This is a genomic window from Stenotrophomonas sp. VV52 (genome assembly GCF_002893095.1).
Taxonomy (GTDB): Bacteria; Pseudomonadota; Gammaproteobacteria; order Xanthomonadales; family Xanthomonadaceae; genus Stenotrophomonas; species Stenotrophomonas aracearum.
On record NZ_PKQQ01000007.1, the window covers coordinates 1 to 57,671 of the forward strand.

At 68.7% G+C, this 57,671-nt stretch carries 30 protein-coding genes and 1 riboswitch (1 of these 31 running past the window's edge); of the genes, 20 read left to right on the forward strand and 10 right to left on the reverse strand.

All coding sequences use genetic code 11. The features are described 5' to 3' along the window. Window positions 1-74: 74 nt before the first annotated feature. Together C2U58_RS12465 and hemH are read right to left on the reverse strand one after the other, a co-directional pair. Window positions 75-923: an alpha/beta hydrolase gene (locus tag C2U58_RS12465; protein WP_102946150.1), complete on the reverse strand. Its 849-nt coding sequence runs from the start codon at window positions 921-923 to the stop codon at window positions 75-77. Continuing rightward, window positions 920-1,882 (reverse strand): ferrochelatase, encoded by a 963-nt coding sequence (gene hemH, locus C2U58_RS12470; protein ID WP_102946151.1) that lies wholly within the window; start codon window positions 1,880-1,882, stop codon window positions 920-922. The genes C2U58_RS12465 and hemH overlap by 4 nt, the downstream gene beginning before the upstream one ends. A 134-nt stretch (window positions 1,883-2,016) precedes the next feature. Between hemH and C2U58_RS12475 the strand changes: the two genes are divergently transcribed. From C2U58_RS12475 to tatC, 4 genes are all read left to right on the forward strand, one after another. Then, entirely contained in the window at window positions 2,017-2,907 is an 891-nt protein-coding gene (locus tag C2U58_RS12475; protein ID WP_102946152.1) for a lipid-binding SYLF domain-containing protein, read from the forward strand. A gap of 77 nt (window positions 2,908-2,984) precedes the next feature. Then, window positions 2,985-3,215 (forward strand): Sec-independent protein translocase subunit TatA, encoded by a 231-nt coding sequence (tatA, locus tag C2U58_RS12480; protein ID WP_102946153.1) that lies wholly within the window; start codon window positions 2,985-2,987, stop codon window positions 3,213-3,215. 15 nt (window positions 3,216-3,230) lie between these two features. Beyond that, on the forward strand, window positions 3,231-3,701 hold the full coding sequence (tatB, locus tag C2U58_RS12485; protein WP_102946154.1) for a Sec-independent protein translocase protein TatB: 471 nt from the start codon (window positions 3,231-3,233) through the stop codon (window positions 3,699-3,701). Next, window positions 3,698-4,447, forward strand: a complete 750-nt coding sequence (gene tatC / locus C2U58_RS12490) for a twin-arginine translocase subunit TatC (RefSeq protein WP_102946155.1) — start codon at window positions 3,698-3,700, stop codon at window positions 4,445-4,447. Before tatB ends, tatC begins: the two co-directional genes overlap by 4 nt. Window positions 4,448-4,666: 219 nt before the next feature. On the opposite strand, the gene C2U58_RS12495 is transcribed toward tatC, so the two are convergent. The 3 genes from C2U58_RS12495 to C2U58_RS12505 all read right to left on the reverse strand — a co-directional run bounded on the left by C2U58_RS12495 (window position 4,667) and on the right by C2U58_RS12505 (window position 8,202). After that, window positions 4,667-5,578, reverse strand: a complete 912-nt coding sequence (locus C2U58_RS12495; RefSeq protein WP_102946156.1) for a BPSS1780 family membrane protein — start codon at window positions 5,576-5,578, stop codon at window positions 4,667-4,669. Window positions 5,579-5,681: 103 nt separating this feature from the next. Further along, the gene (locus C2U58_RS12500; RefSeq protein WP_102946157.1) at window positions 5,682-6,401 is read right to left on the reverse strand and encodes a glutamine amidotransferase; all 720 of its coding nucleotides are present in this window, start codon (window positions 6,399-6,401) and stop codon (window positions 5,682-5,684) included. Continuing rightward, window positions 6,373-8,202 (reverse strand): GspE/PulE family protein, encoded by a 1,830-nt coding sequence (locus tag C2U58_RS12505; protein ID WP_102946158.1) that lies wholly within the window; start codon window positions 8,200-8,202, stop codon window positions 6,373-6,375. Before C2U58_RS12505 ends, C2U58_RS12500 begins: the two co-directional genes overlap by 29 nt. Window positions 8,203-8,281: 79 nt before the next feature. Here C2U58_RS12505 and glyQ point away from each other — a divergent pair, with 79 nt between their 5' ends. From glyQ to C2U58_RS12545, 8 genes are all read left to right on the forward strand, one after another. Beyond that, entirely contained in the window at window positions 8,282-9,193 is a 912-nt protein-coding gene (glyQ, locus tag C2U58_RS12510) for a glycine--tRNA ligase subunit alpha (protein ID WP_102946159.1), read from the forward strand. After that, window positions 9,190-11,286, forward strand: coding sequence for a glycine--tRNA ligase subunit beta (gene glyS / locus C2U58_RS12515; RefSeq protein WP_102946160.1), 2,097 nt, complete (start codon window positions 9,190-9,192; stop codon window positions 11,284-11,286). The genes glyQ and glyS overlap by 4 nt, the downstream gene beginning before the upstream one ends. A 217-nt stretch (window positions 11,287-11,503) precedes the next feature. Continuing rightward, window positions 11,504-18,352 (forward strand): hypothetical protein, encoded by a 6,849-nt coding sequence (locus C2U58_RS12520; RefSeq protein WP_102946161.1) that lies wholly within the window; start codon window positions 11,504-11,506, stop codon window positions 18,350-18,352. 84 nt (window positions 18,353-18,436) lie between these two features. After that, window positions 18,437-18,964 (forward strand): hypothetical protein, encoded by a 528-nt coding sequence (locus tag C2U58_RS12525; RefSeq protein ID WP_146033456.1) that lies wholly within the window; start codon window positions 18,437-18,439, stop codon window positions 18,962-18,964. A gap of 109 nt (window positions 18,965-19,073) precedes the next feature. Further along, entirely contained in the window at window positions 19,074-20,858 is a 1,785-nt protein-coding gene (locus C2U58_RS12530; protein ID WP_172448140.1) for an autotransporter assembly complex family protein, read from the forward strand. Then, on the forward strand, window positions 20,855-24,688 hold the full coding sequence (locus C2U58_RS12535; RefSeq protein ID WP_102946164.1) for a translocation/assembly module TamB domain-containing protein: 3,834 nt from the start codon (window positions 20,855-20,857) through the stop codon (window positions 24,686-24,688). Before C2U58_RS12530 ends, C2U58_RS12535 begins: the two co-directional genes overlap by 4 nt. Before the next feature lie 922 nt (window positions 24,689-25,610). Continuing rightward, complete coding sequence (locus C2U58_RS12540) at window positions 25,611-25,898, forward strand: SymE family type I addiction module toxin (RefSeq protein WP_102946165.1); 288 nt, start codon at window positions 25,611-25,613, stop codon at window positions 25,896-25,898. A gap of 687 nt (window positions 25,899-26,585) precedes the next feature. Beyond that, window positions 26,586-28,733: a S46 family peptidase gene (locus C2U58_RS12545; protein ID WP_102946166.1), complete on the forward strand. Its 2,148-nt coding sequence runs from the start codon at window positions 26,586-26,588 to the stop codon at window positions 28,731-28,733. An 11-nt stretch (window positions 28,734-28,744) separates the two neighbouring features. On the opposite strand, the gene C2U58_RS12550 is transcribed toward C2U58_RS12545, so the two are convergent. Continuing rightward, the gene (locus tag C2U58_RS12550; protein ID WP_253256729.1) at window positions 28,745-29,599 is read right to left on the reverse strand and encodes a hypothetical protein; all 855 of its coding nucleotides are present in this window, start codon (window positions 29,597-29,599) and stop codon (window positions 28,745-28,747) included. A 60-nt stretch (window positions 29,600-29,659) separates the two neighbouring features. Here C2U58_RS12550 and C2U58_RS12555 point away from each other — a divergent pair, with 60 nt between their 5' ends. From C2U58_RS12555 to C2U58_RS12570, 4 genes are all read left to right on the forward strand, one after another. After that, window positions 29,660-30,373, forward strand: a complete 714-nt coding sequence (locus tag C2U58_RS12555) for a response regulator transcription factor (protein WP_253256730.1) — start codon at window positions 29,660-29,662, stop codon at window positions 30,371-30,373. 228 nt (window positions 30,374-30,601) lie between these two features. After that, window positions 30,602-40,150, forward strand: coding sequence for an SdrD B-like domain-containing protein (locus tag C2U58_RS12560; protein WP_146033458.1), 9,549 nt, complete (start codon window positions 30,602-30,604; stop codon window positions 40,148-40,150). Continuing rightward, window positions 40,147-43,503, forward strand: coding sequence for a TonB-dependent receptor (locus C2U58_RS12565; protein WP_146033459.1), 3,357 nt, complete (start codon window positions 40,147-40,149; stop codon window positions 43,501-43,503). Before C2U58_RS12560 ends, C2U58_RS12565 begins: the two co-directional genes overlap by 4 nt. A 10-nt stretch (window positions 43,504-43,513) precedes the next feature. Next, window positions 43,514-44,518: an OmpA family protein gene (locus C2U58_RS12570; RefSeq protein ID WP_102946171.1), complete on the forward strand. Its 1,005-nt coding sequence runs from the start codon at window positions 43,514-43,516 to the stop codon at window positions 44,516-44,518. A gap of 115 nt (window positions 44,519-44,633) precedes the next feature. On the opposite strand, the gene C2U58_RS12575 is transcribed toward C2U58_RS12570, so the two are convergent. After that, window positions 44,634-46,505: a GGDEF domain-containing protein gene (locus tag C2U58_RS12575; RefSeq protein ID WP_102946172.1), complete on the reverse strand. Its 1,872-nt coding sequence runs from the start codon at window positions 46,503-46,505 to the stop codon at window positions 44,634-44,636. Window positions 46,506-46,597: 92 nt separating this feature from the next. Here C2U58_RS12575 and C2U58_RS12580 point away from each other — a divergent pair, with 92 nt between their 5' ends. The 3 genes from C2U58_RS12580 (at window position 46,598) to C2U58_RS12590 (ending at window position 52,651) form a co-directional block, all read left to right on the forward strand. Next, on the forward strand, window positions 46,598-47,959 hold the full coding sequence (locus tag C2U58_RS12580; protein ID WP_102946173.1) for an ATP-binding protein: 1,362 nt from the start codon (window positions 46,598-46,600) through the stop codon (window positions 47,957-47,959). 57 nt (window positions 47,960-48,016) lie between these two features. Then, complete coding sequence (locus C2U58_RS12585; RefSeq protein WP_102946174.1) at window positions 48,017-51,463, forward strand: PAS domain-containing hybrid sensor histidine kinase/response regulator; 3,447 nt, start codon at window positions 48,017-48,019, stop codon at window positions 51,461-51,463. Between the two features lie 75 nt (window positions 51,464-51,538). Next, window positions 51,539-52,651 carry a hypothetical protein gene (locus C2U58_RS12590; protein ID WP_146033460.1) on the forward strand — a complete coding sequence of 371 codons (1,113 nt, stop codon included), beginning with the start codon at window positions 51,539-51,541 and terminating at the stop codon, window positions 52,649-52,651. Between the two features lie 71 nt (window positions 52,652-52,722). Here C2U58_RS12590 and mntP read toward each other — a convergent pair whose 3' ends face one another. The 3 genes from mntP to acs all read right to left on the reverse strand — a co-directional run bounded on the left by mntP (window position 52,723) and on the right by acs (window position 56,249). Then, a complete protein-coding gene (gene mntP, locus C2U58_RS12595) occupies window positions 52,723-53,301 on the reverse strand; it encodes a manganese efflux pump MntP (protein WP_102946176.1) in 579 nt (192 codons plus the stop codon). A gap of 88 nt (window positions 53,302-53,389) precedes the next feature. Further along, window positions 53,390-53,481: riboswitch (yybP-ykoY riboswitch) on the reverse strand. A gap of 140 nt (window positions 53,482-53,621) precedes the next feature. Continuing rightward, entirely contained in the window at window positions 53,622-54,287 is a 666-nt protein-coding gene (locus C2U58_RS12600; protein ID WP_102946177.1) for a response regulator transcription factor, read from the reverse strand. Between the two features lie 18 nt (window positions 54,288-54,305). Next, window positions 54,306-56,249 (reverse strand): acetate--CoA ligase, encoded by a 1,944-nt coding sequence (acs, locus tag C2U58_RS12605; RefSeq protein ID WP_102946178.1) that lies wholly within the window; start codon window positions 56,247-56,249, stop codon window positions 54,306-54,308. A gap of 236 nt (window positions 56,250-56,485) precedes the next feature. On the opposite strand from acs, the gene C2U58_RS12610 reads away from it, so the two are divergent. Beyond that, a protein-coding gene (locus C2U58_RS12610) for a DcaP family trimeric outer membrane transporter (protein WP_102946179.1) crosses the window boundary here: on the forward strand, window positions 56,486-57,671 show its 5' portion. The gene runs 242 nt beyond the window's last position; only the first 1,186 of its 1,428 coding nucleotides appear in the window; it begins with the start codon at window positions 56,486-56,488; its stop codon lies off the right edge, out of view.

The window sequence follows — 57,671 nt, forward strand, 5'->3', positions numbered from 1 at the left end:
AGTAGGTCATCGCCAGGGTTTACACCCAAAAACCCCGCTGCTTACGCAGCGGGGTTTTTTCTTTGTCCGCGACATTATTCCGCGAGGAACCGCGCGATCACGTCCGCTACGAGCTGCGGGTGCTCCATGTGCAGGTGATGGGTGCCGGGGAATACGTCCAGGCGGCCATCGCGCAGCAGTTTGATGCGCTCGCTGCGCAGCGGTTCGGGGTAATAGGACTGCGCCGGGGTGGCGTAGATCACCTGGGTGGGGCATTCGATCGCGGCGAGCAGATTGTCGATCTGCGCTTCGCTCATCCGCATCGCGGTGGGCAGCATCAGGCGCTGGTCGCTGCACCAGCTGTAGCCGCCTTCGACCGCCATCACGCCGCGCTCGACCAGCAGTCGTGCGCACGGCTCGCTGAGCTGATTGGCCATCATCCGCGCGCGTACCGGCGCGGCCAGGTCGGCAAACACGCGCAGTTTCTTCGAGGGCAGTGCACGCGCGGCGCGCACGTGCTCGCGCAGGCGCTGCGCCGTTTCATCTTCGGGGCCACGCAGGCCGCCGAGTGCTTCAATGGCGACCAGGCGTTCCACGCGTTCGGGCGCCGCCGCCGCGGTGAGGCTGGCGATGCCGGCGCCCATGGAATGACCGAGCAGGGTGAAGCGATCCCAGCCCAATGCATCGGCCACGTCCAGAACGTGGCAGATCGCGCCAGGCGTGTTGTACTGGGTGCCATGCGGCAGGTGCGCGCTGTGGCCGTGACCCGGAAGGTCGATGGCCACCAGCTGCAGGTCCGGCAGCGCATCGGCCAGCGGAACGAAGCTGGCGGCGTTGTCGAGCCAACCATGCAGGGCCAGAACGCGCGCACCTTCGGTGGCTGCCGAGCGCAGCCCGGCGACGATGCTGCCGTCGACCGGCAGGGTGAACGGTTCCAGCCTCATGTCAGCGCCGCGATGCTCAGCCGCGACAGTGCCAGCGCATGCGCGGGATCGGCATTGAGGCAGGGGATGTAGCGCATCTGCGCGCCGCGCTCGGCCACCGTCTCGGTGAACCCCATCGCCACTTCTTCCAGGGTTTCCAGGCAGTCGGTGGCAAAGCCGGGGCAGACCACGTCGATCTTCTTGATCCCGCGCTCGGCCATCGCCCACAGCGTAGGCTCGGCATACGGTTGCAGCCATTTCTCGCGACCGAAGCGCGACTGGTAGGTGAGCTGCCAGTCGTCAGGGCCCAGCGCCAGCGCCTGCGCGATCGCCTTGGCGCTGGCTTCGCAGCGCTGCGGATACGGATCGCCGGCGTCGGCCAGGCGTTGCGGAATGCCGTGGAAGGAGAACACCAGGCGCTCGCCGCGCCCGTGTTCGGCCCACCAGTGGCGGATGCTGCCCGCCACGGCGGCCACCCAGTCCGGGTCGACCGCGTAGTCGCGCACCAGGGTGACGGTGACGCCCGGATGCCGCGGCTGCCAGTCGCGCACCTGGTCTTCGATGGAGGCGGTGGTGGTGGTGGAGTACTGCGGATACAGCGGCAGCACCACGATCCGTCGCATGCCTTCGGCGGCGAGCCGGTCCAGCTCTGCGGTCAGCGCCGGGGCGCCGTAGCGCATGGCGTGGCGGACGCGCAGGTTGGGCATGAGCTGCTGCATGGCCTCGGCCAGGCGGCGGGTGTGCACCATCAACGGTGAGCCGTCGGGCAGCCAGACCTGGGCGTACTTGGCGGCGGAACGGCCGCCGCGCAGGGGCAGGATCAGCCCGTACAGCAGCGGCTTCCACAATAGCGGCGGAATCGCGACCACGCGCGGGTCGCTGAGGAATTCCGCCAGGTAGCGCCGCACCGCAGGGGCGGTGGGCGTCTCGGGTGTGCCTAGATTGACCGCCAGCACGGCGGTGTCGGGTGCGTCGAGCATGGGGACATTCTCGCAGGTCTGCGCGACAGCGCGTGCATACTCATTGCGGATTCATAAGAACCCCACTAATTTCGGGGAAGCGATCTATTTTTTGAATCGTCCGTATTTCGATTCCCCCCCTTTCTGGAGCACCCATGCGCCGTTTGAGCCTTGCACTGCTGATCACCGCCAGCCTGCTGTCGACCCCGGCATTCGCCGGGCCGGAGCAGGACCAGCGCGCCCGCAATGCGGTGCGCGTGCTGAATGAGATCCAGGCGATCCCCGAACAGGGCATCCCGGACAAGCTGCTGGACGAAGCGCGGGCCGTAGTGGTCATTCCCGACACGATCAAGGCGGGTCTGGTCATCGGCGGCCGTCGTGGGCATGGGCTGATGTCGGTCAAGAATCCGGACGGCAGCTGGTCGAGCCCGGCGTTCATCAAGCTCACCGGCGGCAGCATCGGCTTCCAGGCCGGTGTGCAGTCGTCGGACGTGGTGCTGGTGTTCCGCAACGATCGCAGCCTGGACAACATCGTCAACGGCAAGTTCACCCTGGGCGCCGATGCCGGCGTGGCGGCCGGTCCGGTCGGGCGCAACGCGGCGGCGGCCACCGACGGGCAGCTGAAGGCGGAGATCTGGTCCTGGTCGCGCGCGCGCGGGCTGTTCGCGGGCGTGGCGCTGGACGGGGCGGTGCTGCAGATCGATGACGAGTCCAACCTGGACGCGTATGGCAGCAACACCACGGCGCGGATGATCATCGAGGGTCGCACCACGGCGCAGCCGTCGATGGACGTGGTGGCTTTCCGCGACCGCCTGGAAGAGGCAACGTACTCGGCCCGCCAGAACCGGGGCACGGCCAGCAGCGCGCCGGCGCCGCGGCCGGCAGGCCCGCAGCCGCAGCAGGCGGCCCCGGCGGTAGCTGAACAGGCCAATGCGGGCGCCACCACGGCGCCGCTGCAGGCGGTTCCAACGCAGCCGGCACCGCAGCAGGGCTTCCAGCCGGTGGGTGAGGGTGAGGTCCGTACCGAGTCGTTGGACGGAAACTGACTTTCGTCACGCGCGCCGCCCTCCCGGCGGTGCGTTATGCTCAAGGCTTGGTTTCCAGGTAATGCGAGCAGAACATCATGGGCAGTTTCAGCATTTGGCATTGGGTGGTGGTACTGGTCATCGTGCTGCTGGTGTTCGGCACCAAGAAGCTGACCAGTGGGGCCAAGGACCTGGGTAGTGCGGTCAAGGAATTCAAGAAGGGCATGCGCGACGACGACGACAAGCCGACCGCGCACCTGAGCGATGAGTCGCGTCCGCAGGATCCGTCGACGACGTCGCAGAACGAGCACGACCGCGACCGTCGCTGATCAAGGCGGCATGCCGTGTTCGATATTGGTTTCAGTGAGCTGCTGGTCATCGCGGTCGTCGCGCTGGTCGTGCTGGGTCCGGAGCGGCTGCCGAAGGCGGCGCGCTTTGCGGGGCTGTGGGTGCGACGTGCGCGCAATCAGTGGGATTCGGTGAAGCAGGAGCTTGAGCGCGAGCTGCACGCGGATGAGATCAAGCGGCAGTTCCGTGAGGCGCAGGAGTCGGTGCGCGACACGGAAGCGCAGCTGCGGGCGAGCGGTGAGGCGGTGCGACGCGAGGCGGAGCAGGTGCGCCAGCAGGTGCATGCGACGGACGCTGCGGTCGCGCCAGGCGAGGAGCCGGTGATGACGGGGCCTGCGCCGGGTTCGCCGGCGAGCGTGGCGCAGCATGTGGTGGCGGACGAAACCCGCGATGCGATGGCGCCGCCGGGAATCGATGGGCAGGCGCCGCGTGATCCGCCGCCTGCTGCGCCGGAGGTGCCGCGATGAGTGGCAATGAGAATCCGGAAAGCGGGTTGATCGAGCACCTGATCGAGTTGCGGGCGCGGTTGATGCGGGCGCTGATCGGGTTGGGGGTGGTGCTGCTGGGGTTGATGCCGTTTTCGCGGCAGATCTACAACTGGCTGGCACACCCGTTGATTTCGCAGCTGCCGAATGGGCAGTCGATGATTGCGATCAATCCGGCGGGGGCGTTCTTTGCGCCGCTGAAGCTGACGTTCTTCGTGGCGTTGTTCATTGCGGTGCCGTGGTTGCTGTACCAGCTGTGGGCGTTCGTGGCACCAGGCCTGTATGCGCGGGAGAAGCGGCTGGCGGTGCCGTTGCTGGCAACGTCGGTGCTGCTGTTCTACATCGGCTGTGCGTTTGCGTATTTCCTGGTGCTGCCGGCGGTGTTCCATTTCCTGACGACGTTCCGGCCGGATGTGATTGCGATCACGCCGGATGCGAATGCGTACCTGGATTTCGTGCTGGCGATCTTCTTTGCGTTCGGCAGCAGTTTCGAGTTGCCGGTGGCGATGGTGATTCTGACGCTGCTGGGCTGGGTGTCGCCGCAGCAGTTCAAGGAAGGCCGCGGTTACGCGATCGTGGGCATCTTCGTGCTGGCGGCGGTGTTGACGCCGCCGGACGTGGTGTCGCAGCTGATGCTGGCGATTCCGATGGTGCTGCTTTATGAGCTTGGAATTCACGCTTCGCGGTGGTTGGTGCCGGCGAAAAGTGATGAGAAGCAGACGCAGTGATTCGCTTCGCTTCTAGATTGCGCTGAGAGCAGCGTTTCAGTTTTTACGTGCTGGGGCGGCCGCCGGGCAGCCCCGCTCCGGGACACGCCGTGAACCCGTCCATGGGGGCTGCTAGAAAACATCCATGTTTTCTAGCGTCCCTCCGGGGGCTACCCGGCGGCCGCCCCCGATGGATTGCGGTGTGCGGACAGTAGAGCCGGGCTCTGCCCGGCTCCGACATTATGCTGCGAAGATGTTGCCTGGGCCGTTGCTGGGCGGCACTGGCGGCGGCGTGTTGCGGCCGCGGTGGTCGAACATCTGCTTCCAGGCGGCGTACACGGCGCCTACGTAGAGCGGCATGATGACGGTGGACATGGCCAGCTGCATGACGAAGGCGGCGGCGCCTACGCCGGCGACGAGCATGGCGAGCTGCATGGCGATAACGACCAGGAAGTAGATGCAGAGCGTGGCGATCAGGCCGAGCAGCATGAACACGGCCATGGCGCCGAAGTTGCGGATGCAGCCCTGCAGGCTCATGCGCAGGGCGTGCATGCCGCTCTGGTGATCGAACACGACCAGGGCGGGCTGGGTGAACATGGCCATGCTCAGCGCGACGAAGGTGGCGAAGGCGAGCAGGATCCAGAGCAGGATGCGCATCACCGGGACGCCGGCCATGAGGGCCAGGGTCTGCTCGTTGCTGGGGGTGGCGCCGGACTGCTGCAGTTCCTGCATCTTGCGGAACATCTCGGCGGAGGCGGTGAGGCCTTCGCTACCCATCATCAGGTAGAGCAGCGAGCCGAGCGCGATGATGGCGATCAGCTGGATCGCGAGCGGGACCAGCAGGTGGCTGACGCGGCGGTCGCGGATCGGCTGCAGCAGGTGCACGGGAGTGGCGCGGTGGCCGTCGTCGACTTCGCGCACGGCGCAGAGCATGCCGCCGAAGACGAGCGGGCCGACGGCGACGGAGAGCAGCTGGCCGATGACGCCGAGCCAGCTGGGCAGGGCCTGGGCGAGCACGAGGATCAGCGAGCTGACCAGCATGCCGATCACGCCAAGAACCGCCAGTTGCAGCGGTGCGCGGCGATACAGGGAAAATGCGTCCAGCAGCCATTGGGCGCCCGCAGAGGCGGGCAGCTTGCGAATCTCGCTCATACCATTCCGGAACAGGGGGAAGGGCGCGTGCGCCCTGGATCGAATTGATTATCCCTGTTTTCCGCGCGCCTCACCTGAAGGAAAGGCGCTTGGCGTCTACCTTTCAGTTGTTGCGGGCCTGGCGGACGAAGCGGCGCAGCAGCTGGCGGGCCAGCGGGGCGGCGCTGACGCCACGGGCGAGGCTGCGGGCGCAGCCGCCGTGGCGGCTGATGCACTCGGCACGGGCGCGGACGTAGCCGCGCATGTGGTGGGTGGCGAACTCGGGGTGGAACTGCACGCCCCAGGCCTGCTGGCCCCAGCGGAAGGCGTGGCAGTTGTCCTGCGCCGAGCGCGCCAGGATGGCGGCGCCTTCGGGGGCGCGCAGCACGGTCTGCAGGTGGGTGGCGTGGGCCGGGAAGCGGGCCGGCAGGCCGGCGAACAGGGGGTCGTCCACGGCCGAGGGTTCGAGCGCCAGTTCGATGGTGCCGGACTCGCGCCCGGCGGGGTTGTAGGCCACTTCGCCGCCGAGGGCGTGCGCGAGCAGCTGGTGGCCGTAGCAGATGCCGAACACCGGGCGGTTTTCATGGGCGGCGGCGCGCAGCCAGTGCGCGCTGCGCTCGCTCCAGTCGGCGCGGTCGGTGACGTAGGCGGCCGAGCCGCTGATGATGACGCCGGCAAAGTCGCGGTGGTCGGGCAGTTCGTCGCCCTTGACCACGTCCACGACCACGGTTTCGTCGGCGTCCAGGCCGGCCGCGACCCGGATCCAGTGCGGAAAACGGCCGTAGCGGCGCAGCGAGGCGACCGGTTGGCCGGTTTCAAGAATCAGGAAGGGCGTGCGGTTCATCTCGCGGAGGCAGTACGGTCAGGACTTCCTCGATTGTAGTCAGCCCTGCCGCCACCTTTTCAAGTGCCGCGCGACGCAGGGTTCTCACTCCTTCAGCACGCGCGGCCTGGCTGAAACCGGCCAGGTCCATGTCTGCGCGGATCAGCCCACGCAGGCGCGGGCCCAATGGCAGCAACTCATACAGGCCGACACGGCCGAGGAAACCGGTGCGCCGGCAGTCCAGGCAACCGGCCGGTGCATATGGCGTGGCCGACTCTGGTAATGCTTCATCGGCATCAGCCAGGACCGCCCATTGGGCGGCGGTGAGCGGCTTGGGCACCTTGCAGTGCGGGCACAGGGTGCGCACCAGGCGCTGGGCGAGCACGCCGTTGATGGTGCTGGCCAGCAGGTAATGCGGCACGCCCAGGTCGAGCAGGCGGGTGATCGCCGAGGGCGCGTCGTTGGTATGCAGGGTGGAGAGCACCAGGTGGCCGGTCAGCGAGGCCTGGACCGCCATCTGCGCGGTTTCCAGGTCGCGGATTTCGCCGATCATGATGATGTCCGGGTCCTGCCGCAGCAGGGTGCGCACGCCGGCGGCGAAATCCAGGTCGATGTTGGTCTGGACCTGCATCTGGTTGAATTCCGGGGCGATCATTTCGATCGGATCTTCCACCGTGCACACGTTCACGTCGGGCGTGGCCAGGCGCTTGAGGGTGGAATACAGGGTGGTGGTCTTGCCCGAGCCGGTGGGGCCGGTGACCAGCACGATGCCGTGCGGGCGCTCGACCAGGGCGGTCCAGCCGGCCGCTTCCTGCGGGCTGAAGCCGAGCTGGTCGATGCTCTTGAAGGCCGCGTCGGGGTCGAAGATGCGCATCACGCACTTCTCGCCGAACGCGGTAGGCATGGTGGAGAGGCGCATTTCGACCTCGCGCCCGCCCGGCGAACGGGTCTTGATGCGCCCGTCCTGCGGACGGCGGCGCTCGGCAAGGTCCATGCGGCCCAGCACCTTGATCCGGCTGACCACGGCGGTCATCACCGCCGGCGGCACCTCGAACACCTTGTGCAGCACGCCGTCGATGCGGAAGCGCATGCGCCCCATGTCGCGACGGGGCTCCAGGTGGATGTCCGAGGCACGCTGTTCGAAGGCGTACTGCAGCAGCCAGTCGACGATGTGCACCACGTGCTGGTCGTCGGCGTTCACATCGCCGGCGCGGCCCAGCTCCACCAGCTGTTCGAAGCTGGGCAGGGTGCCGTTGGTCTCGCTCCGCGAGTCGTTGCGGGCGCCGCGCACCGAGCGCGTGACCCCGTAGAACTCCATGGTGTAGCGGTGCAGGTCGAGCGGATTGACCATCGCCAGCTCGATCCGGCGGCGGGTCAGGTGCTGCAGGTCGAGCAGCCATTCCTGGGACAGCGGTTCGCTGGTGGCCACCAGCAGCCGTTCGCTGTCCACCGCCAGCGGCAGGAAGCGGTGGCGGCGGGCGTAGGCGTGCGAGACCAGCGCGGTCACTGCCGAGACGTCCACCCGGGTCGGGTCGATGCGCAGGTAGCGGGTGCCGGTGCGTTCGGCCAGCCACTGGGTCAGGCGCTCCAGGCCCAGTTCGCCGCCGCCGGCCGCGGCCAGCTTCAGGTTGGCCAGCAGCACCAGCGGGTGCACTTCGCTGGCGTTGCGTGCGCCCTGGCCGGTAAAGCGGATGCGCTCCACGTCCTGCGCCGCGACCAGCCCGTCGGCGACCATGGCCGCAGCGACCTGCTCGAACACCAGCCGGCCCGGCGGCAGGGGCTGCGGGGCGGGGGCGAGCGTTGCCGGTGAGCGGTGTTCCATGGCGCCAGAATCCTCGAAGCGGGGGTTGCAGGTCCCTCGCTATACTAGCGCACCCCCTTTGCAGGCAAGAATCCGCCGCATGTCCGCGAACCCGAACGTTCCGATCACTTTCCAGGGCCTGATCCAGACCCTCAACCAGTATTGGGCGCAGCAGGGCTGCGTGCTGATCCAGCCGCTGGACCTGGAGGTCGGTGCCGGCACCTTCCACCCGGCGACCTTCCTGCGCTCGATCGGTCCGGAAAGCTGGAACGCGGCGTACGTGCAGCCCTCGCGCCGTCCCACCGACGGCCGCTACGGCGAGAACCCCAACCGCCTGCAGCGCTACTACCAGTACCAAGTGGCGATGAAGCCCAGCCCGGACAACATCCAGCAGCTGTACCTGGATTCGCTCAAGGCGCTGGGCATCGATCCGCTGGTGCACGACCTGCGCTTCGTCGAGGACAACTGGGAATCGCCGACGCTGGGCGCCTGGGGCCTGGGCTGGGAAGTCTGGCTCAACGGCATGGAAGTGACCCAGTTCACCTACTTCCAGCAGGCCGGTGGCCTGGAGTGCAAGCCGGTGCTGGGCGAGATCACCTACGGTCTCGAGCGCCTGTGCATGTACCTGCAGAACTGCGACAACGTCTACGACCTGGTCTGGACCTACGGCCCGGACGGCACGCCGGTGACCTACGGCGACGTGTACCTGCAGAACGAAGTGGAGCAGAGCACCTACAACTTCGAATATGCGGACGTGGACGAACTGTTCCACCGCTTCGACGCCTGCGAGAAGGAAGCGCAGAAGCTGGTCGAGGTGGGCCTGCCGCTGCCGGCCTATGAGCAGGTCTGCAAGGCCAGCCATTCGTTCAACCTGCTGGACGCGCGCCGCGCGATCAGCGTGACCGAGCGCCAGCGCTACATCCTGCGCGTGCGCGCGCTGGCCCAGGCGGTGGCAAAACTGTATGAAGCCAAGCGCATCGAAGCGGTGGCGGCCAAGGAGGTACAGGCATGAGCACGATGCTGCCGCTGTTGATCGAACTGGGTACCGAAGAACTGCCGGTGAAGGCGCTGCCGGGCCTGGCCCAGGCGTTCTTCGATGGCGTTGTGGATGGCCTCACCAAGCGTGGCGTGGCCGTTGAGAAGGGCGAGGCCAAGCCGCTTTCGACCCCGCGTCGTCTTGCGGTGCTGCTGCCTGGCGTGGCGGTGGAGCAGCCGGAGCAGAAGGGCGAAGTGCTGGGCCCGTACCTGAACATCGGGCTCGACGCCGACGGCCAGCCGACCAAGGCGCTGCAGGGCTTCGCGGCCAAGGCCGGGATCGACTGGACCGCGCTGGAACGGACCAGCGACGCCAAGGGCGAGCGTTTCGTGCACCGTTCGGTCACCCCGGGCGCGCGCACCGCCAGCCTGCTGCCGGAGATCCTGGCCGAGGCGCTGGCCGGCATGCCGATTCCCAAGCCGATGCGCTGGGGCAGCCACAGCTACGGCTTCGCCCGTCCGGTGCATTGGCTGGTGCTGCTGCACGGCAAGGACGTGGTCGACGCCGAGGTGCTGGGCCTGAAGTCCGACCGCATGAGCCGTGGCCATCGTTTCATGCACGACAAGACCGTGTGGCTGTCGCAGCCGGACGACTATGTGAGCTCGCTGCAGGCCGCCTGCGTGCTGGTCGACCCCGACGCGCGCCGTGCACGCATTGTCGAGGCCGTGAATGCCGAAGCGGCGTCGGCCGGTGGCCAGGCGCGGATCACCGACGACAACCTGGAACAGGTGGTCAACCTGGTCGAATGGCCGGCGCCGGTGCTGTGCAGTTTCGAACGCGAATTCCTGGCGGTGCCGCAGGAAGCGCTGATCGAAACCATGGAGATCAACCAGAAGTTCTTCCCGGTGCTCGACGCCAGCGGCAAGCTCACCGAGAAGTTCATCGGCATCGCCAACATCGAGTCGAAGAACGTGGCCGAAGTGGCCAAGGGCTACGAGCGGGTGATCCGCCCGCGTTTTGCCGACGCCAAGTTCTTCTTCGACGAAGACCTCAAGCAGGGCCTGGAATCGATGGGTGACGGCCTGAAGACCGTGACCTACCAGGCCAAGCTGGGTTCGGTGGCCGACAAGGTGCAGCGCGTGGTCGCGCTGGCCGGGGCGATCGCGCCGCAGGTGGGTGCCGACCCGGTGCTGGCCAAACGTGCCGCGTTGCTGGCCAAGAACGACCTGCAATCGCGCATGGTCAACGAGTTCCCCGAGCTGCAGGGCATCGCCGGCCGTCATTACGCGGTGACCGGTGGCGAGTCGCCCGAGGTCGCGCTGGCCATCGACGAGGCCTACCAGCCGCGCTTCGGTGGCGACGACATTGCGCTGTCGGCACTGGGCAAGGTGCTGGCCATCGCCGAGCGCCTGGACACGCTGGCCGGTGGTTTTGCCGCAGGCCTGAAGCCGACCGGCAACAAGGACCCGTTCGCCCTGCGCCGCAACGCGCTGGGCCTGGCGCGCACGATCATCGAATCGGGCTTCGACCTGGACCTGCGCGCGCTGCTGGCCAGCGCGCTGGCCGGCCTGCCGACCGCCGTGCAGCCCAGCGTGGAGCGCAAGACCGACACCCTGCCGCAGGAACTGTACGACTTCATCCTCGACCGCCTGCGCGGCTACTACGCCGACAAGGGCGTGCCGGCCACGCACTTCAATGCGGTGGCCGAGCTGAAGCCGGCGTCGCTGTATGACTTCGACCGCCGCATCGACGCGATCGGCACGTTCGCGGCGCTGCCGGAAGCCGAAGCGTTGGCTGCCGCCAACAAGCGCATCCGCAACATCCTGCGCAAGGCGGATGGCGAGATTCCCGGCATGGTCGACCCGTCGTTGCTGGTGGAACCTGCCGAAAGCGAGTTGGCCGAAGCGGTGGAAGCCGCCATCGATGACAGCAACGCGAGCCTGCACCAAAAGGACTACATGAGCGTGCTGGCGCGCCTGGCCCGCCTGCGCCCGCAGGTGGATGCGTTCTTCGACGCGGTGATGGTCAACGCCGAAGATCCGAAGCTGCGTGCGAACCGCCTGGCCCTGCTCAAGCGCCTGGGAGACCGCCTGGGCAGCGTGGCGGCGATCGAGCATCTGTCCAGCTGACGGCAACGCCCCGTTCCTGCGACACCCTGAAAGCGCCCGACATGTTCGGGCGCTTTCTTTTTTCGTGCATCCGCTCGATTGCGACGAAAAATGCAATCAGTCTGAATCTTGATTGAGCGCATCTACACAAATCGCGAAAAACGATAGATTCATGCAATCGGTATTTCCGGGGGCGGCGTGATAGTCCAGCGCCGCCCCACGTCGTACGGAAGTACCCATGCCCTCGCTAGATCGCGCCGCCCTGCTGCTCTCCACCCTTGATCGGCACACGGCCACCCCCAACGCACCCGCCGCGCAGGACGCGGACAGCATCCGCCCGGACCATGTAGGCAACGCGACACTGCCGTCGGCGGTGGAAGCCGAAGCACCGGTGCGGGTGCTGAGCCAGCGCGAAGCAGATGTACGCGGCAGGATCCGCGCTGCCTACCCGCCCGAAAGCTGGAAGGTCGCCGACATCATGGACCGCCATCTCGCCGCAGCGACCACGCAAGCCGAGCGGGAGGAGGTCACCGCCCATATGGAAAAGGCGCTGGCCGCGCGCGACCACGAGATCAACGTGGTGCGCGATCTCGGCCTGAACGTGCTGGGCACCGTGCTCGACCGTGCCGCATGGAGCACCCTGCTTGCGGCGCTGCCCGGCTGGGCCAACAACGCACTGAGCGCAGGCCAGGTGGCGCGTGCGGCGTTCAGCGGCAGCTGGAGCAGCCTTGCGGGCGTGTTGCCGTCACTGGCCGCCGCGCTGCCATCGCTGCGCAGCCATGCCGAATTCGACGCGCTGGTGCAGTCGCTGCCCGAATCCGTGCGCACCGGCCTGGCCAACCTGCACGACAGCATCGCCGACACGGACGCGCAGCTGCGCCCGAACCTGGCCGGCGGCCACCTGCTGTCCGCGCTCGCCGTTGCCACGCTGCTCTGGCAGGTGCAACGCGCGCTGCCCTCGCCGAGCCGCCAGCTGCAGGGCATCGGCCGCTTCATCGCCGAGCTGCCCGACCACTGGCAGCGCATCGCCGTGCTCAACGGCGTGGGCGGCGCGCTGCTGGAGCCGGTGGCATCGGCACAGGGGGCAGACCTCGCCGCACCCAAGGTCGCGCTGACGCCTGCGCAGAAGCTGGAACGCATTGCGCATCAGAAGGCGGTGGACCGGCGCGAGGCGATCATTCCGCCGTGGGACGTAGCGAATGTCGGGCAAACCGCATGGCAGGCGCCCGGACTGCCTCATTCGGGTGGAGCCGTTGCAGCGCCGTTTGCATCTGAAGGAGCTGCCGTGGTGTCGGACGCCGCTTCATCGCCGGCCGCGCGTCCGCAGGTGGGGTGGATTCCCTGGTTGGGTGCCGCCGTCACCGCCTTGGGCCAGTGGGGGCGCGGCGGCTTCCAACCCGTGCCGCAGGGGCCGCCCTCCATCGAAATGACCGACATGGGCGCGGTGCCGCTGCAGGAAGTGACCGCCAGCACGCCGCTGGTAACCGCGACGGTGCAGGTCGGCGCGGGCGCAACCGCGGCCGCGACCGCGACCACCCGCAGCGCGCCCGGCCTGCGCCGCGGCCTGCTGTATGGCGCCGTTGCAGGCAGCCTCGGTGGTCTCGGCGCCGCGGCATGGGGGTTGAAGCAGTGGTTGTGGCCCGCCGTGCCGACTGCGGCAACGACCACGGACGTGGCCAGCCAGCTCGCCAACGCCCCGGTGGAACTGCCGGACGGCAACTGGGGAACCGCGCTGGACCTCGTGCTCGGCGACATCGAGCCGGCGCGCAGCGCTCGCACCCGACGCGCAGCAGCGGGCGCCACGGTCGCACCCACGCCACCGCACCGCAACTACGCCGCGCAGCTGCATGGCGTGACCGCCGCACAGCTGGACGCCCTTCGCGATGACCCGGAGCTGTTGCAGCAGGTGCAGAGCATGCGCCGCTGGTCGGTCGCGATGGCGCGCGATATCGCCACGCGTGCAGGCTGGGAGTGGGTCGCGAAACTGCCCACGACCGAGCAGGAGCTGCTGGTCGGCCAATGGCAGGCGCTGCGTGGCCTGCGCCCCGCATTGTCTGCCGTGCAGGACAGCGCCGGCGCGACGATGCGTGCGGCCCTGCGCACGGCGGGCTGGCAGGGCGACTGGCAGGACATCGAGGTGCGCCTGCCGTCCGCCCGCGTGGCCGGCATGGCCGTGGATGACCGCCTGCCGTTGCTCGAATTCTGCCTGGCCCGTGATGCGCAGGGCACGCCGGTGTTCCTGCGCAACGGCACACCCGTGTCGACCCCCGAACGCGCCCAGCTGACCCGCTTCGTGCGCAGCGCCGAGGCGCGTCGCCTGCGCACCGACATCAACGCCCGCGTCGAACAGCTGCGCCCCGCGCTGGGTCGCGCCGTGCAGGCGCGCCTGGCCATCGACGCGTTGAAGGCCAAGGCGCACGGCGCACTGGGCAGCGGCAACGCGCACCGGCGTGGCGCCGACGTGGTACTGGGCTTCCTGCAGGGTACGAGCGCGGTGGAGCGCGCGACCCTGACCTACACCGACCGCCTGCCCAATGGCACGCCGATCTCCGTGCAGGTGCCCAATTACCTGGTGCTGCGCAGTGCCGGCGAGCCGGGCCTGCGCGGCCAGGTGGTGCTGTACCGCTCCGACCTGGCCAGCTTCCAGGCGTTTGGCGACGAAGGCGCTTTCCGCCAGTTCCTGGACGCCCAGCGTGCGCGAATCGGCATGTTCGCCGCCAATGGCAGGATCGACGGCACCCTGGCCGGCGACATCGTGCAGGCCGCCATGCCGGCACAACGCGCCGCGCTGCGCGAGCGCGTGCAGTCCTGGGAGTCGCGCTGGTCGCACTACCAGAGCGGCGACCGCAGCGCCAAGGCCTGGAACCCGGCCGACAGTTTCCGGCTCGACTTCGCCCCGGTGGATACGCCGGCAGGCGAACGCCAGGCGTGGGCAGACGCGCTGGTCGTGCACGGGCAGGGACTGGCGCAGCAGCAGCTGGACCGCAACCTGCTGCGCTGGAGTCCGCTCGGGATTGCCAACGTCAACGCGGAAAACGCCTATCGCCTGCAGCAGGACACCGCGCTGCAGAGCCTGCGCCAGCACGCACACGACAGCGTCTGCGACGCGATGACCGGCGCGCTGCGCATGGCCGGGCTGCAAGGATCGCTGGACGGCTTCGACCCGGACCGGGTGCGACTGCGCGTGGGCGTCCACGAGATGGCGCTGACCGACTGGGCCACCAGCGGTTGGCAGCGGCACGGGCTGCGCCGTCCCTCGATGCCGGCCAACCTGCCCGACTGGTCGCCGGACGCGGCCGGCATGCCCGAGGCACGGTTGGAGCCGGCGCCCTGGCTGGACGACCGCACCCTCGACGCGATGCAGCTGGTGGCCTACCAGGCCGGCGCACACGGCACACCGGATATCGACGCCGCGCTTGGCGCGCAGCTGCAGGACCCGGCGCTGCGCCGCGCGCTGTGCGGCGTGCTGGAGGACTACGCCGACAGCAACGCGCTGGCCGATGCCTACATCGAGCACCTGCAGGCGCTGCCGCACAGTGCCGATGGCAATGCATTCGCCGGTGCCCTGGCCGACCAGCTGCGCGCCCGCACCGGGTGGATGATCGAGGTGGCCTACCAGAATGGCGCGATCGACGTGGCCACGCGCACGGCGTTGAAGGCCGCGCACGCACGGCTGGACCCCGACGGCGCGCGGCCGTCGTCGCTGCAGGCGGTGACCCTCAAGGACCACGCCCTGGTCGGCCTGTGGGCGATCCGCAGCACCGCGGGCACCTATGTGTTCCTGCCCGACACCGCGCAGGGCGACCGGCTGCTGGACGCGCGCGCATTCGGCCAATGGCTGCGCCAACCGGGCGCGGAAGCCTACATCCGCGCGCGCGCGCAGTACCGCCACCACCCCGACCTGGCCGCGATGTTCGCGCATACCTCGGCCAGCTACGCCATCCCGGTGGGATTCGCGGCCACGCAGGGCCCTGACGCCGCAGCGGAGGCGCTGATCGCGGCGCGCGTCGACGACGTGGACGAGATGACCGTCAGCCAGCTGGAGCGGTTTGCAGACACCTTCACCCTGATGGGCGCGGTCGGTGTAGGCGCGCTGTGCTCGCTGGCCAGCGGCGGCACCGCGACCCTGCTGTGCCTGGCCGGCACCCTGGGGTTGGTGGGGCGAAGCATCGAGGAGGGCTTCGAGCAGTTCGAACGCGGCGACCGTGACGCCGCGCTGATGGCCTTGGCAGAAGCCCTGTACGAAGGGATCGACTTCGCGCAGGTCAACCGGATCCGCGAGCTGCTGTACCAGGTGGGCAGGCGCAGCCTGGACACCGTCGCCGACGCAGCCGACGCCCTGCGCCACTGGCGCCTGCAGTCGCGGGCGTTCGCTGCCGACGGCACGCTGGGCACGGCATGGGTGCAGCCACGCGCCACGCTGGAGCAGGCGCCGATGCTGTCACGCCCGCTTCCCGACGGCGGCACGCTGTACCTGCAGCAGGGCCGCGAGTACCTGCAGCGCAACGGTGAGTTCGTCGAGAGCTATGTGGACGGCAACGGCGTGCGCCGCCTGCGCGATCGAAGCGACGGCGACGCAGCCGGCGCGCCGGTGCACTTCAAGGATGGCCAGTGGCGGCGCATGCAACAACGGGCGGCCGTTCGGGTCACCACCACTCCGTTGCCGTCGCCGACCAAGCCGGACTGGATCAAGCGCGTCCCGGAAGCGGAAGTGTTGTCGCCGAGCAAGCTGGATCAGCTTGAAGCCGTGTTTGGCTTCATGACGCTCAAGCAGCGGCCGGACACCGACCTGCTGCAGACCGTCCGCGAGATGACGATGACGGCGCGGATCCAGCAGCTCTGCGATTCTCCCGACAGCCTGGGCCTGCCCGGCGACGAAGCGATGGTCCTGCGTGCGTGGGCGGACACGCCTGCGCTCGGCAACGGGCGCAGCGTGGAAACCTACACCGAGGACTTCGGCGACTGGACGCGCGTGGCACGCTTCGGAATGGGACCGGTGGGGCTGCATGTCCGCACCGAGGATGCACGGACACTGCCCAGCCTGGAGGCCCTGGTCGACGCAGCCGACGAGCTGGCATTGATCGACCGACTGGGCCTGGCCGAAGATGCCAGCCGGCCCGAGCTCATGGCAGCCGTGCGTCGCGAGCTGGGCCGTACCATCGCCGCTGCTCCTGCGCAGAGCCTGCAGACATGGCAGCGCTGGGCGGCCATGCAACATCGCCTGCCCGCAGCAGCGGACAACCTGGTCAAGCACTACCCCGAACTGACCCGCGCCGAGGCCGAAGCGCTGGTCAGCAGCGACCGCGTGCTGAAACAGCATGCCGAGGCGTGGCTGTTTCCCCAGCGGACCGCCAGCAAGGTGGCCGAAGTGCTAGACAACCGCTCGCGGCGCAGGCAGCGCGAAGCGGTAGTGGGCGGTCGCATCCGCTCGCTCTCGGAGGTGCAGGAGCTGGGCGCCCATCTCCAGGACGTCCTGCCGGAGCGGGTGTGGACGGTCACGGCCGATACCGAGACCGACGCGGCCATGTTGGTGTTCCGCCGACAGTCGCAGGAAGGCGTGGTGGGCCAATTGGCGTTCGGCGCAGACGGTCGTCCCTACATTCCCGGCGATAACGGTGCCCACGGCGACATCAAAAACTGGCAGGAGGGTGTCTATTCGCAACTGACATCGACCGAACGGAACGCGCTCTCCGACCCGACCGCGCTGCGACGCGCGGTGGTGAATCACATGAAGCGGACCCCGCTGATGCGGGTCTGTTCGATGCCGCGCTCACCCGGAGGCAGGGTCAAGCGGGGTGTGGACGGGTGCGATCCGCCGGCGAGCGTATCGCTGGGTCCGGGGGAAGTCGCGACGCGTGACGCGGTCAATGAGCGGCTGTTCCAGGTGCACGCGCGCGCCGAGCAGCAGTACGCCGGCATCCGGGATATGCAGATTGAGCTTGAGGCACTGAGGCTGGAAAGGCGCGCGTTGCAGGCGCAAGGCCAGGAACTCCCGGAAGCCAAGCTGGCGCGCGTGGCTGAACTGGGCGGCAGGGACCTGATGCATGAGCGCAACTTCCGCCTGAAGAATTTCGTCGCCTACGACCTCCAGGATCTGCGATTCAACGGCGAACCCGTTGTCCTGGAAAATTTCCCCTCCCGGGGCGTTGCCTACAGTGGCCCGCCGGTGGCATGGATGAGTGGCGCCGACTACGTCGGCAGCACCCCGATCCGCCGTGTCTTCGTTGCCGATGATCTTGTTGAAAAGAGCTACAAGGGCAAAGGCAAACAACGCACCGCAACGCCGATCCCTCCCAGTGATCGCTTCCGTACCGACTACGCGATGGGTGCCGACCTGCTGACCACCAGCAGCGAGCGGGCACGCAGCTCTGGACTGGTGACGTTGACGGACGAGGACCTGCGCGCGCGCGTGGGTCCCAATGGAGCCGACGGAGCGCCCGGATGGGTCAGGCTCGCCGACCTGGCCGATGCGGAGTTGGAAGCACTACCGCGGCATGCGTTTCCTGAAACGCTGCAGAAACTACTCGGCGATGCTCGCTTCCTGCCGTCGAATGTACGCGAGCTCAAACCCGGCAATTATCGGGTGTTCGAGATCCGATCGTGCAGCGAAGGCAAGGCACTGGACAGCTGGTTCGCTGCAATGATCGCAGCGAAGCCCGAGCTGGCAGGGCCGCTTCGCGCGGCCAGCAACACGCCGGTGGAGGGGTTGAGCGGGGAGATGGTGATGATCTCCGACATGCATCCCTGCGCCACCAGTTGCGACCGGCGCCTGACCGCCCTGACCAGCGTGCTGAAGCAGGTGAAAATGCGCGTGTTCTTCCATTTCCTGGACAACCCCGAACGTACCGAATGGCGACTCAACCTCATGGTCACCCGGGAGCTGGAACGAACCCGCCCGCAATGGAAAGCGACGGAAAGTGAGCTGGAAACGGCACGAGCCAGCATCCGCGCCGCGTTGCTGGACAAGGCCCACCCACAGCGCAGGGAAGCGGCCGAGGCAGATCTGCTGCATCATCCTCCCGTGGCCAGCGACCTTCCGGTGCCGCGGCTGTGGATGCCGACTGCGGAGGAAATGGAAATCTTCTAGACGCCTCGGCTGGCCCGGGCCCGGAGGCATGGCTGCCACCGGACATGGCCCGCACCCTGGAAGCAGCACGGAGAGGAACGGAAGATGGAGATCAAAGGCTCTGGACCAGGCGTTCCGCTGCAACCATCGGATCACTCGCCGGCGGCGGGCCGGCCGGACGCGGATGCGCCGGCCAGATCACTGCTCAGCCCTGCACAGGAGCAGGTGCTGCTGGCACTACGCGACCGGGACCTGAGTTTCGACCCCCATGCCAGGCGTGCGTTGACCAACGACCTGACCGGCGTGGGTGGCTACCTCACGCAGGGCTGGCTACCGGATGACAGCAACCGGGATGGGCCGGTAAAGCTGCTGTGGCACGACGCTACTTCGCCCGAAGGCGTCGCATGGGACACCACCAACCTGACCCTCGAGCCGGACGCGCAGGTGATCGGCATGCGCAATACCGATGGGGGTGCAGACAGCTACTTCGTCTGTCGGCCCGATCAGCAGGACGCGGATGCCCCACCCAACTTCTTCATCGTATGCATCGAGTCGGGCCGCCGGACGGGAATGTACGAGATCTACGTGTCACCCCCGTGCAGCTGGCAGGCGTTTCTTGACCATTTCGAGTGATGGGCGGACGACCGCAATCGTTGCCAGCGTGAATATGGCGTGATGTCCGGCGCCCCGGATGGGGTGGATACAGGCTTCGTTTTCAGCCCGTTCCCGCTATCCTGTGTCCATGCCGCCATTGAAACACCTCCTGCCCCTCCTGTTCCTGTCGCTGGCCCTCGCCACGACCGCGCACGCGCGCGGCACCATCGACAAGGTCGACATCACCGGGCTGGACCGGGGCGATGACGCGGAGATCATCGAGAACATCGAAGTCTCGCTGTCGCTGTACGACACCATCGGCACCCCGCAGGGGGAGTCGCGGCTGGAATACCTGCTCTCGCAGGCCGAGCGCCAGACCCGCCAGGCACTGGAGCCTTTCGGCTACTACAACCCGGTGATCAAGGTGGAGAGTCCGCGCGAAGGCGACAACCTGCACGTGATCATCCATGTCGAGCGCGGCCCGCCGACCCTGGTGCGCCGCGAGAACATCGACATCACCGGACCGGCGCAGCTGGACCAGTACCTGCAGGAAGACATCGAGAACTTCCGTCCGCGCAAGGGGCAGCGCTTCGAACACACCCGCTACGACGCCAGCCGCGTGACCATCACCCGGCGCCTGGCCGAGCGCGGCTACTTCGATGCGGACTTCACCCAGCGCCGGGTGGAGATCACCCGCGCCGAGAACGCCGCCGACATCGACCTCACCTGGGACAGCGGCCGGCGCTACAACATGGGCGACATCCGTTTCCACCAGGACTACTTCGTGGAACGCCTGTTCGACCCGCTGGTGTACTGGGAAAAAGGCAGCTACTTCCATGAAGGCAAGCTCGACCGCCTGCGCGAGTCGCTGACCAAGCTCGATTATTTCAGCGTGATCGACATCCAGCCGCAGCCGGACCAGGCCGATGAAAACGGCAACGTGCCGGTGGACATCAACCTGACCCGCGCCAAGCGCACCATCTACACCGCCGGTGTCAGCTACGGCAGCGAAAGCGGATTCGGTGTGCGCGGTGGCCTCGAGCGGCGCTTCATGAACAGCCGCGGCCACAAGATGAACACCCAGCTCGACTATGCGCAGAAGCGCAAGAGCCTGGTCACCACTTACCGGATCCCCGCGTTCAAGTGGCTGGACGGCTGGTATGGCTTCACCGCCAGCGCCTACGACGAGCAGACCGACTACATCGACCTGCGCAACTTCAAGCTGATCGCCAGCCGCAGCGGCGAGATCAACGAACACTGGACTGCGATCGCCTCGATCAACGCGCTGCGCGAACGCTGGCGCTATGCCTCGGGCACCGAGTTCACCGACGCCATCTACAACACGTCCACGCTGGTGTACCCGCAGCTGGTGGCCGACTACGTCAACGTGGACGACCGGCTGGCGCCGCGCAGCGGCATCAGCGGTACCGCCACGATGCGCGGTGGCATCGAAGGCGTGGGCTCGGATACCAGCTTCGTGCAGGCCAACGTGATGGCGCGCTGGTTCATTCCGGTGGGCGAGGCCGACCGCCTGATCCTGCGCGGCGAAGCCGGTACCACCTGGACCAGCGACCTGGTGGCGATGCCGCCCAGCCTGCGCTTCTTCGCCGGTGGCGACCGCAGCATCCGCGGTTATGCCTTCCGTGAGGTCGGACCGCGCACGCCGCCGCCGGACAAATTCGCGTTGGGCGCCAAGAACGTGGTGACCGCCTCGGCCGAGTACGAGCATTACTTCAAGGGCGGTCCGTGGGGCGGCGCGGTGTTCGTCGACACCGGCAGCGCGTTCGACAACACCATCGACCTGCATACCGGCGTGGGCTTCGGCGTGCGCTGGAAGTCGCCGGTGGGCCCGGTGCGCGTGGATATCGCGCACGGCCTGAACAACCCCGACTCGCAGTTCCAGCTGTACCTGAGCATCGGAGCGGACCTGTGAGCACGCCGACCCCCGCAACCCCGCCACCGCCGCGCGTGCGTTTCTACCGCAAGCGCCGCTTCTGGGCGTGGTCGGGCTTCACCGTCCTCGGCTTGGTGCTGCTGGCACTGATGCTGGTGTACTGGCTGCTGCAGACCGTGGCCGGGCGCGACGTGCTGCTGGCCCAGGTGGTGGCGCGGCTGCCTGCCGGCGCAACGCTGACCTGGAGCCGGATCGAGGGCCCGGTGTCCGGACCGCTGGTGCTGCACGACCTGGATTTCCGTTACGACGACATCCACTTCACCGCCGAGCGCGCCTACCTGGACCCGGACATCCGCCCGCTGCTCGGCCGCAAGCTGCAGCTGGATGCGCTGCAGATCAAGAACGCCACGTTGAACCTGGCCAAGAGCGATGAGCCGTTCGAGATGCCGTCGTGGCCGGAGTCGCTGCCGCAGATCGAGATGCCGCTGGCGATCCAGGCCGACACCATCATCATCGACGGCTTCCGCGTCACCCAGGCGCAGGAACCGGTGATCGACATCGCCAAGCTGCGCGGTGGACTGGAAGTCGCCAATGGCGAATTCCGCGCGCGCCAGCTCAAGGTCGACAGCAACCTGGGCGACTTCCGCATTGACGGGCATTACCTGCCCGGCAACGACTACACCACCGACATCACCATCGGCGCCTCGTTGCCGGCGCCGCGCGGGCGAACCCCGGCGAAGCTGGGGCTGGTCGCGCGTGGCAACCTGGGCCGCATGGAAATCGCCGTGGCCGGGCATGCGCCGGCACCGCTGCAGGCCAGCCTGGTGTTCGACGGCCGCGACGAGCCGGTGTGGAAGGCCAGTGCGCGCAGCAAGGAACTGGACCTGGCGCTGCTGGTGCCGGGCATGGACCCGGCCAGCGTGCCGCTGTCGCTGGACTTCACCGCGACCGGCAAGGGCGGGCAGGCCAACCTGCAGGGGCGCGTCCAGCAGGGCGACCTGGCGGTGGAACTGGCGCCGTCGAACGTGGGCCTGGCCGACCAGGTGCTGACGGTGTCGCCGCTGGTGGTGAAAGGCTTTGGTGGCCAGGCGCGCCTGCAGGGCACGGCCGACTTCACCGACCGCGAAAACGCCAGCCTGCGTTTCTCGATCGTGGCGCACGATCTGACCTTCGTACCGGAAGCGGACACCACCACGCCGGGCGCGGCCAAGCCGGTGCCGGTGACGTTGAAGGAAGCGCGCATGGGCCTGGCCGGCACGCTCAAGGGCTGGGCAGCGGTCGGTACGGCTTCGGTCGCGCGTGAGCAGCAGTCGGCGAACCTGGACTTCGACGTGCGTGGCAGCGACACGGCCGCGCAGATCAAGCGCCTGCAGGCGAAGACGCCGGGTGGCGCGCTGGATGTCACCGGCCAGGTGGCGTGGGCGCCGCAGCTGGACTGGGACGTGGCGGCGAACCTGGCCGCATTCGACCCGGGCTATTTCGTGCCGGGCTGGGACGGGCGCCTGTCGGGCTCGGTGGCCTCGAAGGGCCGCCAGCTGCCGGTGCCGGCGGGCAGCCCGGCCGGTACTGCGGCGAGCTATGAGGCGACGGTGGACGTGCCGGGGATCCGCGGCACGCTGCGCAACCGCAACGTGGACGCGCAGGGTCGCTTCGCGCTGCGCGGGCAGCAGGGCGAGGGCAACGTGCGCCTGGCGGTGGGCAACAGCCGGCTGACCGCGCGCGGCAGCGTTGGCGACCGGCTGGACGTGCAGGCTCAGCTGGAGCCGGTGCAGCTGGATGACCTGATGCCGGGCAGTACCGGTACGCTGCGCGGCACGGTGCAGGTGCGCGGGCCGCGCACGGCGCCGGACATCACCGCTGATCTGGTCGGCAGTGGCCTGCGTTACAACGACTGGCGTGCTGAAGCGCTGAGCATCCGCGGCCGCCTGCCATGGCAGGGCAGCAATGGGACGCTGGCGGTGCAGGGCACGAAGGTGCAGGTGGGGATGCTGCTGGACACGTTGAACGTGGACGCCAGCGGCAGCCTCTCCAACCTGCGCGTGGATGCGCAGGCGAAGAACGAACTGGGCGCGGTGGCGCTGCAGGGTGGCGTGCGCCAGCAGGGCAGTGCGTGGCGGGGCGATCTTTCGGCGCTGCGCATTGCGCCGGTGAAGGGCGATCCGTGGGCGCTGCGCGAGGCGTCTACGTTCAGTGTGCAGGGGAGCAACTTCACGCTGAGCGATACCTGCCTGGGCGCGGCCACCGGTGGTGCGCTGTGTGCGAGTGCAAACTGGCCGCGCGATGGGCTGGTGGTGCGCGGCGACGCGTTGCCGCTGGCGCTGGTGCAGCCGTGGCTGCCGCCGCAGTCGGGTCGGCGCCTGTACCTGCGTGGCGAGCTGACGCTGGACGGTCGCATCCGTCCGCGCGGCAATGCGTGGGAAGGCAGTGCGAAGATCGCGTCGCTGGAAGGCGGCATCCGCCTGGGCGACAACGCGCGCGGTGAGCTGGTGCGGTACGACCAGTTCTCGGCGACGCTGGAGATGACGCCGGCGCAGATCAACGCGAAGCTGGGCGTGGGCTTCCAGGGCAATGGCTTCGTTGATGCGAAGGTGCAGACGGGGTGGGATGCGAATGCGCCGCTCAATGGCGAGCTGTACCTCAACATGTCGCGGTTGTACTGGCTGGAGCTGTTCTCGCCGGACATCGTGCGGCCCACCGGTTTGATCGAAGGCCATGTGAGCCTGCGTGGCACGCGCGGTACGCCGACGCTGGGTGGCGATGCGAAGCTGAGCAACTTCAAGGGCGAGTTCCCGGCGCTGGGCCTGACCTTCGACCAGGGCAGTGGCAGTTTCGTGGCGCAGCCGGACGGTTCGGCCAAGATCACGGCGCAGGCGAATTCGGGCAAGGGCACGCTGTTCATCGATGGCGGGCTGTCGTGGTTCGGTAATGCGCAGCCGTTGCAGCTGCATATCCATGGCGAGAACGTGTTGTTGTCGAACACGCCGGAACTGCGGATCGTGGCCAATCCGAACCTGGACTTCACCTTGGAAGCGGCGGCGATGAAGCTGCGCGGTACGGTGCACGTGCCGGAAGCGGACCTGGACCTGGAGCGGCTGGATCGCGGCACGTCGGTGTCCGAAGACGTGGTGGTGCTGGACCCGGCGGACCCGGAAGAGGGGCCGAGCTCACCGCTGGACATGGACCTGACGGTGAGCCTGGGCGACAACGTGCGGATGGCGGGGTTCGGTCTGAAGGGCGGGCTGAGCGGGAAGATGCAGGTGTGGTCGCGGCCGGGTCGCGAAATGACGGCCAACGGTGCGCTGGAAGTGAGCGGGCGCTACAAGGCGTACGGTCAGGACCTGACGATCACGCGCGGCAACCTCAACTGGAACTTCAATCCGGTCTCGGACCCGCGCATCAACATCCGTGCCGAGCGCCGGGTGGGCGATGTCACGGCGGGTATCGACGTGACCGGGCGTGCGCAGTCGCCGCGGGTGGATGTGTGGTCGGACCCGGCAATGTCGCAGTCCGAAGCGCTGGCGTTCCTGGTGCTGGGCCGCAGCCTCACGGGCGCGAGCAGTGACCAGACGCAGCAGGTCACGGCGGCCTCGGCGGCGCTCTCGGCCGGAAGTGGTCTGCTGGCGTCGCAGCTGGGCGCGAAGCTCGGGCTGGACGATGCGGGTGTCAGCCAGTCGCGCGCGCTGGGCGGTTCGGTGATCGGCTTCGGCAAGTTCATCTCGCCGAAGCTGTATGTAGGCTACGGCGTTTCGCTGGTGGGCAGCGGTTCGGTGATTACGCTGAAGTATCTGCTGCGGCGTGGCTTCGACATCGAAGTGGAATCGAGCACGGTGGAAAACCGTGGCTCCATCAATTGGCGGCGAGAGAAGTAGAGCTGGGCTCTGCCCAGCTGCTCTGTGCATCACAGCCGGTAGAGCCGGGCCCTGCCCGGCTGCTGTTGGATTCAGGCGAACAGCCGCCGTTTGCAACGTTTCCCTGGCTGGGGCCGTCGGGTGCGGGTTTGTGGGGGACGCTGCAAGTACGTCCATGTAAGCTCATCGCCGCTTGCACGTGTGCGCTGTCCTGCGCACACGGCAAGACCGGGGTTGGGCTCCTGCCCAACCCGTCGGGCGCATGCGCCCGACCCATGCGGCTCGTGCCCCCTCAAACCCACCCCCGCCGACCCTCCGACAGTGCGTCGGTGGCTACGGGAAATGCCGTTGCCGATCATTTCCATGCGTCAACGAACGCGGAGGATTTCACGGCGGTCGTTTGGGAACCGACCCTACCACGGGGCATCCGGATGCCTCTACGGATGACGTTTGCAATCGCCGGTAGGGTCGCGCCCCAGCCGACCGCCGATAACTCCCCAACATCCGATGGGGCATTGCAAACATCGGAACCGCCTGCATCCGCACGCGCAACCCATGCCAAAAACGGCAGGTAGAAAAAGGCGTTTCACAACTGAAAACGCCGTAGAAACGATACGCCGCGATGCGCATCACACTCTGCGACGCGCATGCGCCACAACGCCCCGCGCCCGCATCTGGCTCACTCCCGACATCGACTTAGGCGCAGTCAATCGATCCGCGCGTTTCAACAGAAACAATCAAATTGAGCTACCTTCGCCACGTCCGCATGGTGGGTCCTGAGTCTAATAGCTCAGTAAATCAGTTGGTTTGATGCAATGCGTCGGGAGGGTGACGAAATACAACACCTCTCGCGGAAATACGTCGCACCGTTTCCAACTAACGGCTATTAGCCTCCCGACTCCCTCGCCATCCCGGCGGGGGAGACATCAAGGTGAGGCCTACCATGCATGATCAAAAACGCGATTCATCCGCCGGCACCCAACCGCGTGTCATCTACCACTGGCGCACGCCCCGCACTGTGCTCGTCGGCACGGTGCGCCACGACGACCACGAACCCGAACCGGGCGAAATCCCGATCCCGTCCCTCCACCTTCGCGGCATGTGGCTGGCCACTGCGGGCATCGAACCCGGCGCGCGGCTCACCGTCCAGGTTGCACCCGGTTGCGTGCTGCTCCGCACCCTGAAGCCCACCGTGCGCAGAGCCTGCCGCCGCGCAGGCTGGTACGCATGATGCCGTGGGCCGGGCTCCGGCCCGGCCCTGCGTGATCAGCACCCTGGCACAACCCAACACGGGCAACGCTGTTGGTAGGGTCGCGCCCCAGCCGACTGCCGATAACAACCCCCGCGCCCGGTAACGGCATTGCACCGATCGACATCAAGCCTCCAACACGCACGGGATTGCACAGGCCCATGCGTCAAAGCGATCGCGAACAGAGTCGGCGGTTGTTTGGGAACCAACCCTACCGAACCCGCATCACTCGGTGCCGCGTAGCGACACGCCATGCGTGTCCCCCATAAGCCACGCAGCACGCATACGTGTCGACCGCAGGTCGGCACGCCGGCGTTTCCCCAGGCCACCGACGCCCTGTCGAAGGGTCGGCGGGGGTGGGTTTGAGGGGGCACGAGCCGCATGGGTCGGGCGCATGCGCCCGACGGGTTGGGCAGGAGCCCAACCCCGGTCTTGCCGTGTGCGCAGGACAGCGCACACGTGCAAGCGGCGATGAGCCTACATGGATGTATTTACGGCGTCCCCCACAAACCCGCACCCGACGGCCCTGGCCAGGGGAACCAGCAGACCTGGGCTGTTCGCCTGAATCCAACAGCAGCCGGGCAGAGCCCGGCTCTACCGAACCCTTGGTTGCCCCAATCGCGCCCAGTGGCTAAGGTGCCCCCTCGTTCCGCCGTACTGGATGCACCCATGCCCGCACGCAAGCCCCTCAGCGCCGCCCTGGCGCTTGGCCTCACCCTCGCTGCCGCCGCCCATGCCGACGAAGGCATGTGGATGCCGACCCAGCTGCCGGAGCTGGCCAAGCCGCTGAAGGCCGCCGGCTTCAAGGGAAACCCCGCCGACCTGGCCAACGTGACCGCACCGCCCCTGAGCGCCGTGGTCCGTGCTGGCGGCGGTACCGGCTCGTTCGTCTCCGCCGACGGCCTGCTGCTGACCAACCACCACGTCGCCATGGGCGTCATCCAGTACAACACCACCGCCGAGCACAACCTGATCGACGGCGGCTTCATCGCCCAGGGTCGCGCCGACGAGCGCCCCTCCAACCCCGACTTCCGCGTGCTGGTCACCACCGGCTTCGACAAGGTCACCGATGAAGTGCTGCGCGACGCGCGCGGCAAGACCGGCCGTGCCTACTTCGACGCCGTCGACCGCGCCAGCAAGCGCCTCGTGGCCGAGTGCGAGGCCGAAGGCAACGTGCGCTGCAGCGTCGCCGACATGTACTACGGCACCGACTTCTACCGCATCCGCCAGCTCGAACTGAGCGACGTCCGCCTGGTCTACGCACCGCCGCGCGCCATCGGCAACTACGGCGACGAGATCGACAACTTCATGTGGCCGCGCCACACCGGCGACTTCACCCTGCTGCGTGCCTACGTCGGCAAGGACGGCAAGCCCGCCGCCTACAGCCCCGACAACGTGCCCTACCACCCGCCGGCACACCTGAAGATGTCCATCGACGGTCCAAAGACCGGCGACTACGCCATGCTCGCCGGCTACCCCGGCATCACCTATCGCCATCGTACCGCCGCCGAATTCGCCGCCCAGATCGATGCCGTGCTGCCGCGCCGCGTGGCCGTGTTCCAGCAGCTGATCGACACCATCGAAGCGGCCACCGCCAAGGACCCGCAGGCGCGTACCCGCTACGCGGCGCAGCTGCAGTCGCTGAAGAACAACCGCAAGCGCGCCGCCGGCGAGCTCGAAGGCCTGCTGCGCAGCGACGCCAAGGCCCAGCGTGCCGCCGACGAAGCCGCCATGCTGCAGGCCACCGACGCGGCCTACCGCCCCGACATCCAGGCCCTGTTCGGCACCCTCTCGCAGGGCGCCTCGATGGGCGAGCGCGACTTCGTGCTGGAACAGGCCGCCAGCCAGAGCCAGCTGCTACGCTCGGCGCTGATGCTGGAGCGGCTGCGTATCGAGTCGGCCAAGCCCGACGCCGAGCGCGAAAGCGGCTACCAGCAGCGCGACCTGGCGCTGATCGAGGGAACCCTCAAGCAGGTCCAGCGCCGCTATTCGCCCGAGGTGGAAAAGGCCCTGCTGACCGACCTGTTCACCCGCTACCAGCAGCTGCCCGACGCGCAGCGCGTGCCCGAGTTCGACGCCGCGTTCGGCCGTACCCCGGCCGCGCTGGCCAAGGCCCTGGACACGCTGTACGCCGGTACCCGGCTGGGCGAGGAAAGCGAGCGCCTGTCGCGCTTCGCCGCTGCGAAGGACGGCAAGCCGCTCGCGCATGACCCGTTGATCGACCTGGCCGGCCCGCTGGTGGCGGTGCAGTTGCGCCTGGAGGACGAGCGCAAGACCCGCGAAGGCGAACAGCTGCGCCTGCGCCCGGCCTACATGCAGGCCCTGTTCGCGTGGCGCGCCAAGCAGGGCCGCGCGGTGTACCCGGACGCCAATCGCACCCTGCGCATCAGCTACGGCAAGGTGGAAGCGCTGTCGCCGCGTGACGCGGTGCACTTCGACCCGGTCACCACCGTGGCCGGCATCGTCGAGAAGAACACCAACGCCTATCCGTTCGACGCACCCAAGCCGCTGCTCGCGGCGATCGCCAAGGGCGACTTCGGCAGCACCGCCGACCCGGTGCTGAAGACCCAGACGGTGAACTTCCTGACCAACCTGGACACCACCGGCGGCAACTCCGGCTCGCCGGTGCTGAACGCACGCGGCGAACTGATCGGGCTGAACTTCGACAGCAACTGGGAATCGGTGAGCGCCAGCTGGTGGTTCGACCCGCGCTTCAAGCGCGCCGTGCACGTGGACATGCGCTACCTGCGCTGGCTGCTGGCCAAGGTCTACCCGGCGCCGGAACTGCTGAAGGAAATGGGCGTACCGGCGGAGTAAAGCCGGACAGCTCAGGCCGGGGGCAGGGACCTGATCCCGATCCAGTCCAGCTGCAGCGGGGCACGCAGCAGGTTGGGCTCGTTGCCCAGCGGGTTGTTGGGATCCCACACGTTCGGGTTGGCCGTTTCCGCCGTGTGCTCCGGCGGCGGGGCGGCACCGTTCCAGCCCGCCAGGTGCAATGACACGCCGCCCATGTGGCGGCCCGGCCTGGGCGGCATCTCCCGCGCGCCCACGACCACGACCTCGGTGGGCTGCACGCCCATCCGGATCGACTTCTCCATCAGTCGGGCGGCCACGTCGTGAACCGCCCGCTCCCAGCCCTCGTCGGGCTTGGGGAAGGGCAGCAGCGAGAATTCGCGGCGGACCTCATTCAACACGCGCGCATGGATGGCGCTCTGTGGACGTCGTGGAACGGCCATGGCGGTGTCCTCCAACGGCGGCGCCACCTGGACTTCGTACAGGTAATGCACCGCCCTGACGGCGCGGTCCTCGTCGCTGGTAAGCGGCCCGAACGGCGAGCCATGTTTCGGCAGAACCAGCCGTTGATAGACCTGGGCCATCGCCCAGGGGTTGTTCGGGGCCACCGGCGGCGGCGTGAGGGTGACCGGCGGAACGTTGCGGACCGTCTCCAACAGGAAGCCCAACTCCCTGAAGACACCGGCGTGATGTTCCGGCGGCCACGAATGGGCCAGGCGCTGGCACAGCAACGGACTCAGCACATCGGGGACGGTGGCGACGGGCATGGCGGTTTCCAGAAAAGGCTCGCCTGCACGCTGACCGCCACGACCGGCGTGGACAAGCGGCAACAACGACATCTTCCTGTCGTCCACCGCCGCGCTGACGGCATTCCCTGCTTTTTGTCGCATTTGGCTCATCCCACACCGGCGGCTAGACTGCAGTCTGAAACGGGGACTGCGACAAGGCACGTGACGGCACCACGGGAACTGGAAGGACTGCAGGTCTGGGTAGTGGAAGACGACCCCGAACTGCTGGCGCTGCTGCTGGACGACCTGGCCTGGCGGGGCGCCAGCGTGCGCGGGCTGGGCAGTGCCGAAGCCCTGTACCGTGCGCTGCTCAGCGACCGCTGCGACATCGTGGTGCTCGACGTGGGCCTGCCCGGCGAAGACGGCTATGCAGTGGCCAGCCACCTGCGCGCCTCGGCCAGCATCGGCATCGTGATGCTCACCGGTCGCGGCGATGCCCGCGACATGGCGCTGGGTCTCACCCAAGGCGCCGACCTCTACCTGGTGAAGCCGCCGGACATGGACGTGCTGGCGGCCGGCCTGCTCAGCCTGCGCCGGCGCCTTCCGGCTGCTTCCATCGCCGCCACGCCAGCACCTCCGACGGTCGCCGCGCGCTGGCAGCTGGCCGACGACGGCTGGACCCTGCATGCGCCCACCGCCGCCACGCTGCCGCTGACCGCCATGGAGCGCGGCCTGCTGCAGCAGCTGGTGGACGCATCGGGCGCCGCGGTCACGCGCGAGCAGCTGATCGCGGCCGTCACCGACACCCCGTGGGACTTCGATCCGCACCGGCTGGACGTGCTGGTGCACCGCCTGCGCGCCCGCGTGCGTGCCGCCACCGGCGTGGAACTGCCGCTCCGCGCGCTGCGCGGCCAGGGTTACCTGCTGACCGGCTGAGCCGGTCGATCGCACGCAGGATGTGAGCAAGTGTGAGCCTGGGTGAGCCGGCGGCACTGACTTGCCTGGCCGCGCCCAACACAATGCGCCCCGCCCGGATACGCCGGCGACGTCTGTCGCCTGTGGTTCGGGTTCGATAAGACAGGGGACGTCTGTACCGGTTGCGTTGTACGCGCATCGTGCTTCGTTCCCTGTGAACGCAGCACCGACCGGAACAGGGGAAAACACATGTCCAGCCATAGCGATCGCGCAGCCTGCTGCGCGGCGGTGACGTCGTTCGAGCGCGCGCAGGCGCCATCGTGGCGCGCGTTGCTGCAGCGAAGCCTCGCCGCCCTTGTGCTGGCAACGCCGCTGTCCGCGCTGGCGATCGACCTGCAGATCACCGACTTCTCCGACACCGGCTACGACCCGGTGCCGGCAGGTACCACGGTGATCTACAACGTCAAGGTCGAGAACGGCGCCAACGACACCGCCACCGGCACCGTGACCCTGTTCGACCTGCCCGCCGGTACCGCGCTGGGCAGCACCGCCCCGGCTGGCTGCAGCGCTTCCCCGGGCGCCAGCGGCACCACCCGCGTGCGCTGCACCAACCCGACCCTGAGCGCATCCACCGCGCCCTACGAATTCAAGCTGCCGGTGACCACCACCGCGTCGCAGCCGGCCACCATCACCGTGCGCACCGCGATCGGCTTTGCCGCCGCGCTGCCGCCGGACACCACGCCGATCCAGAACCTGCAGGGCAACGACCCGTTCTTCGGCAGCGACACCAACGTTGCCAACAACCGCACCAGCCAGAACACCACCATCCAGGCCTCGGCCGATCTGGAACTGAGCAAGAGCGGCACCCCGAACCCGGTCATCGGCGGCGGCGAAATCACCTACACCCTGAGCGTGCGTAACAACGGCCCGAGCGTGACCACCGGGTTCCGCGTGGCCGACACGCTGCCGCCGAACGTCACCCTGGTCGGCGTGCCGACCGGTGCGGACTGGTCGTTCACCCAGCAGAACGGCACCTACAACGGCACGCTCGCGGTGGGCGCCAGCACCAGCTATTCGTTCCGCGGCAAGGTCAACGTGGGCACCGGCAACATCGTCAATTCGGCGGTGGTCAATGCCGGCAACGTGCCCGATGCGATACCGGACAACAATGCCGCCCAGGTGACCACGGCGGTGACCGCCGGTGCCGACCTGCTGCTGTCCAAGTCGGTGTCGCCGGCGCCGGCGGCCGCCGGTTCGGTGGTGACCTATACGCTGACCGCGCGCAACGACGGGCCGAGCCCGGCCACCGGCGTGTCGATCACCGACCCGATGCCGGAAGGCTTCACGATCACCGGCGGTATCGCGCCGGCCGGTTGGACCTGCACCAGCAACGCGACCAGCGACGTGCGCACCTGCACCCTGGCCGGCAGTTTCGCGCCCGGTGCGCAGGCCGTCATCACCATCACCGCGCAGGTGCCGTCCACCGGCACCAACAGCAGCGGTACGGTGGTCAACAGCGCGCAGATCAGCGCCACCACGCCGGACCCGGTGCCCGCCAACAACACCGGCAGCGTCGGCCTGACCGTCATTCCCGACGGCGCCGACCTGCGCATGAGCAAGAACAAGACCCCGCCCCTGGTGCCGGTGTGGAACGGCACCGGCGTGCGCACCGACAGCGTGATGACCTCCACGCTGCGCGCGCAGAACCTGGGGCCGCGCACGGTCACCGGCAACCTGCAACTGGTGGACACGCTCGCCGTGGGCGAGGAGTGGGTGGATGCCACGGGTCAGCCGTATGCGGCGAACACACCGATCACCGTAGGCGGCTTCACCTGCAGCGTCGACCGCGCCTGGAACGGCACCGCCGCGCAGGTGGTGACCTGCACCCAGACCGGCGGCTACCCGGTCGCGGTCAATGCCAATTCTGCCGCGCTCACGCTGTACACGCTGGCGCGCCTGCAGGGCACGCTGGGCAACACCGCGTGCACCGGCGGCAGCGGCGGTTCGGCCGAGCCGACCACTGCCGGCGCCATCAACCTGGATCCGAACACCACCAACGACTGCACCGGCGGCAGCAGCCGCGCCACCGACGCGCGCGCGGACCTGTCGATCACCAAGCGTACCAACGCCGCTGGCGACGCCGACAACATCGTCCGCGATGCGGATGGCTCGGTGAGCTACACCCTGCAGATCACCAACAGCGGCGCGGCCACCACCGGCGTGGTGATGAACGACCCGATCCCCGGCTTCGTGACCGGTTCGACCACGGTCACCCCGATCACCACGCCGGCCGGCTGGAGCTGCGCCCTCAGCGGCAGCGCCTGGATCTGCCGCTCCGGCAGCACCGCGCTGGCGACCAACGCCACTGCCACGATTGCCTTCACCGTCAACCGCGGGCTGTTCGACAGCCAGAGCCAGGCCGCAGGCACCTGCGCCGGCCAGCCGCTGCAGGCCGGCCGCTTCTGCAACACCGCCGGCGTGAGCGTCGACCCGAGCGTGTCCGGTTCGATCGGCGAAGCCGACGCGAGCAACAACAGCGCCCAGGACTGGGTGCAGATCGACCCGGTGGCCAACGTCGCCACCACCGCCAAGGACATCACCTCGGGCAGTCCCGGCCGCGCCGGTGTCAACACCACCTACCGCATCACCTACCAGAACCGCGGTCCGTCGATGGCGCGCGGTGTGGTGTTCAACGACACCTTCACCCTGCCGGCCAACGACGCCGGCTTCGTGCTGGTCTCGGCGGTGCGTACCGGCACCGGAAACACCGCCTGCAGCGTGACCCGTCAGGACGGCACGATCAATTCGGCGTCCGCACCCGGCGGCACCTCGTGGTTCAACACCGGCGGCGCGCCGGCCACGCTGCGCCTGACCTGCGCCCCGCTGGACATGGCCAACAATTCCACCCAGACCATGACGGTGGTGATCCGCCCGAACGTCAACAGCGGCAACACCGGCCGACAGTTCACCAACGTCGGCAGCTTCCATTTCGATCTCAACAACGACGGCACCGAAGATCCGGCCAGCGGCACGCTCGGCAACGGGGTCAGCTACAACTACAACAGCACCACCAGCGACGACACCCGCAACGCGGTGCTCGACTTCACCGCCGGTGAAGTGGACCTGATCGTCAACAAGATCGACCAGAACTTCGTCGGTGCGGTGGATCCACTGGGCTTCGATTCGCGCCCGGGGCAGGAAACCAACAACTACATCCTCTATCAGGTGAGCGTGCGCAACGACGGCCCGTCGCTGTCCACCCGCACCCTGATCGAAGACACCATTACCCCGGCAGCCGGCGCCGACGTACGCTTCGTCGGCAGCCGCACCGGCACCAACACCACGCCGCAGGGCGTGCTGGAAGCGCCCGGCGACCGCTGCACCGTGGCCCCGGGCAGCAGCAACCCGACCACGGCGCCGCAGACCCTGTCGTGCACCATGCCGAGCATCGGCGTGTCCACCACCGAACAGGGTGTGATCGCAGCGGGCCAGACCAGCTACCTGTACCTGGTCTATCAATACCTGGCCTCGCCCCCGGCGACCGGCGCCACCCTGCTGAACTCGGTGACGGCGCGTTCGGCCGAAACCGAGCGCGACAGCAGCAACAACACGGCGGTGCAGGAAACCAGCATCCGTACCCGCGCCGACCTGGCCATGACCAAGACCAGCGTGGTGGCTGCGCCGAACGCCGACCCGACCCAGCCGCTGCCGCCCGCAGCCGCCAGCATCAGCCTGCGCCAGCCGTTCTGGTACGTGCTGGACGTGGTCAACAACGGCCCGGGCCACAGCCTGTCGCGCGACCGCAGCGGCAACAGCCCGCAGCGCGGCGACGGCGTGGTGGTCACCGACACCCTGCCGGCGCAGCTGGAAGTGATCGGCGGCGCCGAGGCCGTCACCTGGCAGAAGGTCGGCAACACCGCCGACGCCGGCGTGGTCAGCAATGGCATGGGCAACTGCACCCTGGCCGGCCGCGCACTGACCTGCCGCATGGGCGACCTCGCGCTGGACGGCCGCACCCGCGTGCTGGTGCCGGCGCGCTGGACCTCGCTGCCGCCCAGCGGCGCCGGCAGCAACACCGCGCGCGCCGCCAGCGACCAGGTCGACCCGAACCCCGGCAATGACGAGAGCACCAGCACCCACACCGTGGTGCGCTCCTCGCTGGCGGGCGTGGTGTTCCAGGACCGCGACCGCAGCGGCACCAATGGCGGTACGCAGCAGGCCGGCGAGCAGGCGATCCCGGGCGTGGAAGTGCGCCTGTCCGGGCAGGATGCCTATGGCAACGCGGTGACGCAGACCACCACCACCGACACGAACGGTGCGTACCGCTTCGACAACCTGGCCCCGGCCGGTGCGAGCGGCTACACCGTGACCCAGGTGCAGCCGACCACGTACGTCAACGGCCCGGTCGCACCGCCAGCCAGCGGCGCACTGGCCCCGTCGGCCGGTGGCACGTTTGCCGTGGTCGACCCGGTCCTCAGTGCCAATTCGCTGTACACCGGCATCGCGCTGGGCGCGGGCGTGGACGCGGTGCGCTACAACTTCCCGGAAGTGCGGCGCGTGGCGCTGTCCGGCTTCGTGTACGTGGACAGCAACTACAGCAACACCCGCAACAGCGGTGACGCGCCGATCGCCAATGCCACGGTGGAACTGCTGGATGCCGCAGGCGTGGTGCTGGCGACCGCCACCACCGGCAGCGACGGCGGCTACAGCTTCGCAGCGCTGGACCCGCTGACCGCATACACCCTGCGCGAGGTGCTGCCGACCGGCAGCTACCGCAACCGCCCGAGCGCGATCAACCCGGGCCAGGTGGGCGGCGCGGCCTGCGTGGGCTGCACGGTCGCCACCGGTGCCTCGGGCGATGCCGCCACCACCGACCGGATCAGCAACATCGACCTGTCGCGCGGCGACGACGGCACCGCCTTCAACTTCGGCGAGGACGCGATCACCGCGATCTCCGGCCACGTGTACCTGGACCGCAATGGCAACGGCGATTTCGATGCCGGCGATGCGGGGACCCGCAACTCGCAGCCCAACGGCGGCCTGCAGGGCGTGACCGTCACCCTCACCGGAGCCGGCGCCGATGGCGTGTTCGGCAACGGCGACGACCTTGCGCCGGTCACCGTGCAGACCGATGCACAGGGCCGGTACGAATTCGATGCACTGGTGGTCGGGCAGAACTACCGCATCAGCGAGACCCAGCCGCAGGGCTATGCCAACGCGGCCGAGAACGCGTCGAACAGCATCACGGTCAACGCGCTGGCGCTGACCGGCTCCACCGGCAATGACTTCGGCGAGACGCTGGGTGCGCTCAGCGGTTCGGTCTATGAAGACTTCTCCAACGTCGCGGCCAACAACAACAACGGCCGCCGGGACGCGGGCGAGAATGCCATCGCCAACGTCACCGTAACGCTGGCCGGCACCGACGTACTCGGCAACCCGGTCTCGCTGACCACCACTACCGACGGCAGCGGTGCCTACCGCTTCGCCGACCTGCTGCCGCCCCAGGCGGGCAGCAGCTACACGCTGACCGAAACCCAGCCGGCCGGTTACCTGGACGGCAAGCACACGGTGGGCAATGCCGCCACCCCGGGCACCACTGCGGTGGCCAACGTGATCTCGGGCATCGTCATCAACGCCGGCCAGGACGCCACCGACTACCTGTTCGGCGAGCTGGCCAATGCGCCGATCAGCGGCACTGTGTACCTGGACCGCAACGATGACGGCGACAACAACGCCGGTGACATCGGCATTCCGGGCGCGCAGGTCGTGATCGTGGGCGCCGGCAACGACGGCATCTTCGGCACCCCGGACGACACCACGGTGACCCTGGTTACCAACAGCGACGGCCAGTACACCTACCCGGGCGCCGTGGCGGGGCAGGACTACCGCATCACTGAAACCCAGCCGACCGGGCTGGGCGAAGGCCGCGAACAGCCGGGCAACGTCATCACCATCAGCAACCTGCCGGCGGCTGGCGCCAGCGGCAACGACTTCGGCGAACTGGCCGGTTCGCTGTCGGGAACGGTGTTCCTGGACCGCAACAACAACGGCGTGCAGGAGGCGGGCGAACCCGGCCTGCCCGGCGTGCAGCTGCAGCTTCCCGCCGGCAGCGTGGATGCGCTGGGCAATGCGGTGACCACCGCACTGACCGACGCCGACGGCCGCTACAGCTTCGAACACCTGCTGGCCGGCACCTACACGGTGACCGAGCAGGCCGCGCAGCCGCTGTTCAACGGCACGGCAACCATCAACGGCATCACCCACGCTGGCACCGTCGACGGTGCTGCGGCGGGCGTGGCGTCGACCGTGGCCACCGTGCCCAGTGCGATCAGCGCGATCGTGCTGCCGGCCGGCAAGCACGCGGTACAGCAGGACTTCGCCGAAATCCTGCCGGTGTCGATCGCCGGCACGGTGTTCTTCGACGTGGACAACGACGGCGTGCGCAACGGTGCTGCCGAGACCGGCATCGAGCATGTGACCCTCGAGCTGACCGGCACCGACGACACCGGCGCCAGCGTCAGCCTGAGCGTGCAGACCGACGCCGATGGCCGTTTCGCCTTCGACACGCTGCGCCCGGGCACCTACACCGTGACCGAGCCTCAGCAGCCGGCCGGTACCAGCAACGGCATCACCACCGCCGGCACCGTCGGGGGGGTCAGCCGTGGCACCGCCACGCCGATCACCAGCGTGCCCAGCCGGATCAGCAGCATCGACCTGACCACCCCGGGCAGCGCCTCGGTGGACAACCTGTTCGGTGAGATTCCGCTCAACAGCGGCATCAGCGGCAAGGTCTGGACCGACCGCAACAACGACGGGGTGGTCGATCCGGGTGAAACCGGCCTGGCCAATGTGCGCGTCACCCTGGCCGGCACCGACCTGGCCGGCAATGCGATCAGCCGCGACACCGTGACCGACGCCGACGGCAGCTACAGCTTTGCCGAGCTGCCGCCGGGCACCTATGTGGTGACCGAGCCGGAGCAGCCGACCGGCACCCGTGACGGCCGCACCGTGGCCGGCAGCACCGGTGGCAGCGTGACCGCGCCGGGCACCGCGCCCTCGCAGATCAGCGCGGTGGTGCTGGGCGTCAACCAGCAGTCGATCAACAACAACTTCGGTGAGATTCCGACCGCCAGCATTGCCGGCCGCGTCTACAACGACAGCAATGACAACGGCGTGGTCGACAGCGGCGAAGGCGGCATTGCCGGCGTCAGCGTAGTGCTCACCGGCACCGATGACCTCGGTCAGCCGGTCAACGCCACCCTGACCACCGATGCTGAAGGCCGCTACCGCTTCGAAGGCCTGCGTCCGGGCACCTACACGGTGACCGAGCCGACCCAGCCGCCGCAGACGCTCAACGGCATCACCAGCGCGGGCACCGTGAGCGGTGCCAGTGTCGGCGTGGTCACCGACCGCAGCAGCGTGCCCTCGGCGATCAGCCAGATCGTGCTGCCGCTGGGCGTGGACGCGCTGGAGTACGACTTCGGTGAGATCGGCGACTCGCCCGACCTGATGGTCAGCAAGGCCTCGACCAGCACCCGCTTCACGGTCAACAACGTGGCCGGCTACACCATCCAGGTGCGCAACGCCGGGCAGCAGCCGAGCCGCGGCGAGTACGTGGTGCACGACCGCCTGCCGACCGGGCTGAGCCTGGACGGCACGCCGGTGGGTACCGGCTGGACCTGCACCGGCGACGCCGGCGCCACCCGCTTCAGCTGCAGCAGCCAGCGCGTGCTGGCGGCCGGTGCGATCTCGCCCGACACCATTGCGGTGCAGGTGCGCGTCAGCGCCGCAGCGGCCGAGGCCGGCACGGTGAACAACGCAGTGCTGGTGGAAGGCGGCGGCGAGAACCCGTTCCGCGCCCCGACGCCGGCCGAGCGTGCCGCGTTCGACGGCGAGGTCGGCGACCTGCCAGCGTGCGTGGACGGCATCATCCACAACGCCTGCCGCGTGCCCAACAGCGTGCAGCTGGCCGCGTCGGTCGGCGGCACGGTGTGGTTCGACATCGGCAGCGACGACCAGCTGCTCGACGGCGGCGACCGTCGCCTGTCGGCCTGGACCGTCGAGCTGGTCGACCCGGCCAACGGCCAGGTGGTGAAGAGCACCACCAGCGCCGCCGACGGCAGCTACCGCTTCGGTGACGTGGTGCCCGGCGTGAAGTGGAACATCCGCTTCCGCGACCCACGTTCGACCGTGCTGTGGCCGTTCCCGGTCACCCGCGAAACCGCCGCTGGCGTGCAGGAACCCTGCGATGCCGAGGCCGCCATCGCGCGCGGTGGGGTCAGTGCCTGCGTCACCACCGACAACGCCACCAGCCAGCTGGAGGTGGTGTTGCGCGCCGGCCAGCACCTGCCGCAGCAGAGCCTGCCGGTGGACCCGTCGGGCGTGGTGTACGACGCCACCACCCGCGACCCGGTGCCGGGCTCGATCGTGACCCTGGCCCCGGTGGGCCTGTGCAGCGGCTACGACCCGCGTACCGGCGTGCTCAACGCGGCCGGTGGCGGCTACCGCATCGAAGGCAGCAGCATCGCGATGACGGTGGGCAGCGAAGGCTTCTACCAGTTCGCGTTCGGTCCGGGCGCGCCGGCCCGCTGCGAGTTCCAGCTGACGGTGACCCCGCCGGGTGGCTACACCTTCGTGTCGACCATGATCCCGCCGCAGGCCAGCGCGCTGTCGCCGGCCGGTGGGGCAGGCGCCAACCATGTGGTGCAGGCCAATACCCAGGCGCCAACCGGCGCGGTGGGCACGGCGACCGAGTACTACCTGACCCTGTTTGCCGGTTCGGCCACGGCGGCGATCGTGCACAACCACCTGCCGCTGGACACCGCGGTGGCCACCGGCCTGGCGATCACCAAGACCGGCGACCGCCAGACCGCGGAGATCGGCGACACCGTGCAGTACACCATCACCGTGCGCCAGACTGCCGGCAGCGCGCTTGGCGCGTTGAACGTGGTCGACCGCCTGCCGCGTGGCTTCACCTACATCGACGGCACCGCGCGTGCCGACGGACGCGCGCTGGCCGATCCGGCCGGCCGCCCGGGCCCGCTGCTGGGCTTTGCGCTGGGCCCGATCAACGTCGGCGGCCAGATCGTGCTGACCTACCGGGTCCGCGTGGGCGTGGGTGCGCAGCAGGGCGATGGCATCAACCGCGCGCAGGCATTCGGCTGTTCGATCAGCGGCGGTTGCATCGACACCACTGCCATCGCACCGCTGCCCGGTTCGCTGGCCTCCAACCGTGCCGAGTACCGCGTGCGCGTCACCGGTGGCGTGTTCACCGAACAGGCCTGCGTGCTCGGCAAGGTGTTCATGGACTGCAACAACAACCACCTGCAGGACCGCGAAGAGCTCGGCATTCCGGGCGTGCGCCTGTACTTCTCCGACGGCACCTGGGTGATCAGCGATTCGGAAGGCAAGTACAGCTTCTGCGGCCTGCCGCCGCAGAGCCACACCCTGAAGGTGGACGCCAGCACGCTGCCGGTCGGCGCGCGCCTGACCACCAGCAGCAACCGCAACCTGGGCGACGCCGACAGCCTGTTCCTCGACCTGAAGAACGGTGAGCTGCACCGCGCCGACTTCATCGAGGGCAGCTGTGCCAACCCGGTGCTGGAGCAGGTCAAGGCCCGCCGCACCCAGGGCGAGGTGCGCGCACCGGAAACCGAACCGGGCCAGGCGCCGCTGCGCTTTGAAAGCAAACCCGCGCGGGCGCCGCAACAGGCGACCGACACGGCCAACCAGAGACCGATCGTGCAACCCCGAGCCAACCCGCCCGCTGCCGGCACCGCGACGGAGGGCCAGCCATGAGCCGCGCCCCCGTGTTGCACCGGCTGCCCCGCCTGAGCCTGCTCGCCTGTGCGCTGGCCACCCTGCCCGCGATGGCGCAAAGCGTGGGCACGCCGAGCCGGTTCACCCCGGTGCTGGGCGACGCCAGCACGCTGTACCCGCGTAGCCCGGCCAGCGTTGACGCCGCGCCGGTGGCGCTGCGCGCGACGCCGTCCGGCGTGCTGGACCGGATCGTGGTCGAACTGGACCGCGACGGCGTGCCGGCCGACGGCCAGAGCGCGGTGCACGTGCGCGTGCAGCTGCTCGATGCCGCCGGGCTGCCGCTCAGCGGCACCACCTACGCCACCCTTGAAAACAGCGGCGGCCGGATCCGCCTGCCGGGCTCGCGCACCGACGAACTGGGACCGGGCGCGCTGGATGCCGACAAGGTCACCCCGGGCGTGCAGCTGCAGGTGGTGGACGGCGCGGCCGAGTTCGACCTGCTGGCCCCGCACGAGCCGCAGGACCTGCTGCTGCGCGTGACCGCCGGCAGCGAAACGGCGCAGGGCAGCATCGGCTTCGTGCCGGAAATGCGCGAGATGATCGCCACCGGCCTGATCGAAGGCGTGGTCAACTTCCGCCGCAAGGGTAATGGCGGGCTGGTTTCGCCGGTGGAACACCACGACGCGTTCGACCGCGACATCCGCCGCTGGGAGCGTCAGTTCAACAACGGCAAGGCGAATGCCGCTGCCCGCACCGCGTTCTTCGTGAAGGGCCGGATCAAGGGCGACGCGCTGCTGACCGCCGCCTACGATTCGGACAAGGACACCCGCGGCCGCCTGCTGCGCGACATCCAGCCGGAAGAGTTCTATCCGGTGTACGGCGACTCCGCGCTGCGCGGCTTCGACGCGCGTTCGGCCGAGCGCCTGTACGTGCGTATCGACAACAAGCGCAGCTACCTGCTGTACGGCGACTTCCAGACCGGCGACGGCCTGGCGACAGCCACCGGCATCGGCGGCAGCGGCCCGATCCCGCAGCGCAGCCTGGGCACCTACAACCGCACCGCCACCGGGCTGGGCTGGCATTTCGAAAGCGAGCGCGTGCGCAGCAATGTGTTCGCCATCGAGGATTCGCTGCGCCAGGTGATCGAGGAGTTCCGCAGCCAGGGCAGCGGCCCGTATGCGCTGCGCAACAACGCGGTGCTGGAAGGCAGCGAGCGGGTCGAAGTGATCGTGCGCGACCGCAACCAGCCCACCCGCATCGTCTCGGTGCGGCCGCTGGCGCGGCTGGTGGACTACAGCTTCGAGCCGTTCTCCGGCCGCATCCTGCTCAACCAGTTCCTGCCGGCGTTCGACAGCGACCTCAACCCGGTCTCGCTGCGCATCACCTATGAACTGGACCAGGACACCGAGACGTTCTGGGTGGGCGGTGCCGACACGCAGGTCAAGCTGACCCCGCGCATGGAAGTGGGCGCCGCCGTGGTGGACGACCGCAACCCGTATGCGGAATTCCGCATGGGCAGCGCCAATGCCAGCTACCGGTTCGGCGACAACACGCTGCTGGTGGCCGAGTTCGCGCGCACCCGGAGCGAAGTGAACACCAACTCGATCAACCAGATCACCTCGCAGGGCTTGAAGGACATCACCGGCGACGTGGAGGGCGATGCATGGCGGGTGGAGTTCGCACATGCGGCCGGCAAGCTGGACGCGCGCCTGTTCGCGGCGCGCACCGACCCGGCGTTCAACAACCCGGCCGCGCCGCTGTACGGCGGGCGTGGTGAGTACAACGCCCGCGTGGCCTATCAGCTTGGGCCGCGCCTGGAGCTGTACGTGGAAGGCCTGCGCAGCGAGGACCGCAACCCGGACGGCGGCAAGCGCGACGCCGGCGGCGCCGGTGTGCGCATCGGTGCCACCGAACGGCTCACCGTGGACCTGGGCGTGCGCAGCATCCGCGAGACCATCGGCGTGACCTCGCCGTGGTCGTCCGGGGTGCCGTTCGGCAACGCCGGCGGCCTCACCGGCGGCTTCGCCACCGGTGCCGGTGGCGGCGCGCTCGGCTACGGCCAGCAGGCGCTGGACCCGGCCACCGGGCTGATGGTGATCAACGGCAGCAACACCGGCAGCCCGATCACCAGCGACCTGCCGGTGGGCACCGAGCTGGAATCGGACAGCGCCCGCTTCGGCCTGGGCTACCGGCTGAGCGACAGGCTCAGCAGCGGTGCCGAGATCGAACACAGCGTCAGCGGCGAAGACCGCCGGCGCCTGGCCGCCGGCCTGGACTACCAGGTGTTCGAGCGCAGCCGCCTGTACGGCCGCTATGAAAAGCAGACCGGCCTGACCAGCGCCTACGGCATCACCACCACCGACCGCGAGGCCGATGCGCTGGTGTTCGGTATCGACAGCAGTTACCTGCGCGACACCCAGACCTTCAGCGAATATCGGCTGCGCGATGCGATCAGTGGCCGCGACGTGCAGGCGGCCTCGGGTATCCGCAACAACTGGGACATCCGCGAAGGCATGCGCCTGTCCAGCTCGGCCGAACACGTGAAGGTGATCGACGGCAGCACCGGTGACAGCACCGGCCTGGCGCTGGCGCTGGATTACGCAGCCAATCCGCTGTGGCGCGGCGCGATCCGGGCCGAGCACCGCATTTCCGAGGACGTCCCGGACACCGAGACCAACGAAGCGTTCAACACCACGCTGCTGCAGTTCATGCTGGCCCGCAAGCTGAGCCGCGACTGGACCCTGCTGGCCCGCAACTACCTGCTGAGCACGCGTTACGACGCGCGCGGCGATGTGCTGCAGGACCGCTTCCAGCTCGGCGTTGCCTACCGCGACACCGACCGCAACCGGATCAACGCACTGGCGCGCTACGAGTACAAACTCGAGCGCGACGAGAGCGGACTGACCCTGTCCGACGGCAGCACCGTGGATGGCAGCAGCCAGGACGTGCGCACCCGCGCGCATATCGTCTCGACCCATGCCGACTGGCATCCGTCGCGGCCCTGGTGGATCACCGGGCGCGTGGCCGGCAAGTGGCAGCAGGACCAGTTCGCCTACGCCGACGGCGCACGCGTGAACAGCCGCTTCCGCGCCATGCTGTTCTCCGCCCGCGTGGTGTACGACATCACCGAGAACTGGGACGTGGGCGTGCTCGGCTCCACCTTCCGTGGCCAGACCGGTGCGAACCAGTACGCCTACGGCATGGAAGTGGGCCGCCTGCTGCGCCAGAACCTGTGGTTGTCGGCCGGTTACAACTGGACCGGTTTCAGCGGCGACCGCGATCTCAACGGTTACGAGTACACCGAGCAGGGCGTGTTCCTGCGCCTGCGCTTCAAGTTCGACGAAGACCTTTTCCGGCCGGACCCCGTCCGCTACCGCGACCCGGCACGCTGAGGATAATTTGATGAAAAACACCGCCATGACCTTCTACGCCGCACGCCCGTTGCTGGGCGCGGCCCTGTTCACCGTGCTGGCCGGCGCCGCATCGGCGCAGACCGCGCAGCTGCTGCCGCAGCAGCTGCGGATCAGCGACGAAGCCATCCATGCCGACCACGCCACGTATGAGGCCACCCAGGGGCGCATCCAGGCGCTCAACGACGGCGGCCGGCCGATCCGCGACTACCACCTGTCCAAGGCGCAGTGCTGGCTGGACGTGTCGTTCCACGAGTACAGCCGCAACGACCGCAGCGATTTTCCGCAGGCGGCGCTGGGCGAATCGGAGCGGCTGATCGTCGGCATGGAGCAGGGGGCAAGCCCATTGCCGACCGACACCCCGCTGGTGAACAACGCCAAGTACCTCCGCGATGACCTGTGGCAGCGCCTGCGCGTGCTGCACGGCAGCCGGGGCTTCGCCTGTGCCGCGCAGCAGGTGGCGTGTGGCGAGGTGGAGCTGGTGCATGCCGGCAATGAGTTCAACCAGCAGCAGTGGCGCCATTCCAAGCCGTACATCCAGATCGCCGAAGAGCTGGTCAACGACGCCGAAGCGCAGGCGCGCCAGTGCGCGGTGGCACCGACGGTGGCACCGGGCCCGCTGGTGGCCAACGTGCTGTTCGAATTCGACCGCGACGGCTACCGCGACATCCGCACCTACTCGCTGGAAAGCATCGACCGCGCGCTGGCCAGCATCGGCAGTGAGTCGCTGCAGCTGCAGTCGGTGGTGCTGGTCGGGCATGCCGATCGCCTGCAGGGCCGCGGCTTCGACGCGAACCAGGCGCTGTCCGAGCGGCGTGCGAAGACGGTGCGCGAGCTGTTGATCGGCCGCGGGCTGGACCCGGCGACGATCCGCTACGAGTACCGCGGCGATACCCAGCAGGTGCAGCAGTGCGATGGCGTGAAGCCGCGTGCGGCGCTGCTGGAGTGCCTGCTGCCGAACCGGCGGGTGGAAGTGCGCTTCGAGGTAGCGCGCTGAGCGTGTAGCCATTGATGTGCAGCCACGCAGGGCGTGGCTCTACCGCGGCGGGGCTGCGTTGGGCGCGGTCCACCGGGGGGGGCGCAGGTAGAGCCACGCCCTGCGTGGCTGCGCGTCAGGGCGACCAGCGAATCGGGTGGCTGCCGCTCAGGCTGATCCACCCGGCCGCCATCGCAGCTTCCGGATTCCCCAGCACCGCATGCAGATGCGGTGCCTCGCTGCTGTGTTCGCCCCACACGCCGGCCCACGCATTGCGCCCGCTCTGGCGCGCACCCTGCAACGCACGATCGGCCGCACGAAGACTGTCTTCCACCACCGCCGGCGCATCCGCGAACAACGGCAGCGGCGCTACGCCCACGCTGGCAGTGAGTGTCAGGTGCTGCTGCGGCCCGGCTTCCACCACCAGCCGTTCGATCGCCAGCCGCAGGTGGCTGGCCAGTGCCTGCGCCGCTTCGGCAGTCGTGTCGTGGCGGGCCACCAGGAACGCCGCGCCGCCCCAGCGTGCCAGCAGGTCGTGGCGGTCGCAGGCGGCCTGCAGGCACTGCGCCACGCTGTGCAACACGCGGTCGCCGGCGGCCTGGCCGTAGCGGTCGTTGAGCGCCTTGAAGTCATCCAGTTCCACCAGCAGCAGCGCGCTGCGGTGGTGGCCGTCGCTGCGCGCGCTGCGTTCCTCCAGCCGGCGCTCGGCCTCACGCCGGTTGAGCAGGCCGGTGACCGCGTCGGTGCGGCTGAGCAGGGTCAGCTGGCGCCGCTGGCGGCGCAGCCGCAGCACGATCACCGTGGCCAGCGCACCGACCACGACCAGCGCGATCACCGCGCTGTTGCGGATCACCCGCACGCGGCCCAGGTCCTGCTCGGCATTGACCTGTGCGGGATCGATGCTGCGTTCGGCCGAGGCCTGCAGCCGCGCCAGCTGGCCCAGGGTCTCGCCCTGGTTGCGCGCCTTGTCCAGCGCACGGCCCTGGCGCGTGAGTTCGAGCGCCTGGTCGCGGTGGCCGAGGAGGGTGTGCAGGTCGCCGAGCAGGTCCAGCCCGTTGCGGATCTCTTCGGTGAAGTGGCCGCCCACCGCCAGTCGCTGCGCCTGTTCGGCCAGCGGCAGTGCCGCGGCGGTGTTGCCCCGGTCTACGGCCACCCGGGCCAGGCGCTGCAGGGTCACCACCTGGCCCTGCGGATCCTGCGCGGCCTGCCAGGCCAGTACCCGGCGCAGGCCGGCTTCGGCCACATCCAGCTGCCCGGCAACGCGCTGGATCTCGGCGCGGTGGCTGGCGATGCGGTTGAGGAACAGTTCCTGCCCGGCCAACCGGGTGCCGATCGCTTCGGCGCGCTTGAACGCGGCCGCCGCCTGCGCGTGGCGTTGCAGGTTCAGCAGCGCATAGCCGTAGTTGTAGTACAGGATCAGGTCGCCGGCATTGGGCGGGCGGTGCAGGTGCTCGCTGAGCACGGTGGCCTTGTGCAGGTAGGTGAGCGCGCCTTCGGCGTCGCCCATCGCATCGCCGCGGATCATCGCGATCTGCATCAGCGCACTGATCTGGCCCTGCGCGTCGCGTTCGCGGACCGCCTCGTCCAGCAGGGTGGCGGTCAGGCTCAGCGCCCGGGCGCGTTCGCCGCCCCACAGCAGCAGGTGCGCGGCGATGGTGCGCGCGCGCTGGCGGTCGGCGGGGGTGGCGTCGGCGCGTGCGGCCGCAGCCAGCAGGCGGTCGGGCAGCTCGGTGGTCTGTTCCAGCTGGCCCAGCGCCCGCGCGGCGGCGCCCAGGCAGCCCACCGCACCGATCTCCATCGAGGTCGACAACGCCGGCCCGGCCAGCAACCGGCGCGCCAGCTGCAGCGCGGCCTGCGGTTCGCTGGTGAGCAGCGCGTTGCACTGCTCGACCTGGGCCATCCGCGGCGCCCCGTCGAGCGGGCGTTGCGCCAGCGCAGGCAACGCGATCAGCGACAGCAGTATGGCAAGCGCACGCAGGGTGCGCCGGACAGGCAACAGCTTGGGCATGGCAACAACGACTTCCCCGGTCGAATGCAGACGCGCTGCTAATATACCGGGGTTGCCGCCGCGTGCCGGCGCCGCCCGCCGACCCCCCCCGCATGCCCGAGCCGACGCCCCGCACCCGCGCCGACAGCACCGACCGCCCGCACGGGCTGGGCCGGCGCACCGACGCCATGCTGCGCAGCCTGCTGCTGCTGGTGGCGCTGTACCACCCGCTGCTGGCGGCGTGGATCGCGCTGCGGCTGGGCAGCGGCCTGGACCTGATGGTGCCGTCGATGGCGGCCGCGCATACCCTGCTCTGCGTGCTGTGCCTGCTCGAACACCGCAACGGGCGCAGCCTGCATGCCGCCGCGACCTTCCTGGTCGGCGAAGCGCTGCTGCTGGTGCTGGCCTATGGCTACTGGGGCCTGGCCGCGCAGTTGCGGGTGCAGATGGTGCAGCTGGTACCGGTACTGCTGGTCGCCGCGGTGCTGGGCCGGCGGCCGCTGGCCTGGGCCACCGCCTGGCTGTGCGCGCTGATGACGCTGGGCGGGTGGATCGACGCGGCCGGCGCGCTGTTCCGCCCGGACCGGGTGCTGCAGGCGGCCACCGACCTGGCCGTGTCCGCGTTCGGCGCGGTGATGACCGCCTGGCTGCTCCACCACAGCGTGACCGGCCTGCGCGAAAGCCTGCACGAGGCCCGCCAGCGCAGCCAGGAGCTGGCCCGCAAGCGCGATGAGCTGCAGGTGGAGATGCAGGCGCGCGAGCGCTCGCGCGACCAGCTGGTGCACGCGATGAAGATGGACAACGTCGGGCGCCTGGCCAGCGGCATCGCGCACGACTTCAACCACCTGCTGGCGCTGGTGCTGGGCTATGTGGCCAAGGCCCGGCGCAGCGAAGGCGCGGCCCTGCAGGACGCGCTGCAGGGCGCCGATTCGGCGACCCGGCGGGCCAGCGCGGTCAGCCGCCGGCTGCTCGACTTCAGCCGGCTCGAACCCGGCCGCCCGCAGCTGCTGGACGCGGCGGCCACGCTCACCGCGATGGCGCCGGTGGTGCAGCAAGTGTTCGACGAGCGCGTGCACTGCGAAGTGGACACCGGCGGTGTGCAGCGGCTGATCCATTTCGACCCGGCCCAGCTGGAGTCGATCCTGCTCAGTCTGGCGGTCAACGCCAACCAGGCGATGCCCGACGGCGGCCGCTTCAGCCTGCGCCTGCAACCGCCGCAGCCCGACGGCGCGCTGGTGCTGCAGCTGCAGGACACCGGCCAGGGCATGAGCGAAAGCGTGCGCGCGCGCTGCCTGGAACCGTTCTTCACCACCAAGCCGGTCGGGCAGGGCACCGGCCTGGGCCTGTCGGTCACTGCCAGCCTGGTGGCCGCCGCCGGCGGCTCGGTGCAGGTGCACAGCCGCCCCGGCGCCGGCACCCGGATCGAGCTGCACCTGCCCTCGCGCCCGTTGGCGCCGCTGGCCGCCTCGGCATGACCGCAGGCGGCCCGATCCAGCGGCTACACTGCCGCATGCGCTTGGGGAAACGTGCCCGTGGTTTCTAGCTGGATCCTGCTGCTGGTGTCGGTGGCCTATGCCGCGCTGCTGTTCGGCGTGGCCTGGTGGGGCGACCGGCGCCCGATGTACCCCGACCGCCCGTGGCTGCGCCCGGTGGTCTACAGCCTGGCGCTGGCGGTGTACTGCTCGTCGTGGACCTTCTACGGCGCGGTCGGCACGGCGGTGCGCAACGGCATCGGCTACCTGCCGATCTACCTGGGGCCGCTGCTGCTGCTGCTGTTCGGCTGGCGCATCATCGAGCGGCTGGCGCTGATCGCGCGCAGCCAGAACGTGGTCTCCATCGCCGACTTCATTTCCTCGCGCTTCGGCCGCTCGCGGCGGTTGGCCGCGTTGGTTGCGGTGATCGCGCTGATCGGCATCATTCCGTACCTGGCGCTGCAGTACAAAGCGGTGGCGATGAGCCTGCAGGTGCTGACCGGCAATGTCGGGCCAACCGGCTACTTCAGCGACCCGGCACTGTACGTGGCGCTGCTGATGGCGCTGTTCGCCACCCTGTTCGGCACCCGCCAGGTGGATGCCACCGAGCACCACCACGGCATGATGCTGGCGATCGCGCTGGAGTCGATGATCAAGCTGATCGCGATGGTGGCGCTGGGCCTGTTCGCCTACCTGTGGCTGGCCGACCGCGGCGAAACCGTGGTGCGCAGCGCGCACACACTGTTCACCGGGCTGCCGCCGGTGGGCTTCATTTCGCAGACCCTGCTCAGCTTCCTGGCCATCGTCTGCCTGCCGCGCCAGTTCCACGTGGCGGTGGTGGAATGCGGCGACGTGCGCGATGTGCGCCGCGCGCGCTGGATGTTCGGCGGCTACCTGGTGGTGATCTCGGCGATGGTGATTCCGATCGCCACCGCCGGCGTGACGCTGTTCGGCACCGGCGGCAGCATTGCCGACGACAGCATGGTGCTGGCCCTGCCGCTGGCCGAAGGCCGCAAATTCCTGGCCCTGGTCGCGTACGTGGGTGGGTTCTCGGCCGCGACCGGCATGGTCATCGTCGCCTCCATCGCACTGGCCACCATGGTCAGCAACGACCTGGTGATGCCGGTGCTGCTGCGTCGCAGTGGCGACCACCAGGAAGCGGCGGACATGGCGTCGCGGGTGCTGTGGATCCGCCGCCTGGCGATCCTGCTGCTGGCGATGGCGGCCTACAGCTACTACCGCGGCAGCAGCAACGACAGCACGTTGGCCTCGTACGGGCTGATGGCGTTCGCGGCGGTGGCGCAGTTCGCGCCCGGATTGATCGGCGGCCTGTACTGGCGCGGTGCCAGCCGCCGCGGCGTGGAAGCCGGCATCCTGCTCGGCTTCGGCACCTGGATCTATACGCTGCTGCTGCCCGCATTGACCCATGCCGGCTGGACCGACGGCAGCTGGCTGCGCGACGGGCCGTTCGGCATCAGCTGGCTGCAGCCGCAGGGCCTGTTCGGCATGACCGGCTGGGACCCGCTTACCCACGGCACGTTCTGGTCGCTGCTGATCAACGCCGCCGCGATGCTGCTGGTCTCGGTGCGCTGGCGCCCGGGCGTGGACGAGCGCCTGCGTGCCGCGCCGTTCCTGGACCCGTACGCACAGCGCCCGTCGGTGGCCGGCGACTGGCCCGGCCACGTGCACGTGGGCGACCTGCTGGCGCTGGCCGCGCGCGTGGTCGGCGACCGCCATGCGCGGCGCTCGTTCTTCGAACAGGCGCAGTCGCTGGGCCGCGAACTGCAGGCTTCGGCGGCCGCCGACCGCGCCTGGGTGCAGTTCACCGAGCGCCTGCTCGCCGCTTCGATCGGCGCGGCCTCGGCGCGGCTGCTGCTGACCAGCCTGCTGCGCGGCTCGGGCATGGACCTGGGCGAAGTGGTGGCGGTGCTCGACGAAGCCGGGCAGGAACTGCGCTTCAACCGCGAAATCCTCTCCACCACGCTGGAGAACATCAGCGCCGGGGTCAGCGTGGTCGACCCGGACATGCGCCTGACCGCCTGGAACCGCCGCTACCAGCAGATGTTCGGCTACCCCGACGGGATGCTCTACGTGGGCAGGCCGGTGGCCGACCTGATCCGCTACAACGCCGAGCGCGGCGAGCTGGGCGAGGGCGAAATCGACGTGCAGATCAACCGCCGCATCGGCTACATGCGGGCCGGTTCGCCGCACATCTTCGAACGCACCCGCAGCGACGGCCGCGTGATCGAAATGCGCGGCCAGGCGTTGCCCGGTGGCGGTTACGTGACCAGCTACAACGACATCACCGACTACAAGCACGCCGAAAACGCGCTGTTGGAAGCGAACGAAACGCTGGAGCAGCGCGTGGCCGAGCGCTCGCACGAAGCCGAGGTGGCGCAGCAGTCCAAGACCCGCTTCCTGGCCGCGATCAGCCACGACGTGCTGCAGCCGCTCAATGCCGCGCGGCTGTTCGCCTCCGCACTGCGCGACAGCCACCACAACAATGACGAGCAGCGACATCTCGCCGAGCGCGTGGATGCCTCGCTGCGCGCTGCCGAGGAACTGCTGGACGGGCTGCTGGATGTGTCTCGTCTGGATGCCGGCGGCCTGCACCCGGTGATCGGCGACTTCGACGTGAGCCTGCTGATGCGCGAGCTGGCCGCGCAGTACTCGCCGGTGGCGGCCGGGCGCGGCCTGCGCCTGGACCTGTTCGCGCGCCCGGCGTGGGTGCGCAGCGACCGCCGCCTGTTGCGCCGCGTGCTGCAGAACTTCCTGGCCAATGCGCTGCGCTACACCCGCCAGGGCCGCATCGTGCTGGCGGTGCGCCACCGTGGCGATGAAATCGAACTGCAGGTGTGGGACACCGGCCCGGGTATTCCCGAGCATCACATGCAGCAGATCTTCAACGAGTTCCATCGCTACCAGCAGCCGTTCGACTGGGGCGAACAGGGGTTGGGCCTGGGCCTGTCGATCTGCCAGCGCATCTCGCGCCTGCTCGACCATCGCCTCAATGCACGCAGCCAGGTGGGCAGCGGCAGCATGTTCTCGATCCTGCTGCCGCGCGCGGCGGTGCCCGAGCTGCCGCCGAGCGACGCGCCCGCCGCCGTGCCCGAACACAGCACGCGCACCGACTCGCTGGCCGGCATGCGCGTGCTGTGCGTGGACAACGACCAGGAAATCCTCGACGGCATGCGTGCGCTGCTCGGCCGCTGGCAGGTAGAGGTGATTACCGCCAGCACCGTGGACCAGGCGCTGGAGGAGGTGATGGCGCAGCCGGATGTGATGCTGGTGGACTACCACCTGCACGACCGCCTGGATGGGCTGGACACGCTGGTGGCGCTGCGCGCGCAGGCCGGGCGCGACATTCCCGGCGCGCTGCTTACCGCCGACGGCCGCGACGAGCTCAAGCGCATGGCGCGCGACCGCGGCTACCGCCTGCTGACCAAGCCGATCAAGCCGGCCTCGCTGCGCGCGTACCTGGCGGCGCACTCCACCCTGAAGGGATGAAACCGACAGGCGCGGCGCTGCCGCGCTGTCCTGCTGTCTATGCTGCGCGGCCCACCTTCACGCTGCGGAGCCTTCGTGCCGATTCCCTCATTGCGCTCCATTCTTGCGACGCCGCTGCATTCGCACGGCGCGATCCCGCTGGGGTCCCTCGTGGGCGCTGCGGTCGGCGCGGCCTTCTCGCTGGCCTTTCGCGGCTGCGGCAATGTGGTTCCCGATGCACTCATCGGCGGCTGGATGGGCATCGGCTGGACCAATGTGCAGCGCTTCCTGGACCCGGACAGAACCCTGACGCCGCTGCAGGAGCATGAGCTGGCGCTGGTCGACTACCCGGCTGTCCGCCAGGCGCTGCGCGATCGCGGTACCAGCGTGAACGATCTGGATGCGCTCAAGGTGCTGGCTGGGGAGATCGAAGGCGACGTCAACCGGATGACCCGCCAGTTCGACAGCTACTGCAGCAGCCGTGGCATGCCGCCGAATCCCCTGATGCGCGGCGTCATCCGTCACTTCTACCTGACCCACCTCCGCTACCCCACGATCATGCTGCTCAGCAAGCTCAGTTCCAGCGCCTGCTACCTGGTAGCGGGCAGCCAGGAGCAACGGGGGACGATCGCGGACGGGCTGAACCAGGACCACGTGCCTGCCGGCACCGTACTGCGCCAGCTGCATTGCCCCTACCTGCGCGTGGACCTTGCGAACACCGCGCTGCGCAATGCGCGCGCGTTCTCCACCGAGGAATGCGAGGGGGAAATGCGCGTGCACTCGGTGCATGCGTTGCCCGGTGAAACGCTGGAGACGCTGGAGCCGAGTGCGCTGGTCAGCGTGACCAACCGGCGGCATGCACGGCGCCGGGTTGCGTCAGGGGAAGCGCGCCCACCGGTGCCCGACCTGGTGGCATCGGCCACTGTTCGGGAAAACGTACTCCGCAGCGCGTTGCTGCGCGAGAAACTCGCGGGCGTGGCGCCGGACAGCCGCACCTGGCGCGAATTGAACCGGATCGAAGAGGATCTGGCAGCGAACCGGCCCTGTGGTCACACGGTGCGCTACCAGGGCGTGCTGTATCAAGCCGACGACATTCATTGGGAGGGCAGGCAAAGCCCGGGGCGAAACGCCTGGCGCCTGCTGCACCTGAAGACGCCCCACGGTTACGAGCTTGTCGACATCGTCGATTACCACCGGCCAAGGTCGTAGCGGTTGCCCGCCAGCGGCGGGCACTACAGCGTCGATGCCCCGTAGTGCCGGCCGCTGGCCGGCAAACCCGGTCAACCAACGGCACCACTCAGGTGCTCATACAGGATCGCACTGCCCACGAGGATCAAAATCACGCCACCGGCGATCTCCGCACGCTTGCCGATCATGCTGCCCAGCACGCGGCCCAGCATGATGCCGGTGGTCACCATCACCAGCGTGCACAGGCCGATCACCGCCGCCATCACGCCGATATGCACGTCCAGGAAGGCCAGGCCCACGCCCACCGCCATCGCGTCGATGCTGGTGGCGAAACCGGTCACGGCCAGGTGCCAGAACCCGCGGTGCCTGTCCCCGTCCTCGTCGGCTTCCTCCGCCTCCGGCTTCACGCCGTTGATGATCATGTGCACACCCAGCGCGCCGAGCAGCACGAAGGCGATCCAGTGGTCGAACGCTTCCACGTAGGACGACGCGGCACGGCCCAGCAGCCAGCCGATCACCGGGGTGATCGCCTCGATCACGCCAAAGATCAGGCCCGCGCGCAGGGCATCGGGAAAGCGCGGCTTCCGCATGGCCGCACCTTTGCCGACCGCCGCCGCGAAGGCATCGGTGGACATGGCAAAGCCGATCAGCAACATCGAAATGGGAGACATCGGGGACACGAGCAGGTCGGGCAATGACGGGCAACGGCCCGCGTTCGCGCCCAACCTGTCGTTGCGCACGCGGACCGCTGGTCTCGCCAACCATGATGGCTGCCCGCACCACGGCGCACTGGCCGAGTATGTTGATGCGGGCGTTTCCCTTCAGCGGGAAACCGGCTACTCCCCAAAGGGACGCGTAGCTTATCACCGCGAACGCGGATTACCCCGGAATGGGCGAATTGCGCAGGGGATGCTGGGATATATAGCTTGGGCTATAACGCAAGGCGTTATAGCCCAAGCGGGTAGTGCCGGGCCCTGCCCGGCAACCTCAATCAATCTTCTTCCGGCGGCAACACCAACGGCTCATCATCCAGCGTCAGCTTCCCCGCCATCAGCACCGCCTGGGTGCGGTTGGTCACCCCCAGCTTGCGCAGGATCGCGGTCACATGCGCCTTGATCGTCGCCTCGGACACATTGAGGTCGTACGCAATCTGCTTGTTCAAGCGCCCCGCGCCCAGCATCTGCAGCACCCGGAACTGCTGCGGGGTGAGCTCGCGCAAGCGCTGCCCGACCTCACGCTCCTCACGCCCGGTCTGCGGCACGTTGTGCGCCTCCGGCGGGGCCCAGGTCTCGCCGTCCAGGATCGCACCCAGCGCATGGCCGATCGTGTCCGAGTCGGCCGACTTGGGAATGAAGCCGAACGCACCGTGGTCCAGCGCCCGCCGCATCACCGTCGGCTCCTCGCGCGCGGACACCACCACCACCGGCAACTGCGGATGCAGCGCCCGCATGTGCACCAGCGCGTTGAAGCCCTGCGCGCCGGGCATGTTGAGGTCCATCAGCACCAGGTCGGCGTCGGCATGCTGTTCGGCCAGCTGGTACAGCGCTTCCACGCTGTCGGCTTCGAACAGCTGCACGCCCGGCATCACCCGCTGCACCGCACCGCGCAGGGCTTCGCGGAACAGCGGGTGGTCGTCGGCGATCAGCAGGGTAGGCATGGGGGATGCGAACTCCAACTACTTGACCTTGCGTTCTTCAACCAGCGAGGCGACCACGGACGGATCGGCAAGGGTCGAGGTATCGCCCAGCTGGTCCGGCGCGTTCTCGGCGATCTTGCGCAGGATGCGGCGCATGATCTTGCCCGAGCGCGTCTTGGGCAGGCCCGGCGCCCACTGCAGGTGGTCGGGCGAGGCGATCGGACCGATCTCCTGGCGCACCCACGCAATCAGCTCCTTCTGCAGCTCGTCGCTCGGCGTCTCTTCGGCCACCAGGGTCACGTAGCCGTAGATGCCCTGGCCCTTGATGTCGTGCGGGAAGCCGACCACGGCCGCCTCGGCGACCTTCGGGTGTGAGACCAGCGCGCTTTCCACCTCGGCGGTGCCGATGCGGTGGCCGGAGACGTTGATCACATCGTCGACGCGGCCGGTGATCCAGTAATAGCCATCTTCATCGCGACGGCAGCCGTCACCGGTGAAGTACGCGCCCGGGTAGGTGCGGAAGTAGGTGTCGATGAAACGCTGGTGGTCGCCGTAGACGGTGCGCATCTGGCCCGGCCACGAGTCGCGGATGATCAGGTTGCCTTCGGTGGCGCCGTCCTTGATCTCGCCGTCGGCATTGACCAGCGCCGGCTGCACGCCGAAGAAGGGCAGGGTGGCCGAACCGGGCTTGAGGTCGGTGGCGCCGGGCAGCGGCGAAATCAGGATGCCGCCGGTTTCGGTCTGCCACCAGGTGTCCACGATCGGGCAGCGGCCATCGCCAACCACGTCGTAGTACCAGCGCCAGGCTTCCGGATTGATCGGCTCGCCGACGCTGCCGAGCAGGCGCAGCGAGGCACGCGAGGTGCGCTTCACCGGCGCGTCGCCTTCGCGCATCAACGCGCGGATCGCGGTCGGTGCGGTGTAGAAGATGCTGACCTGGTGCTTGTCGATCACCTGCCAGAAGCGCGAGGTGTCCGGGTAGTTCGGCACGCCTTCGAACATCAGCGAGGTGGCACCGTTGGCCAGCGGCCCGTACACGATGTAGCTGTGCCCGGTGACCCAGCCGACGTCGGCGGTGCACCAGTAAATGTCGTCCTCGCGCAGGTCGAACACCGCTTCATGGGTGTAGGCCGCATACAGCAGGTAACCGCCGGTGGTGTGCAGCACGCCCTTGGGCTTGCCGGTCGAGCCGGAGGTGTACAGGATGAACAGCGGGTCTTCGGCGTTCATGCGCTCGGGTTCGCACTGCGCCGGCTGCGGGTCCACCACGTCGTGGAACCAGCGGTCGCGCGGGGCCTGCATGTCCACCGCGCCGCCGGTGTGGCGCACCACCAGCACGGTTTCCACCGTGGTGGTGCCGGGCAGCTTCAGTGCGGCGTCCACATTGGCCTTCAGCGGAATTTTCCGGCCGCCGCGCAGGCCTTCGTCGGCGGTGATGATCAGCTTGCTGCCGCAGTCGATCACGCGGTCGGCAATCGAGTTCGGGGCGAAACCGCCGAACACCACCGAGTGGATCGCGCCGATCCGTGCGCAGGCCAGCATGGCCACTGCAGCGTCGACGATCATCGGCAGGTAGATGGTGACCCGGTCGCCCTTCTTGACGCCCAGCGCGCGCAGCGCGTTGCCGAGGCGGCAGGTGCGCTCGTACAGCTCGCGGTAGGTCACGCCCTGCGCCGGTGCGTCCGGGCTGTCCGGCTCGAACAGCAGCGCCACCTTGTCGCCGCGCTTGTCCAGCTGGCGGTCCAGGCAGTTGACGCTGGCGTTGAGTTCGCCGTCTTCGAACCACTTGATCCGAAAATCGTCGAGCTGGTAGCTGACGTTGCGGATCGTGGAAGGCGTCTTGAACCAGTCCAGCCGCTCGGCGGCCTTGCCCCAGAACGCGTCGGGGTTCTCCACCGAGTCGCGGTAGAGCTGCTGGTAAGTGTTCTTGTCAATGCGCGCCTTGGCGGCAACGTCCGCGTTGACGGGGTAAAGATCGGCCATGGCACCCTCACTTGCACTAGGACTGGGTTGTGCGATCGCAGCATAACCCGCGATTGTTCCCTCCCAGTTTGCCGCATCCACTGCCCGACGCGGTATCGCCGCGGTTAGACCTTGGTCGTACCGACCCCGGGGTTCGACCAATTGCCAATAGCCGGGGTGCGTCAGCCGGCCGCACGCTCGGCTCGACCGTGACCCCACACGCGGCGATCACCTTGCCACCCGGGAGAGAGGGCAACATGAGCACCCGTATGTTGAAGACCATGCGCAAGCCGCTGGCGACCTGTTTGCTGGTCGCGCTGGTGGCCCCTGGCATGGCGTTTGCCGAGACCGCCAAAGAGAAGCAGCTGGAAGCACGCGTTGCCGAACTGGAACGCCAGGTGCAGCTGCTGCTGTCCACCACCCAGCAGCAACAGGGCCAGATCAGCCAGGCCCAGACCGACGTCACGGCAGTGAAGGCCGTGCAGGCACAGCAGCCCGCCGTGGCCGCCGTGCCGGCCGGCAAGCAGCCGATCCAGGTCACCACCATCACCCCGGGCGCCGCGCCGGGCACCACGGTCAAGATCGGCGGCTTCATCAAGGCAGACTTCCTGCTCACCCAGACCGGCGACGGCCAGCTCGCCGACGACGCCACCGGTCGTGCGCTGTACCTGCCGGGCCAGACCCCGGTGGCCGGTGCCGGCGGCAGCGGAGAGAAGTCGGACGTGGACTTCAACGCCCACGCCAAGTTCTCGCGCTTCAACCTGGGCATCGACAACGTCTCGGACAAGGGCAACAAATCCGGTGCGTTCTTCGAAATGGACTTCTTCGGCAACTCGCTGGGCAACCAGACCGCCACCAATACCTACGGCGTCACCCTGCGCCACGCCTACATGTACTGGAACAACTGGCTGGCCGGCCAGACCTGGTCGAACTTCATGGACGCGGCCTCGCTGCCGGAAGCGGCCGACTTCGTCGGTCCCACCGACGGCGTGCTGTTCGTCCGCCAGACCCAAGTGCGCTACACCCAGGGCGGCTTCAGCGTCGCGCTGGAAAATCCGGAAACCACCGTGCTCACCGGTACCCGCAACCCGGTCACCGGGGCGTGGACCAATGCCGCGAGCAACAGCGACCGCGGCTCCCTGCCGGACCTGACCCTGCGTTACGGCTGGAAGGGCGACTGGGGCACCTTCGGCGTCGGCGGCATCGTGCGTCAGCTGAAGGTGGACAACCAGGCCACCGGCGCCGACGCCGACAAGATCGGCGGCGGCCTGACCCTGGGCGGCAAGTGGGTGATGGCAGACAGCGACACGCTGCATTACCAGATCAGCGGCGGCGAAGGCATTGCCCGCTACGTGGGCCTGGGCGTCACCGCCGACACGGCCTACGACGTGGCCCGCGACGAACTCAACCCGACCGGGGTGCTGGCCGGCTATGTCGGCTGGC

Coding starts and splice junctions, on each gene's coding strand:
- C2U58_RS12465 (WP_102946150.1), bottom strand. CDS start 923: ATGAGGCTGGAACCGTTCACCCTGCCGGTCGACGGCAGCATCGTCGCC.
- hemH (WP_102946151.1), bottom strand. CDS start 1,882: ATGCTCGACGCACCCGACACCGCCGTGCTGGCGGTCAATCTAGGCACA.
- C2U58_RS12475 (WP_102946152.1), top strand. CDS start 2,017: ATGCGCCGTTTGAGCCTTGCACTGCTGATCACCGCCAGCCTGCTGTCG.
- tatA (WP_102946153.1), top strand. CDS start 2,985: ATGGGCAGTTTCAGCATTTGGCATTGGGTGGTGGTACTGGTCATCGTG.
- tatC (WP_102946155.1), top strand. CDS start 3,698: ATGAGTGGCAATGAGAATCCGGAAAGCGGGTTGATCGAGCACCTGATC.
- C2U58_RS12495 (WP_102946156.1), bottom strand. CDS start 5,578: ATGAGCGAGATTCGCAAGCTGCCCGCCTCTGCGGGCGCCCAATGGCTG.
- C2U58_RS12500 (WP_102946157.1), bottom strand. CDS start 6,401: ATGAACCGCACGCCCTTCCTGATTCTTGAAACCGGCCAACCGGTCGCC.
- C2U58_RS12505 (WP_102946158.1), bottom strand. CDS start 8,202: ATGGAACACCGCTCACCGGCAACGCTCGCCCCCGCCCCGCAGCCCCTG.
- glyQ (WP_102946159.1), top strand. CDS start 8,282: ATGTCCGCGAACCCGAACGTTCCGATCACTTTCCAGGGCCTGATCCAG.
- glyS (WP_102946160.1), top strand. CDS start 9,190: ATGAGCACGATGCTGCCGCTGTTGATCGAACTGGGTACCGAAGAACTG.
- C2U58_RS12520 (WP_102946161.1), top strand. CDS start 11,504: ATGCCCTCGCTAGATCGCGCCGCCCTGCTGCTCTCCACCCTTGATCGG.
- C2U58_RS12525 (WP_146033456.1), top strand. CDS start 18,437: ATGGAGATCAAAGGCTCTGGACCAGGCGTTCCGCTGCAACCATCGGAT.
- C2U58_RS12530 (WP_172448140.1), top strand. CDS start 19,074: ATGCCGCCATTGAAACACCTCCTGCCCCTCCTGTTCCTGTCGCTGGCC.
- C2U58_RS12540 (WP_102946165.1), top strand. CDS start 25,611: ATGCATGATCAAAAACGCGATTCATCCGCCGGCACCCAACCGCGTGTC.
- C2U58_RS12545 (WP_102946166.1), top strand. CDS start 26,586: ATGCCCGCACGCAAGCCCCTCAGCGCCGCCCTGGCGCTTGGCCTCACC.
- C2U58_RS12550 (WP_253256729.1), bottom strand. CDS start 29,599: ATGCGACAAAAAGCAGGGAATGCCGTCAGCGCGGCGGTGGACGACAGG.
- C2U58_RS12560 (WP_146033458.1), top strand. CDS start 30,602: ATGTCCAGCCATAGCGATCGCGCAGCCTGCTGCGCGGCGGTGACGTCG.
- C2U58_RS12565 (WP_146033459.1), top strand. CDS start 40,147: ATGAGCCGCGCCCCCGTGTTGCACCGGCTGCCCCGCCTGAGCCTGCTC.
- C2U58_RS12570 (WP_102946171.1), top strand. CDS start 43,514: ATGAAAAACACCGCCATGACCTTCTACGCCGCACGCCCGTTGCTGGGC.
- C2U58_RS12575 (WP_102946172.1), bottom strand. CDS start 46,505: ATGCCCAAGCTGTTGCCTGTCCGGCGCACCCTGCGTGCGCTTGCCATA.
- C2U58_RS12580 (WP_102946173.1), top strand. CDS start 46,598: ATGCCCGAGCCGACGCCCCGCACCCGCGCCGACAGCACCGACCGCCCG.
- mntP (WP_102946176.1), bottom strand. CDS start 53,301: ATGTCTCCCATTTCGATGTTGCTGATCGGCTTTGCCATGTCCACCGAT.
- C2U58_RS12600 (WP_102946177.1), bottom strand. CDS start 54,287: ATGCCTACCCTGCTGATCGCCGACGACCACCCGCTGTTCCGCGAAGCC.
- acs (WP_102946178.1), bottom strand. CDS start 56,249: ATGGCCGATCTTTACCCCGTCAACGCGGACGTTGCCGCCAAGGCGCGC.